Genomic DNA, 54,490 nt, shown 5'->3' with positions numbered 1-54,490 from the left:
TCAGGATCATGCTCGGCTTTCCCCCGGGCGGTTCCACCGATTCGCCGATGCGCGTGCTGGCGGAAGACGTCTCGAAGATCCTCGGGCAGCCGGTGGTGATCGAGAACAAGCCCGGTGCGGCCGGCCTGATGCCCGCGCAGCTGCTGCAGGCGGCGCAGCCCGACGGCTACACCGTGGGCGTGATCCCGGCCAACCTGTTCCGCCTGCCCTACACCGGCACCATCGCCTGGAACCCGGCCACCGACCTGCGCTACGTGATCGGCCTGACCTCCTTCGTCTACGGCATCGTGGTGCCGGCCTCATCGCCGATCAAGACGATGGACGACTACGTGGCCTATGCCAAAGCGCACCCCGGCGAGCTCACCTACGCCACGCCGGGCGCCTACCTCGCGCAGCACCTGGCGATGGAGCAGGTGGCGCGCCGCAAGAACATCCAGCTCAGCCACGTGCCCTACAAGGGCACCGCCGAATCGCTGCAGGCGGTGGTGGGTTCGCACGTGATGTCGGCGGCCGAGACCTCGGGCTGGGGCCCCTACGTGGAAAGCGGCAAGCTGCGCCTCCTGGTCACCTTCGGCGAGAAGCGCATGAACCGCTTCCCGGACGTGCCCACGCTGAAGGAGGTGGGCATCGACATCCCGCCGCCATCGGCCGCGTGGGGCCTGGCGGTGCCGAAGAACACGCCCGCGCCGGTGGTGCGCAAGCTGCACGATGCCTTCAAGCAGGCGATGGAGCAGCCGGGCTTCCGCAACGCGCTGGCCCAGTACTACATGGAGCCCGTGTACATGAGCTCGGAGCGCTACCAGCAGTTCGCGGCCGAGTCGACCAAGCGGGAGAAGGAACTGCTGGATGCGATCGGGTTCGTGCGGGAGAAGTAGGGACAGGCGCTGCAAGCCCCGGTCTTGACTGTCATGTGCCACTTGCCACTTGCTCACGACGGCAGGTGAACTTTGTTCTGATCTGGTGTTCAGTGACCCGCATCCCTATGATCCGCGCCGACCCATGAGGGGAGCGGCGGCCGAACGGCGTTTTTGCTAGTGCAGCTTCCCTGCTTGGATTGCGCCGCTGGGTGCTACCGCGCGCAGCGAGAAGACCAACTCACCAGGGATTCCCATGACAAGCCGTCCATGGCACGCACGCGCCGTTCAGGCCACGTGCGTCGTGCTTCAGGCCTCGCTGCTGGTACTGCCTGCCAGTGCCGGCACCCTTCGCACCGAGTACGACGCGATGGGCCTGCCGAGCAGCATCACCGATGCCTCGGGCCAGGTCACCCGCATTCAACGTGATGCCATCAACCGCACGGCCAGCACGAAGACTCTCAATGGCCAGACCATCAGCCGCAGCTACGCCGTCGCGGCGGGCAGCAACCGCATTCAGGGCTTCAGCCAGACGGTGGGCGGCACCACGACGAACATCGCCTTCGGCTACAACGCCAACGGGGATCTGAGCAGCGACGGGCTGCGCACGTACAGCTATGACGCCGATGGACGATTGAGCGCCGTCACCACTGGGGCCACCAACACCAGTCCCACGACCCGCTACGCACACAATGTGCTGGGGCAGCGCGTCTTCAAGACCGAGCCGCTGTATCCGCCAAGCGAAGGGGACGAGAGAGATCCAGATTTCTTCCAGGGCTTGATCGTGTTCTTCACGAAGCTGTGGGGGCCGAACACCACGGACGCCGAGAAGCAGGGGTATGCGTACCTCTACGACGAGGAGGGCAGTCTGATCGCCGAGACGGGCACAGGTGGGGCAAACAGCACGGGCAGCGCGCAGTACATCTACCTTCCCACGGCGAATGGGCCGATGCCGATCGCAGCGGTAGTCAATGGAGAACTCTTCGCAGTGCACAGCGATCACCTCAACACACCGAGGCGCCTCACGAACAGCCAGGGGCAACCGGTCTGGCAGTGGGCCTACTCGGCCTTCGGGGATGAAAAGCCCACGATCGCGAAGTACCGGTTCGCGAACTTGGAGGTCAATCCGAATCCGGGGACGACCAGCTTTGCTGAGTTCGTGTTCAACCTGCGTTGGCCGGGGCAGTATCACGACAAAGAAAGCGGGCTGTTCTACAACTACTTCCGCAGCCTCGATCCGAGGACTGGCCGGTATACGCAGAACGACCCGATGGGATTGGCTGCCGGGCTTGGTCGGCATACCTACGTCGGCGGCAATCCGCTGAACAATTCGGACGCCAAGGGCCTTTTCTTGCCCGCTCTGGCGATTCCAATCATCGGAGGGACAAGTATTGGTTTGACGGATATCGGTATCGGACTCGGCTTAGGGGCGGCGGGATATGGACTGGATCGAATCTTCAACGACGCACTGCCACCCAGAGGCTTGCCGCCCGAGGGCATCTTGCCGCCGATTCCGGAGGCGGATCAGTGCAAGCCCGGTCCAGCGAGTCGACCGTCAGAGCGTGACAAGGGCGGACAAAGCTTGTGGGATCCCAAGGGAGGGGAATGGCGTTGGTTTCCCGGCGACAGATGGCACAACCCTCATTGGGACCACAATGCCCACGATGGAAGAATGTCTCCCTGGGTCAATGTTCCCCACGGTGGCTTGCCCCCTGTTAAACGATGAGAAGTGGCACCCACATGCATATCGGACTTGCAGATTTTGCAGAGCGCACGTTGTTGATTCTTGGCGATGCGACGTCGATGCGATTGCTCGCCGGCTGCATTGAGGCGCGCGAATCCCTTGACCTAAGTACATTGCCTTTCGTCGAATCGGTGAACGTGTGCGTGTTGATGAAGCCGACCGGGGACAACAGCTCGCTCGATCAGAAGGACACACTTTTCGAGTGGAGGATATCGCCACTGGATTCGCATCAATTTGCCGAGCAATTGCGGGCACTGGCCGCGAGTGACATGCCTGCACACGCATACTTGGACTGCAAGACAAGCGGTGAGGCCGTGCAGGTCATGGCATCCAAGGGCGAATATGAGGCCGGCGATGTACTTGGCCCCACAGCCGGGCGGTCGACAACGTGAAGTCCGGCGTTATCCGCTCTGGCAATACCCGGGCTGCCCTTTTGGCCAAGGCGTTGCGACTGACCGCTGACCAGGTGGAGATTTCCAGCGAAAGTAACGACATCGTCTTGCGCGAGCGACCCGCCAGCGCAGTCGCTGTCTTCGACGCCCTCGTCATCATGCCTGTCGACTTCCTGACCGGCGGCCGGGGCGACAGCCCTCCTCAAATTCGAGAGGCGTTCTGAACGTCTATTCGCCACTGCCTTGACATCCGCATCTGCATCTAGCGCCGCGCACCCAACGCCTGCTCGATCTCCCGCACCGTCGCGATCAGCTTCGGGCGCACCTGGTCGAGCAGCGTCTCCTTCGACACGCTCTGCGCCGGCCCGGCGGCGTTGATCACCATCAGCGGCAGACCGCCGCCCGGCATGAAGGGCACGGCGATGCCGTGAATCTCCTTCTGCCATTCGCCGAAGGAGCCGACGCAGCCGCTCTCCGCGTAGTCGGCGCAGGCCTGGCGGATGCCTTTCTCGATGCGCGGCCAGGCAGCCGGGTCCAGCGCGCGGATGCGCTCCTCCAGCGCCTGGCGCACGTTCTCCGGTGCGGCCGCCAGGTAGGCGCGGCCCATCGCGGTCGTGGCCATCGGAATGCGCGCGCCGATGTCCAGGCGCAGCGTCACGATCGAATGGCCGCGGCAGATCTCGATGTAGAGCATCGACATCTCGTCGCGCAGGCCCAGCGAGATCTGCGTGCCGGTATCGATCGCCAGCTGCTGCATCAGCGGGCGGCTGACTTCCTTCACGTCCAGCCGGCCCAGCGTGGTGCCGCCCAGCATCAGGGTGGCCATGCCCAGCCGGTAGCGGCCCGATTCCTCCACGTGGTGCAGGTAGCCCAGGCGCGTGAGCGTGTAGGTCAGCCGGGTGACGGTGGACTTGGGCAGCTTGCAGCGCTCGGCCAGTTCCTGGTTGCCCAGCCGCTCCTCGCCGGACTTGAAGCAGCGCAGCACGTCCAGGCCGCGGGCGAGGGCGGTGACGAAATGGCGGTCCTCGCGGCCTTCGTCGAGGGCGTCGGTGTCGGGTTCGTCGGGGGTCTTCTTCATGGCCGGGGTCCTGTTCTGCACAGCGGTATCGGGATGGCTTGCCACGGCGCACAGGGCTGGAAGGCCCGGCCCGCGTTTCGCACAATTGCAGAATTATGAACCGCACTGCAAAACGACTGCAGTGACACCGAAGGAGACAGACCATGGAACAGCCCGTTGCCACCGGCGCCCACAACTTCGCTTCCATCGAGCGCGTCGTGTTCGGCCAAGGGGCCGCCGGCGTGATCGCGGCCGAGGCGGCGCGGCTGGATGCGCGGCGCGTCTTCATCGTCGCCAGCCGTACGCTGCGCACGCAGACCGGCGTGATCCGCGCCATCGAGGCCGAACTCGGCGAGCGGCATGCCGCCACCTTCGACGGCATCCCGCAGCACACCACGCGCACCGGCGTCGCGCGCGCCACCGCGGCGGCATTGGCGGCCGAGGCCGACCTGGTCGTGGCGGTCGGCGGCGGCTCGGTGGTCGATGCCTCGAAGATGGTGACGCTTTGCATGCGCCACCGCATGACGGACGAACACCTCGAGGCGCTGGACCACTTCGAGGTCAAGCTGGGCGAGGACGGCAAGCCCGTGCGCCCGAAATTCGACGGCCCCGCCGTGCGCATGATCGCGGTGCCCAGCACGCTCAACGGCGGCGAGTTCAACGGCGGCTGCCTGGTGACCGACGAGCGGCGCCGGCTCAAGCAGACTTTCTTTCATCCGCTGATGATGCCGCGCACCATCGTGCTCGACCCGGCCCTCACGCTGCACACGCCGGAGTCGCTGTGGCTGGGCTCCGCCACCCGCGCGCTGGACCATGCGATCGAGGCGCTGCTGTCGACCACGCCCACGCCGATCGCCGATGCGGTGGTGCTGGATGGCATCGCGCGGATGGCGCGCGCGCTGCCTGCGTGGCGGGCCGCGCCGGACAGTCTCGCTGCGCGCGCGGACTGCCAGATCGCGAGCTGGCTTTGCTCCTACGGCCTGTCCAGCCGCGGCCCGCAGGGCGGCGTGATGATGGGCCCCAGCCATGCCATCGGCCACGTGCTCGGCGGCAGCTGCGGCGTGCCGCACTATTACTGCACGCCGGTGATGATGCCGGCCATCCTGCGTTGGTCGGAGCCGGCCACGGCGTCGCGCCAGCGAAGCCTCGCGCAGGCACTGGGCCAGCCCGGCAGGGCGGCTGCCGACGTCTTCGCGGAGCTCGTGAAAACGCTCGGCCTGCCAGCGACGCTGCGCGATGTCGGCGTCGGCGAGGATCAGTTCGAGATGATCGCCCGCACCAGCATGCGCGAACTCTTCATCCACGGCAATGCGCGCCGCATCGCCGGGCCGGAAGACGTACTGCAGATCCTCCGGCTCGCGGCCTGAGCGCTTGCGGCACGCTCAGCGCCGGGCTTCGAACACCAGGCAGGTGGTGGTTGCATGCGCGTACAGCGTGCCGTCCGGCCCGACCAGCCGCGCCTCCGCCGTCGCGAGTTGGCGGCCGCAGTGGATCACCTTGCCCTCGGCGCGAACGCGTTGCACCTTGGGCGATACGGCCTTCACGTAATTCACGCTCAGCTCCGCCGTGGTGTAGGCGCGGCCGGGCGGCATCAGGGTGTGGACCGCACAGCCCAGCGACGAGTCGAGCAGGGTGGCGACCCAGCCGCCGTGGACGGTGCCCAGCGGATTCAGGTGCCGGGGCAGCGGCGTGCCCTGGAACACGGCCACGCCGGGTGCGACGGAGACGATGGTGAAGTCCAGCGTCTTCGCGATCGCGGCATAGGGGATGTCGCCGCGCAACATGGCCTGCATCAGCTCGAGGCCGGTCTTGCCCTCGACCTGCTCGGGCGCCGGCACGCCGGGCCCCGGGCCGGCTTCCAGGCGGGCAATGACATCGCGCTCCTGCGCGATCCACTCATCCAGGACGGTGTTGTGAGTCAAGGGTGCTCTCCAGTTTCAGTTGCATATACAACGATTGCAGCTACAATCGTTGGCATGGATGCTATCGCAAAGCCGCAGGGCTGCACCAACTTCCGCCTGCGCAGGCTGACCCGCATGGTGTCACGGCATTACGACGCACATGTCGCCGCGGCAGGACTGAAGACGACGCAGTATTCGCTGCTTTCGCATGTGCAGAGTCTCGGCCCGCTGCGGCCGGTGGACCTCGCCCAGGCGATGAATGTGGACGCCTCCACGCTCACCCGCAACCTCAAGCCCATGCTGGTGGCGGGGTGGCTCACCCAGGGCGAAGGCCCGGATGCACGCAGCCGTCTGATCGCCATCACCGCGGCCGGCCGCGCCAAGCGAACCGAGGCCCAGCGCCTGTGGCGCAGCGCGCAGATGGAGCTCAACGCCATGCTGGGCGTGGAGCGCGTGCTGGCCCTGCATCAATTGGTCGACGACAGCATCGCGCTGCTGCAGCGCGCCGGACTCAAGGACGAGGAAAGCAACGATGAGTGATGCCAAGCCCCCCACGCCCGCCGCGAGCGCGGCCCACCCGGCCGCGCGCCATGCGCTGTGGCTGGTCCTGCTGGCCACGGCCGGCACCTTCGCCCTGACGATGGGCGTGCGCCAGACCATGGGCCTGTTCCTGTCGGCGGTGAACACCTCCACCGGCCTGGGCGTCGCCAGCATCAGCCTGGCCTTCGCTTTCGGGCAGCTCTGGTGGGGCCTGACGCAGCCCTTCGCCGGCGCGGTCGCCGACCGCATCGGCACCGGCCGGGTGGTCTTCGTCGGCGTGCTGCTGGTGGCGTTGGGGACCATCATCACCCCCTACATGACCAGCACGGCCGGCCTGATCTTCGCCATCGGCGTGCTGGCGGCCGGCGGCGCCGGCATGGCCGGGCCTTCGGTGCTCATGGGCGCGGTGGCGCGCCTGGTGTCCCCCACGCAGCGCGGCCTGGCCACCGGCATCGTGAATGCCGGCGGCTCTTTCGGCCAGTTCGCGATGGCGCCCATCGCGATCGGGCTGACGGCAGCCTACGGCTGGGCCAATTCGATGCAGGTGCTGGGCTTCCTGATCCTGCTGGCCCTGCCGGCCATCTTCGTGCTGAAGGGCAATTCCAATGCCCTCGCGGCCGCCTCCGGCGCGAAGCGGGTCGGTGCGGGCGAGGCCGTGCGCCAGGCGCTGGCCCAGCCGAGCTTCCGGCTGCTCGGCCTGGGCTTCTTCGTCTGCGGCTTCCACGTGGCCTTCCTCGCCACCCACCTGCCGGGCGTGATCGCCGCCTGCGGCCTGCCGCCGGAAGTGGGCGGCTGGTCGCTGGGCATCATCGGGCTCTTCAACATCGTCGGCAGCCTGGCGATGGGCTGGGCCGTGAGCCGCTGGCGCATGAAGTCGCTGCTGGCGCTGCTGTACGCCTCGCGCGGCATCGCGGTGCTGGTGTTCCTGCTCGCGCCCAAGACCACGCTGGTGATGCTGCTCTTCGCCGCGGTGATGGGCGTGACCTTCCTGTCGACCGTGCCGCCCACCGCGGGCCTGGTGGCCAAGATGTTCGGACCGGCCAACATGGCGATGCTGTTCGGCATCGTGATGCTGGCGCACCAGGTCGGCGGCTTTCTCGGCGCTTATTTGGGCGGCACCATCTTCGAGGCCACCGGGAGCTACGACTGGGTCTGGTACATCGACATCGTGCTGGCCGCCGGCGCGGCGCTGGTCAACCTGCCGATCCGCGAGGCCCACCTGCCCGCGCGTGCCAAGGCTGCGGCCTGATCCGCAATGACCGCGCTCGATCCGCGCACGCGCCTCCTGCTGGAAGCGCCGATCGCATCGTCCCTGCTGCGCCTGGCCCTGCCCAATGTGCTGGTGATGGTGGCGCAGGCCTCGGTCGGCCTGATCGAGACCTACTTCGTCGGCAAGCTCGGCACCGATGCGCTGGCCGGCATGGCGCTGGTGTTTCCCATCGTGATGCTGATGCAGATGAGCTCCGCCGGCGCGCTGGGCGGCGGCATCGCGTCGGCCATCGCGCGGGCGCTGGGCGCGCGGCGGCGCGAGGACGCCGATGCACTGGTGCTGCATGCGATCGTGGTGGCGTTAGCCTTCGGCCTGGTCTTCAGCGCCGTGCTGCTGCCCGGCGGGGCCTGGCTCTATGCGCGCATGGGCGGTGAGGGCGCTTCGCTGGCGGCGGCGCTGAGCTATTCGCACTGCGTGTTTGCGGGCGCGGTGCTGGTGTGGGTCTTCAACGCCCTGGCAGCGGCGATCCGCGGCACCGGCAACATGGCGGTGCCGGCGCGCGTCACGGTGGGCGGCGTGTTCTTCCTGGTGCCGGTGTCGCCGCTGCTCATCTTCGGGTGGGGGCCGATTCCCGCGCTGGGCATCGCGGGCGGCGCCATCGCGCTGCTGCTGTACTACCTGGTCGGAACGGTGGCGCTGGCGGCCTACCTGCGCTCGAAGCACAGCGTCGCGCGGCTTCGCTTCACCGGTGTGCGGCTGCACTGGCCGCTGTTGCGCGACATCCTGCGCGTGGGGCTGATCTCTTCCATCGCCACCGTCTGCGTCAACCTCTCCATCGGCGTGGCCACCGCGCTGGCCGGGCAGTTCGGCCCCGGCGCGATCGCCGGCTACGGCACGGGCTCCCGCCTGGAGTACCTGCTGGTGCCCCTGGTCTTCGGCTTCGGCGCGCCCCTTCTGGCCATGGTCGGCACCTGCATCGGCGCGGGCCAGCGCGAACGGGCGCTGCGCGCCACCTGGATCGGCGTGGGCATGGCCTTCGCGATGGCCGAAGGGGTGGGGCTCGCGGCGGCGTTGTTTCCCCGGCCCTGGCTGATGCTCTTCGGGCACGACGCGGCCATGCTGGAGGCCGGCGCCCAGTATCTGAGAACCGTGGGCCCCTTCTACGGCTTCTTCGGCGTGGGCCTGATCCTGTACTTCGCTTCGCAGGGCGCGGGCCGGCTGCTCTGGCCGGTGCTGGGCAACCTCGCGCGCCTCGTGGTGGCCGCGCTGGGCGGCTGGCTGGCGCTGCGGTGGGGTGGGACACTGATGCACGTGTTCGCCGTGCAATCCCTCGCGCTGGTGATCTATGCCGTCGTCATCGCGAGTGCCATCGCGGGTGGCGCCTGGTTCGGCCCGGTGGGCTGGCCCCGCAGCACCGCGCGGCTGCTGCAGCGGCTCGAGCCTTCCTGACCTCTTTTCTTCCGACCCATGCACGTGGGGCTGCAAGCGCGCGCGCGGCATGCAGTTGCGGCTTCGATCAGTTACGAAGGCCGTTCAACACCTCCTGGGTCAACTCCAGCCAGAGCTTCGCCTCCTCATCATTGTCGCTCTGGACGATGGCGCGCGTGATGCTGTCTTGCAGAATGTCGGGCGGGACCTCGGCCGCTTTGGCCGTATCGGTCACCGCTCGCTCGATTTGCTTCCTGTGCTCCGAGAGCTGTGCTTCGATCGTGGCCACCGCGTCCGGTAATCCTTCTCTCAATAACTTTTGCCAGGGCTTCCAGGTGGCGAGGAAGTCCATGAAGTGCGCCGCCTCTTCGGCCACCACCGCTTGCTTGGCAGGTCCAGCACGTTGGGCAGGGCCTGCGCGGGAGGCATGTTCGCCGCCGGCATTGGTCTGATAGTGGTACTGGCGCTCTTCGAGGCCCGCGGGCGAGCCGCCGGTCTTGTCTGGCAATCGACGACTCAAGCTCAGTAACACCGCAGCGATGCTGTTAGCCGACGTGATGACGTTTCAGCTCAGGCAAGGCCGCGTCGGCGATCCGTGGCCTACGCGGTGGCGCGTTGAAGCGAAGGGCTCTCAGCGCGCGGCGCCGGCAGCAGGCGCCTCAGCGCCTCGAAGAACAGATCGGACTGCTCCCGCTCCCCCTGGATCTGCGCCGCCACGTGCGCGGCGAGCTTCGCATCCACCGGTACCAGCGGCCGGCCGGTGGATTGCGCGATCACCTGGTGCAGGCAGGCGCGCTCCAGGTAGTACAGGTCGTCGTAGGCGTGGGCGATGCTCGTGCCCGCCACGATCACACCGTGGTTCGCGAGGAACGCGATGTCCTTGCCCGCCATGCCGCGGGCGATGCGCTCGCCTTCGCTGTCATCCAGTGCCAGGCCGTTGTATTCGGCGTCGATGGCGATGCGGTTCATGAAGCGCATCGCGTTCTGGCTCAGTGTCGGGTCGAGCGCGCGCTCGCTGGTGAGCGTGAGCGCTGTCGCGTACGGCATGTGGCAGTGGAGCACGACCGCGCGGCCGGTGATGCGGTGCACCGCACCGTGGATGAAGAGGGCAGTGGGCTCGACGCGGTGACGCCCCGCCAGCACTTCGCCATGCACGTCGATCAGCACGATGTCCTCTGGCCCGACCTCGCTCCAGTGCAGCCCTCGCGGGTTGATCAGGTAGCGGTCCTGCGCGCCCGGCAGGGCGACGCTGAAATGGTTGCACACGCCCTCGGAGAGGCCGTGGTGCGCGGCCGCTCGCAAGGCCAGGGCGAGATCCTCGCGCAGGCGGCGGATGGGCGGGCTGGCGTACTCTGCGTCGAAGGACATCGAAACTCCTCAGCTGCGAAGAAGACCGTGGAAGGCGGCCACGAATTCCGCCGCCGATTCGCGCACCGCGGCGGCACCCTTGCCCGGCTTGTAGAGCGCCGAGCCGATGCCGAAGCCGGCCGCGCCGGCCTCGCGCCAGGCCTTCATGCCGGCCGGCGTGATGCCACCCACGGGCAGCAGCGGCGTGCCCGGCGGCAACACCGCGAGCAGGGCCTTGACGACGGCCGGCGAAGCCAGCTCGGCCGGAAAGAGCTTGAGCCCGGCGGCACCGGCGGCGAGCGCGCCGAAGGCTTCGGTGGGCGTCAACACGCCGGGCAGGCTCACCAGGCCCAGGCGCGCCGCCTCGGCCAGCACGGCCGGGTCGAAGTTGGGCGCCACGATCAGCTGACCGCCCGCCGCGTGCACTTCGCGGACCTGCTGCGCATTCAGCACGGTGCCCGCGCCCACCAGGGCATCCGCAAAGCGCTCGCGCAAGAGCGCGATGCTCTTGAGCGGAGAGGGCGAATTGAGCGGCACCTCCAGCAGCCGGAAGCCCGCGCCGACGACGGCGTCGCCGATCTCCGGCGCCTCGGCCGGGGTGAGGCCGCGCAGGATGGCCACCAGCGGCAGTTGCGCCATGGCGGCGCAGAAGCTTGTGTGGAGCGTGCTCATGACCTCGCCTTCTTGGCGTTGAGGAAGCCCGACAACGCGTGCAGCCCGGCCCAGGTGGCTTCCGAGCCCAGCGTGCGCGCCGTGTTGCCCGACACCTGCAAGGCCAGCAGGTAGCGCTGCGTCAGGGTCGGCGATCCGATCAGCACCAGGTCGCCGGCGGCGTGGATGGACTGGGTGCGCAGTTCCTCGCCGATCAGCAACCCGGACAGATAACTCGCCAGCTCGCCGGCCGGCTTGCGTCCGAACAGCGCCAGCGTGCGCGCGCCGAAGGCGTTGTGCAGCAGCCCCTGGCCGTTGTCGGCCTGGGTCACGCCTTCGAGGAAAGCGACTTCGTCCAGCGGTGCCTGCGCGTCCAGTGTGCGGGCGAGGATCGAATGCTGGCTCAGGAGCGCATAAAACTCGCCGGTCATGAAGGTGCGGAAGCCCGTCACGCGGCCGCGCTTGACCGTGGCCCACTTGCTGTGCGTGCCCGGCAGCACGAACAGGCCGTCGGACAGGCCGGTCAGCGCCATGGCGCCGAAGATCTGAACCTCCTCGCCGCGCATCACGTCCGGCACGCCGTTGTGCATGTCCGACAGGCCGGGCACGACCGCGATGCGGCCGGGCTCGATCTCGATGATGGCGTCGCCCACCTCCACCCGGCCCGAGGGGCAGGGGCAGTAGGGCGCCTCGACCCAGCCCTGCTTGCTGCCTGCCATGCCCGAGATCAGGCAGAAGCTGCCGGTGGGCCGCATCCAGTCGCCGAACAGCGACTCGAAAAGCGCCGGGAAGCCGCCGGGCGGCACCGTGAGGATGCCGCGCGGGTGGCTGCACTCCTCCAGCACGTGCCCTCTGCCGTCGAGCAGCGCGCCGCGCAGGGAGCTGGTGCCCCAGTCGATGGCGATCAGATGCATGGGCTTCGGGCGATAGGCCGGCTTGGACGGTTCAGTGATTGTCCCTGGGAACGAAGGAACCGCGCTTGCCCCGCAGGAATCCGAGGTCGGCGCCCTGGTCGGCCTGCAGCACGTTGTCGACGTACAGCTTCCAGTAGCCGGAGGCCAGTGGCGGTTCCGGCGCCTTCCAGAGGGCGCGGCGGCGGGCCAGTTCCTCGTCGCTGACGTGCAGGTGCAAGCGGCGCTTCGGCACGTCCAGCTCGACGATGTCGCCGTCCTGCACCAGCGCCAGCGGTCCCCCGGCGGCGGCCTCGGGCGCGGTGTGCAGCACCACGGTGCCGTAGGCGGTGCCGCTCATGCGCGCATCGCTGATGCGGACCATGTCGGTGATGCCCTTGCGCAGCACCTTGGGCGGCAGTGGCATGTTGCCGGCTTCGGCCATGCCAGGGTAGCCCTTGGGGCCGCAGTTCTTCAGCACCATGATGCAGTGCTCGTCGATGTCCAGCGCCTCGTCGTCGATGCGTCGGTGCAGGTCGTCCGCATTCTCGAAGACCACCGCGCGGCCTTTGTGCACCAGCAGCGCGGGCGTGGCGGCACTGGGCTTGATGATGGCGCCGTTGGGCGCGAGGTTGCCGCGCAGCACGCAGATGCCGGCCTTGTCCTTGAAAGGCGTGGCGAGCGGGCGGATCACCTGCGGGTTGTAGTTCTCCGCATCCTTGACGTTCTCCCACACGCTCTGGCCGGTGGCGGTGAGGATGTCCTGGTGCAGGTGCTGCGCGATCTCCTTCATGACCACCGGCAGGCCGCCCGCGTAGCAGAAGTCCTCCATCAGGTATTGGCCGGAAGGCTGCAGGTCCAGCAGGCAGGGCAGCTCCGAGGCGAGGCGGTCGAAGTCGTCGAGCGAAAGCGCCACGCCGATGCGCCCCGCGATCGCCAGCAGGTGGATCACCAGGTTGGTGGAGCCGCCGATGGCCGCGTTGACCTTGATGGCGTTCTCGATGGCCTGGCGGGTGAGGATCTTCGACATGAGCAGGTCTTCGTGGACCATGTCGACGATGCGGCGACCCGCCATGCGCGCCAGCACATTGCGCCGCCCGTCCACCGCGGGGTAGGCGGCGTTTCCGGGCAGGCCGATGCCCAGCGACTCCACCATGCTGGCCATGGTGCTGGCGGTGCCCATGGTCATGCAATGGCCGTGGCTGCGGTGCATGCAGCTCTCGGCCTCGAAGAATTCCTGCAGCTTGAGCGTGCCGGCGCGCACCTGCTCGCTCATCTGCCACACGCCGGTGCCGCTGCCGAGCTCCTGGCCGCGCCACTTGCCCGAAAGCATGGGGCCGCCGGAGACACCGATGGTGGGCAGGTCGACGCTGGCGGCGCCCATCATCAAGGCCGGCGTGGTCTTGTCGCAGCCCATGAGCAGCACCACGCCGTCGATCGGGTTGGCGCGGATGCTTTCTTCCACGTCCATGCTGGCGAGGTTGCGGTAGAGCATGGCGGTGGGGCGCAGCAGCGTCTCGCCCAGCGACATCACCGGGAACTCGAGCGGGAAGCCGCCGGCTTCGTACACGCCGATCTTGACCTGCTCGGCCAGCGTGCGAAAGTGCGAGTTGCAGGGCGTGAGCTCGCTGAAGGTGTTGCAGATGCCGATCACCGGGCGGCCGTCGAACTGGTCGTGCGGCACGCCCTTGCCCTTGACCCAGCTGCGGTAGATGAAGCCGTCCCGGTCGTGGCGGCCGAACCATTGCTGGCTGCGCAGTTCGTGGGCGGGCTTGCGGCGTGCAGGGCTCATCGTGTTGTCTCCGGACGGCTGCGAATCGGTGCCTCGTGAATCAGGGTTTGTCCTGCCGGGCCACCATTTCAATCATCATATGATAAGTCCGGCTTCGTGAAGACAGGCAAGTTTTCGAGCAAGACGGCGGCCCCCGGCACGCCCCAGCAGGAGACACATGAGCAAGAACATCCACGGCCGTACGCTGGACCTGCTGGGCGAAGCGATCGTCTCGCGCCGCTACGCGGTCGGGATGCCGATGCCGGCGGAGCCCCTGCTGTGCGAGGCGTTCGGCGTCAGCCGCACCGTGGTGCGCGAGGCCGTGAAGTCGCTGGTGGCCAAGGGCCTGATCGTCACCGGGCCCAAGGTCGGCACGCGGGTGCTGCCGGAAGACCGCTGGAACTGGTTCGACCCGGACGTGATCACCTGGCAGTCGCGCGTCGGCCTCACGCCCGAATTCCTGCGCGATCTGGTCGACCTGCGCCGCGTGGTGGAGCCGGCTGCCGTGCGTCTGGCGGCCGAGCGCGCCACCGGGGCCGACATCGCCGAGATCGAGGCGGCCTATGCCGGCATGAAAGCGGCGATCGAGCAGGGCGGCGACTACGTGAGCAACGACCTGCGCTTCCACCACGGCCTGCTGGTGGCCGCGCGCAACCGCATGCTGGCCCAGATGAGCAAGGCGCTGGACGCGCTGTTGCGCACCAGCTTCGAACTCTCCACCGCCAAGAAGGACGGCCCGGCCAAGTCGCTGCCGCTGCACCGGGCGGTGCTCGACGCGGTGATCGCCCACAACCCGGCGCGGGCCGAACGCGCCATCCTCAAGCTGATCGAAAGCGCGCGCGAGGACATCGATGAAGTCCTGCAATCGCGCCGCCGCATGCCGCGCGTCAACCGTGCGCCGCCCCGCCTCAAGGCCGCCGCCTGAGCATCGTTTTCCGTCCCAGTCCGCTCGCCGATCGAGCATTTCATCGAACCGAAGAGGAGACAAAGCATGAAACTCAGGGCTCTCGTGATCCCCGTGCTGGCCGCATTGGGCCTGGCCGCCGCCGGCCAGGCCGCCGCACAGGAGAAGCTCACCGTCTGGTGGGTCAAGGGCTTCTACAAGGCGGAGGACGATGCGCTGTTCGCCGCCATCAAGAAGTTCGAGGACAAGCACAAGAACGTGAAGGTCGAGCTGTCGCAGTACCCGGTGCAGGACATGATCCCCAAGACCGTGTCGGCCCTCGATTCCGGCAGCCCGCCCGACGTGGCCTATGCCGACGTTTACGACTTCCAGGTCACCGGCAAGTGGGCCTACGACGGCAAGCTGGAGGACATCAGCAGCGTGCTCTCCCCGATGGTGAACCGCTTCGCGCCCAACACGGTCGAGACCACCTTCCTCTACAACGACCAGACCAAATCCAAGGCGTACTACGCTTTCCCGATCAAGCAGCAGACCATGCACATCGAGTACTGGATCGACATGCTGGCCGAGGCGGGCTTCAAGGAGTCGGACATTCCGACCACCTGGAAGGAGTACTGGTCCTTCTGGTGCGACAAGGTTCAGCCGGCCAGCCGCCAGAAGAGCGGCAAGCGCACTTTCGGCATCGGCATGCCGATGGGCGTCGACTCGAGCGACTCCTTCTATTCCTTCCTGACCTTCATGGACGCCTACAACGTCAAGCTGGTCAACGACAGCGGCAAGCTGCTGGTGGACGACCCGAGCGTACGCCAGGGGCTGATCGGCGCCATCACCGACTACACCATGCCCTATACCAAGGGCTGCACGCCGCCGTCGTCCACCAGCTGGAAGGACCCGGACAACAACGTCGCCTTCCACAACAAGACCACGGTGATGACGCACAACGCGACCATCTCGATCGCTGCGAAGTGGCTGGACGACATGAACAACGCCTCGCTCACGCCGGACCAGCGTGAGGAGGCGAAGAAGAACTACACCGAGCGCATCCGCACGGCCGGCTTCCCGAGCAAGCCCGATGGCAGCAAGATGGTCTACCGCACCGCGGTGAAGACCGGCGTGATCTTCAAGGACGCGAAGAACAAGGCGCGCGCCAAGGAGTTCGTCAGTTTCCTGATGCAGGAGGAGAATCTCACGCCCTACGTCGAAGGCTCGCTGGGCCGCTGGTTCCCGGTGACCAAGGCCGGCCAGGCGCGTGAGTTCTGGAAGGCCGACCCGCATCGCCTGTCGGTCTACAACCAGTACGCGGCGGGCACGGTGCCTTTCGAATTCACCAAGAACTACAAGTTCACCGTGCTCAACAACGAGAACGTATGGGCCAAGACGATGAGCCGGGTCATCAACGACAAGGTGCCGGTGGACAAGGCGGTCGACGAGATGATCGAGCGCATCAAGACCGTCGCGCGCTGAGCCGGCTTCGAGGGAGTCGCCCATGAGCTCCACCGCCACCGCCGTGGCCGCCGGCAGCGCCGGCGCCGGTCCGGCTGCCGCGCGACCGGGCCGCTGGCAGTTCTGGGGGCGGCTGATGGTCGCGCCCTACCTGCTGATCTTCGCGGTCTTCGTGCTCTACCCGGTGTGCTACGGGCTCTGGCTGGCCCGGCACCCGCAGAGCTACGTGCACCTGGCGGACGATCCGATCTTCTTCCGCTCGGTGATCAACACCCTGGTCTTCCTGGTGGTGGCGATCAACGTGAAGATGCTGGTGGCGCTGGTGCTCTCCGGCTTCTTCGTGCAGTCGCGCTGGTGGATCAAGGTGCTGGCGGGCATCTTCATCCTGCCGTGGGCCATGCCTTCGATCCCGACCATCCTCTCGGTGCGCTTCATGCTCAACCCGGAGTGGGGCGTGATCAACACCACCATCTTCCGACTGACCGGCGCGGACGGGCCCAACTGGCTCAACGACCCGACGCTGGCCCTGGGCTTCGCGATGCTGATGCACATCTGGAAGTCGCTGCCCTTCTGGACGCTGATCCTGGTGGCCGGCCGCCTGGCCATTCCGAGCGAGCAGTACGAGGCGGCCTCGGTCGACGGTGCCAGTTCGTGGCAGAAGTTCCGCTTCATCAGCTGGCCCTCGCTGCGCACGCTCTACCTGACCTCGACCATCCTGTCGATGATCTGGACGCTGGGCGACTTCAACAGCGTCTACCTGCTGACCGGCGGCGGGCCGGCGGACCTGACGCACGTGCTGGCGACGCTGGGCATCCGGTACCTCCGGCTGGATCAGGTGGATCTGTCAATGGCGTCGATCGTGGTGGCGATGCCGCTGGTGCTGCCGCTCGTTTATTTCATGATGAAGAGGTTGTCGAAATGACCCGGCCCCTGACCCTCAAGTCGGTTGCCACCGAGACCAAGCTGCTGCTGATCGGCATCCCCGTCCTGCTGTGGACGCTGATCCCGGTCTACCACATGGTGCTGTTCGCGATCTCGCCGCGCGACTCGGCGACCTCGGGGCAGCTGTGGCCCACCACGCCCACGCTGAACAACTTCCGCATCGTGTTCGAGCAGAAGCACTTCTACCTCGACCACTTCTGGGTGCAGTTGGGCAACTCGCTGCTGATCGCGCTGTCGGTAGGCGTGCTCACGCTCTTCGTGGCCACCACCGCGGCCTTCGGCATCAGCCGGCTGAAGGTGCGCGGCGGCCGCACGGTGATGAACATGGCGCTGTTCACCTACTTCATTCCCGCAGCCTTCCTCGCGGTGCCCATGTACAAGACCATGGGCAACTACGGCCTGCTCAACAGCCAGTGGTCGCTGATCCTGGCGATGGTGACCATCGCCTCGCCCTACTGCATCTGGGTGCTCAAGCAGGCCTCGGACAAGCTGCCCTACGAGCTGGATGAAGCCGCGCGCATGGACGGCGCCTCGCCGCTGCAGCTGTTCCGCCTGGTCTACCTGCCGCTGATGGTGCCGTCGCTGGTGGCGGTCGGCACCTACTCGCTGCTGCTGGCCTGGAACGAGTACCTCTATGCCTTCCTGCTGCTGTCCAACGACCGCAGCGTGACGCTGGCGGTGGCGCTGGGCAACTTTCTCGCGGCCGACGATTCGCCGTGGGAGCTGCTGATGGCCACCGGCCTGATCTACGCGCTGCCGCCGGCGGCGATCTATTACGCCTTCAAGCGCTACATGGTGGGCGGCATCACGGCGGGAGCCGTGAAGAGCTGAGCCTCGGAACAGGGACGAACGACACATGGCATCCGTATCCTTCCGCAACGTCAAGAAGTCCTTCGGCAAGACCGAGATCATCCAGGGCCTGGGCTTCGACATCGCCGACGGCGAGTTCGTGGTGCTGGTCGGGCCCTCGGGCTGCGGTAAATCCACGCTGCTGCGCATGCTGGCCGGGCTGGAGGACATCACGGGCGGCGAGATCCTGATCGATGGCCGCGTGGTGAACGAACTGGAGTCCAAGGACCGCGACATCGCGATGGTGTTCCAGAGCTACGCGCTCTACCCGCACATGACGGTGGCGGAGAACATGGGCTTCAGCCTGCGCCTGCGCCATGCGGACAAGGCGTTGACCGGGCAGCGCGTCGCCGACGCCGCGAAGATCCTCAACCTCGACGCCCTGCTGGGCCGCTACCCGCGCGAGCTGTCGGGCGGGCAGCGCCAGCGCGTGGCCATGGGCCGCGCCATCGTGCGCGACCCGAAGGTCTTTCTCTTCGACGAGCCCTTGTCCAACCTGGACGCCAAGCTGCGGGTGGCGATGCGCGCCGAGATCAAGGCGCTGCACCAGCGGCTCAAGACCACCACGGTCTACGTCACGCACGACCAGATCGAGGCCATGACCATGGCCGACCGCATCGTGGTGATGCACGACGGCATCGTCGAGCAGATCGGCACGCCGCTGGCGCTGTACGACCGGCCGGAGAACCTTTTCGTCGCCCAGTTCATCGGCTCGCCGGCCATGAACGTGGTGGAAGGCGTGCTGCGGCGCAATGGGGCCGGCAACGTCGTCGAGGCCCACGGCGCGCACTGGCCGGCCCCTCAGGCGGAGGGGGCGGCAGACGGGCAGCCGGTGCACTATGGCATCCGTCCCGGTGACATCGTGCTGGGCGACGCCGGCACCGGCGTGCCGGCCCGGGTCATCGTGATCGAGCCGACCGGCAACGAGACCGAGTTGCTGGTGGAGGTGGGCGATGCGCGCATCGGGCTGGTGGTGCATGGGCGCGTCGACGTGCAGCCGGACGACCGGGTGGGGCTGTCCATCAGCGCCGGCAGCGCCCACCTGTTCGATCGGCAGAGCGGCCGGCGGCTGAACTGAGCGGGTGAGCATGCCGCCCGTTGCCGACGGGTGCGCGCGCCAGGCCCGCCCCTGAAAGCGAAAAGGGCGCCGAAGCGCCCTGGTCTGCCATCAGGCTCGTCCGCTCAGCGGCCGAAGGAACGGCCGCCGCCGCCGTAGCCGCCACCGCCACCGCCACCGCCGTAGCCGCCGCCGGAACGACCGCCACCCGAGCGGCCACCGCCGCCGTAGCCACCGCCGGAGCGGTTGCCGCCGCCGCGGCGCCCGCGTCCGCTCATGCTGTCGACGCTGGTGCGCAGCGGATCGGGCTGGCCTGCGCCGCCCGCAATCGCTTCGGCGCGCTGGTGGGCCAGGGCGTCGGCCTGCGTGGGGCTGTGGCTGTTGCCGTGATGGCGCGGCTGGCGCTCCTCATGGGGCAGGTGGTTGTGTGGGCCGTGCGCGTGGTGCGGGGCATGGTGCGCGTTGCGCGCCTGGCCCTGGCCTTGGCCCTGGCGTCCGCCGCCCTGGCCGCGCGGGCTCTGGGCGTTGCCGCCGCCGTTGCGGCCCGCCTGGGCCGGCTGGGCGCCGCCGTTGCCGCGGCGCTGGCCACCGTTGCCATTGCCGCCGCGCTCGCCCTGCGCCGCCTTGTTGTCGCGGATGCGCTGCATCATTTCCTGGCGCGCGGCCTTGGCCGCGGCCTGCATCACCTCGCGGCTGGGCGGTCGGCCGGCGCCGCCCCACAGGGTCTGGCGGCCCATCGCGATGGGCTCGGCGCGCTCGCCTTCTTCGGGGCCGAAGCCGTCGATCACCTTCACGGGGATCTGCTGCTTGGTGAAGCGCTCGATCTCCTGCATGAAGCCTTCTTCGTCCAGGCAGACCAGGCTCACCGCCTCGCCGCTGGCGCCCGCACGGCCGGTGCGGCCGATGCGGTGCACGTAGTCTTCGCTGATGTTGGGGATCTCGTAGTTCACCACGTGCGGCAGCTCGTCGATGTCGATGCCGCGGGCCGCGATGTCGGTCGCCACCAGCGCGCGGATCTCGCCGCTCTTGAAGCCGGCCAGGGCCTGGGTGCGCGCGCTCTGGCTCTTGTTGCCATGCAGCGCCATGGCTTCGATGCCGTTCTTGGTGAGGAACTCGGCCACGTTGTTGGCGCCGAACTTGGTGCGGGTAAAGACCAGCACCTGGCTCCAGTTGTGCTCGTTGATGATGTGGGCGAGCAGCGCCTTCTTCTTGCCGCGGCCCACCGGGTGGATCACCTGCGTGATGCGTTGCACGGTGGTGTTGCGCGGCGTGACCTGGATGCTCTGCGGGTTCTTGAGCAGCGTGGCAGCCAGATCGCGGATGTCGTCGCTGAAGGTGGCGGAGAACAGCAGGCTCTGCTTCTGCGCGGGGACCAGCGCGAGAATTTTCTTCACGTCGTGGATGAAGCCCATGTCCAGCATGCGGTCGGCTTCGTCGAGCACGAGGATCTGCACGGTCGACAGGTCGAGCATGCCCTGTTGCTGCAGGTCGAGCAGGCGGCCGGGCGTGGCCACCAGGATGTCGACGCCGCGCTTGAGGCGGTCGATCTGCGGGTTCATGCCCACGCCGCCGAAGATCACGGTGGAGCTCAGCTGCAGGTACTTGCCGTAGGTGCGGACCGACTCTTCGACCTGCGCGGCGAGTTCGCGCGTGGGGGTGAGGACCAGGGCGCGCACACCGGTGCCGCCGAACTTGTTGGTCGCGCTGCGGCTCATCGTGAGCTTGTGCAGCAGGGGGAGCGTGAAGGCGGCCGTCTTGCCGGTGCCGGTCTGGGCACCGCCCAGCAGGTCATGGCCTTCGAGCACCACGGGAATGGCCTGGGCCTGGATCGCGGTGGGAGTTTCGTAGCCCTGCTCGTGCACGGCTTTCAAGATGGCCGGGGCCAGCTTCAGTTCGTCAAAGTTCATTGATGTCAAACAAGCGCCTTTGCACGGCGCGGTGGTATCGGCCCGTCCCACGCGATTCGTTCTCGACGCGGGGCCAGCAGGGGCAGATGAGGATCAGGGGTGGAGCGCGAGGGCCTTTGGGCGGGCCTTCTTCGTCCCCGGCAGGGAGCCGGTGTTGCGGGCGACTGGACCCGGCAACGCTGCGTATTGTCGCATGAGTCGCAAGAGACCGTCCGAGCGCGGCTTTCAGCGGCGCTGCAGGTAGACGTACAGGCCCGGGATGGAACTGCGCTGGTCCTCGCGGATCGGTGCGCGCACGAGGCGCAGCCAGTCGAAGCCGCGGCGTTCCGCCAGGGCGCGCAGATAGCGCTCCGAATGCGCGTAGCGCAGGCTCGGCAGCAGCTCGAAATCGGGGCGTTCGCTGGAGGCGCATTCGGCGGAAAAGCAGAACAGCCCGCCCGGCTCCATCACGGCCTCCAAGGCGGCGAACACGGGGTCCAGGTCGCCCACGTAGATGAAGACGTCGGCCGACACGACCAGGTCGTGGCGTGCGTCGGTCTGCCGCAGGTGCGCCACGATGTCCGCGTGCGCGAGTTCGTCGTAGAGGTGGAGCGCGCGCGCCTTTTCCAGCATCAGGCTGGACAGGTCGACGCCGGCCAGGCGTCGAGTCATCGGCTTCAGCAAAGGCGCGCACAGGCCCGTTCCGCAGCCCATGTCCAGGGCGGATTTGTAAGGGCCCCGGTTCAGGCCGGCCAGATGGCCGACCAGCGTGCTGTGCGCGCGATAGCCGAGGACGTCGACCAGGTGGGCGTCGAAGTCGTCCGCATAGTCGTCGAACAGCGTCTCGACGTACTGCGCCGGTGCGGTGGGCGGCAGGGGCTGCGGGGACACCGAGGCCAGGTAGTAGCGATGCAGTTCGGCATCGGCGCCGTGCGCCAGTGCCTGGCGGAAGGCCTCGGCCGCTTCTTCGTGCCGATGCATCTCCCTCAGGATGCCGCCGCGGTTGCTCCACGCCTGCGCCAGCTTCGGGTCGGCGGCCAGCGCGCGGTCGTAGGAGGCGAGGGCCCGCTCGGGCTGGTCCAGCGCCTGCAGGGTCTGGCCGTGGCGGCACCATGGCTCGGCAGCGGGCAGGGTGCCGATCTTCAGGACCTCCTCGTAGCCGGCCAACGCCGCCTGGTGGTGGCCGAGCTGGCTCAGCGCGGTCGCCTTGTGGAACCAGGCATCGGCATGACCGGGCTCGATCGCCAGCACCTGCTCGGCCGCCGCCAGGGCATCCTGCGGGCGCCCAAGCTTCACCTGGGTGGCGGCCAGGTTGATCAGGGTCGAGACCCTTCCCGGCAGGAGAGCGAGCGAGGACTGGAAAAGCTGTTCGGCTGCGGCGTAGCGCTGTGCCTGGAAGGCCTGGAGGCCGTCGAGGAAGAGCTGCCTGGCTTTTTCGAAGGCATCCTGGGGGGGCATCGACCGAGAATAGCAGCGCCCGGGCGGGGGGCGTTCAAGGAATGGGGGGCCTGCGTTAGACTTGGCGGCAAACCCCCGGTCGGAGAACGCGCTGCAGCAGCAAGCGCTTGCCACGCACGGCAGATTCGCCAGCGATCCTTGTGCACGATCGTTGCCGGGTTTCCCAACCACTCCCGAACAGAGATTGAGATGGCCCAGTACGTCTACACCATGAACAAGGTCAGCAAGACCGTGCCGCCCAAGCGGCAGATCTTGAAGGACATTTCGCTTTCATTCTTCCCTGGCGCCAAGATCGGCGTGCTGGGCCTGAACGGTTCGGGCAAGTCCTCGCTGCTCAAGATCATGGCCGGCATCGACAAGGAGATCGAGGGCGAGGCGATCCCCATGCCCGGTCTGTCGATCGGCTACCTGGAGCAGGAGCCCAAGCTGAATCCCGAGCACACGGTGCGCCAGGAAGTCGACGAGGCCATGAAGGAGGTCAATGCCGCCAAGACCCGGCTGGAAGAGATCTACGCCGCCTATGCCGAGCCGGATGCCGACTTCGACGCGCTCGCGGCCGAACAGGGCGAATTGGAGGCCGTGATCGCCGCCGCCGGCACCGATTCCGAGCACCAGCTCGAGATCGCCGCCGACGCGCTGCGCCTGCCGCCCTGGGACGCCAACATCGGCCTGCTCTCCGGCGGCGAGAAGCGCCGCGTGGCGCTGTGCAAGCTGCTGCTGTCCAAGCCCGACATGCTGCTGCTGGACGAGCCGACGAACCACCTGGATGCCGAATCGGTGGAATGGCTCGAAGTCTTCCTGCAGCGCTTCCCGGGCACCGTGGTGGCCATCACCCACGACCGCTACTTCCTCGACAACGCCGCCGAGTGGATTCTCGAACTCGACCGCGGCCGCGGCATCCCCTGGAAGGGCAACTACAGCACCTGGCTGGAGCAGAAGGAAGCCCGCCTCGAAGCCGAGCAGAAGGGCGAGGAAGCCCATGCCAAGGCCATGAAGAAGGAACTGGAGTGGGTGCGCCAGAACGCCAAGGGCCGCCAGGCCAAGAGCAAGGCGCGCATCGCCCGCTTCGAGGAGCTGTCCGACTACGAATACCAGCGCCGCAACGAGACGCAGGAGATCTTCATCCCCGTCGCCGACCGCCTGGGCAGCCAGGTGATCGAGTTCAAGAACGTCACCAAGAGCTTCGGCGACCGGGTGCTGATCGACAACCTCAGCTTCAACATCCCGGCCGGCGCCATCGTGGGCATCATCGGCCCGAACGGCGCCGGCAAGTCGACGCTGTTCAAGCTGATCGCCGGCAAGGAGCAGCCGGACAGCGGCGAAGTGGTGATCGGCCAGACCGTGAAGATGGCCTTCGTCGACCAGAGCCGCGACGCGCTCTCCGACCAGAAGACGGTGTGGGAAGACATCTCCGGCGGGCTGGACATCCTCAACGTCGGCAAGTTCCAGATGGCCAGCCGCGCCTACGCCGGCCGCTTCAACTTCAACGGCAGCGACCAGCAGAAGAAGGTGGGTTCGCTTTCCGGCGGCGAGCGTGGCCGCCTGCACCTGGCCAAGACCTTGATCGCCGGCGGCAACGTGCTGCTGCTGGACGAACCCTCGAACGACCTGGACGTGGAAACCCTGCGCGCACTGGAAGACGCGCTGCTCGAGTTCGCCGGCTCGGTGCTGGTGATCAGCCACGACCGCTGGTTCCTCGACCGCATCGCCACCCACATCCTGGCGGCCGAAGGCGACAGCCAGTGGGTCTTCTTCGACGGCAACTACCAGGAATACGAGGCCGACAAGAAGAAGCGACTGGGCGAAGAGGGCGCCAAGCCGCACCGCATGCGCTTCAAGGCGCTCAAGTAAAGGCGTCGTCCCATCGCCGCGTTCGGCGTGAGCGACACCGCTGGACCCGCACCGGCACCACCACCGGTTCCTTCGCCAGCACCTGCTTTCGCATCACCCGCAAGCCCGGCACCCCGCCCGGGCCGATGCAGGTCGAAGTGGTCGGACTGGCCAGCGGCCTCGATGCGCCTCGGGGCCTGGCTCATCACCGATGGCAAAGACGCGGCTTTGCGTGCCGCATAGCGTGAAAACACGCTCTAGGCCGTCGGAGTCGGCGCCCGTGCCAGCACGCGCCTGCGCACCGCGTAGATGTTGTTGCGCAGCGCGTAGAGCTCCTCCGCATAGGACAGCGGCACGGCCACCTTGTTGACCCGCCGGTCCAGGTCGTCGAGCTCCGCGATGAGCGCGTCGCGCTCGCCCTGGCCGGCGTCCAGCTTGTGCTCGACCTCGCGCAGGCGGGCATACCAGCGGAACACGCGCCTGCGCACGCGGAACTGGTACAGCGGCGGCACCACGCGCGACAGCGGCAACATCAGCACCAGCAGGCCGCCCAGCACCAGCCACATGCGTTCCACCAGGTTGCTGGCCCAGAAGGGCAGGTAGCGTTGCCAGAAGGGCGGGGTCCCATTGATGGCGCGGTCGCCCTCGGGGCTGACCGGCAACTCGCTGGTGCGCGTGTTCGGGAAATCGCGGGCGCGGTTGAACCAGCCGGCGCTGCTGTGCAGCGTCTGCGCGCTCTGCGCGAACAGCTGGCGCAGGGCGGGATGTGTTTTCTCGCGCGCGAGCAGGGAGGTGGTGGCCGCCAGCAGCGTCTTGTCGGCGGGCGGCAAGTCCGTCGCGAGATCGACCACGCCGCGCGGCAGCGTCACCGGTTGCAGGAAGGCGAAGCGGCGCGAGTAGGCGTCGGCCTGGTCGAAGTCCATGAGCCGGATGTCGGGCGCGCGCAGCAACCGCTGCACCAGCGGCGACTGCGGCGCCGAGGCGAGCACGATCACGTCCAGCAGCCCGGCCTGAAGCGCCTCGGTGGCGGGGGTCTGCTCGAGGTTGGACAGCTGCAGCTGTCGCGTATCCATGTGATTGGCCTCGAACATCCGCTCCATGACTTCCGGCACGCCGCTGCCCGGCTTGTCGACGTTGACGCGCAGCGTCTTGAACTGCGCGATGGAAGCGAGGCGACCGGTCCTGCGGTCGACCGCGCGCCCCGCATCGGCGCGGTAGAAGACCCACAGCGGCTCGTAGAACAGGCTCCCCAGGGAGGTCAGCCCCGCTTCCTCGTCGGCCACCGGATTGGCGCTGCCGCCGCGCACGAAGCCCACGTCGGCCGCGCCTTCGCGCAGCAACCGCAGGTTGTCTTGCGAACCATCGGTGGCCTTGAGTTCGACCTCGATGCCGTTGGCCTTGAGCGCCGCGGCGTAGCGCATGCCGAACTCCGCATAGGCGCTGCCTGCCGGTCCGGTGGCGAGCGTCACGCGCCGGGGCGGCTGCGGATCCAGCCACCAGTAGGCGGCAATCAAAAGGCCGATGACGAGGAAGACGATGGGGCCCGCGGAGGCGATCAGGTCGCGGATGGACAGGAGGATGAGACGGAGGGTGCGGGGCATGCGGTGGGTGGGTAGGCTCGGGCGCGCCGGGGCGCGCGGCAGCGCATTGTGATTGGCTTTGCCTCACGGCTCGGTTACAAAGCGCGTGCGAATTTCAGGGAAGCGAAGAATGAAGAATGAAAGCGCCGGGGACCTCCTGGCCTCCACCGCGCGCGGCGTGGTCGATGAAGAAGCACTGAAGGCGTGGGTCCAGGGGCCGGTCCGGGCCGTCCTGCCTCACGGAGCGATGTTGTGCGGGCAATCGGTTCCCCACTCCGGCGGCTATGCCGCCATCCAGGCTTGGAGCTTTGGCGTGCCGGCAGCTTACCGGGCCAAGATTGCCTGCGCGGGTGGGAATGCGCGCAGCCCGGTCCTGACGCGCCTCATGCGCACGGGTGGGCCGGTGTTCTTCGATGAGGACGATGAGCGACCAGACTTTGACGCGAATTGGCGAGGCAACTTCAGGCTCGCCGGCTGGCGCAACGTACTGGGACTCGCGTATTGCTCTGGTGAAGGCGATCAACTGGTTTTTACATCGGCGGCTTTCTACAACGTGAGTTCCGCAATGGAGGCGCAGGGCCGTACGCTTCAGCAGATGGTGATGCCGCATCTCCACAGCGCGTTGAGCCGCGTCCATCAATTGCGCTCTGAAGAATCAACTTCGGCGGCGACACGCTTGCTGACGCTCGCGCCCGGCGAGCGCGCGGTTGTCGACCTATTGCTCCGAGGCAAGACGAACAAAGAGATCGGCAAGCAACTCGGAAGAAGCTCTGAAACCGTCAAGCAACGGCTCTCGTTGCTGATGCGGAGATTCGACGTTCGGAACAGGACCGAGTTGGTACGCGTGATATCACGAAGCGGGGATGGCGGTCATGGAGGTCGGCAGCCTTGAGCGAGAATTTTGATCGAATCGCAAAGTGTGAAAGTTACCCTGAATTCTTGACCCCGCGGCCAAGGCAGTCAGCGGCATGCGGATTTCAAGCTTGGTCCGGAGACGCACCGGCTGCGGTAATTAGCGCTTCGTCAATACACCCATTTCGTAAGGATCTGCATTTGCCAGCCTTGTGCATTTCGAGGTGTCGGCGCCCTGGGTGCCATCGCAGTATAGCGTTTTGAAGTGAGTGAATCCTAGAAATGAGTAAGCGACAAATACGACACCTGATGCCTCGGTCCAGGACTTGCGGATCAACTCGAGCACCTCCGGTTTCATTTTTCCCCCGGTCAGTTCATAAATTTTGCTCATCAACGGCCTCTTGTCCGTGTATTCCTGCGGCACGCCGTCGACCAAAATTCTCGATGAATGGAGCGATATTGCCGTGACACCTGTGGCGCTGCCGATCGATCTTTGCTTGCCCGCCAAGAATGCCAATGCGCATGCGGAAAAGCATTTTCCCTTGACAACAGTATTTATATCGTTACGTTTGATCACCTCGATGTAGTGAAGTGCGCCGGCATAAGTTCCGCCGAGCGAATCTTCAAAAACCATCTCTCGTACGCCAGTTAAATCGAGCTGTGCAAGGTCGCCGGCTTGAATATTTCCTTGGACAAATATCGACTCCCTGTTTCGGGTTAGTTCTCCTGCAAGAGAAGGCAGAGCTTGGCCGCAAAGCGAGGCCGCAGCAACTATACCAATGAATGAATTGAGAAATGGCATCTGAAATTAATCAGAAATTTGGGAAACTTTGAATCTGGCAAACAGGTCAGCGCAGAGATTCAAGATGCTCGCGCGCCGCGTCATGGCATTGAATGTAACTTCAGAGAAAAGTGAGTTTGCCATTTACCTGACCATGGTCGCTCACTCTGCGTTTGTTAAGTACACGGGTCCGCAAATTTAGGGGCCGCCGGGCGAAGGATCGCCCATGGGGTTCACGGGAATTGTCGGGTAGTTCATCGAGGGGATCGAGGCATTTCCGATTAAGGAAAAAAAGCCAAGTAGTGCCGCCAAAGGATCGGTGAACGCAAACTCGATTTGTGTCATCAACTGTTGTGCCTGTTGATCGCCGATGCCATCATTTTGGCTCGACGTCACCGTCACCTCAGCAAGTGTGCCAGCGGCATCGCTTCCGTCACTAGCGCTCGCTCCGCAATCTCCAGCCGAACATGAACCCCCTCCGCCATCGCCCCCGCTTACGTAATTGAGCTCCTCTGCTGTCAACTCCCGCATCGTTTGGTGAGATGTGGAGCTATCCCATCTTCCTTGAAGAATTTCTAGCATTCAACGCTTTCCAGAGTCATATTGATCCGCAAAGATCAATGGCCCCCGAAGTTCGTGTCGGGGTTTCACGGCCGAGTAGCTTAATTTCTCCAGGCGAACTTCGATAGTGCCCGATCGGGTAAATTGACAAATTGAGATGCGTAGGTTAGTGATGTTGGTGTTGCCAGGGCTGTTTGCCTGGTCGCTAGCAGATGACCGGCATCTTGTCAATACACCCGTTCGGGTGGATTGGAAGTCGAGTTCATTTGATGGAAGATCGCGATCTAAATATGCGGCCCTGAGTCTTCCAGAGGGCTTAAGGAGGGTAAGTTGACTTCTGCTTGTCGAAACTGCAGTGGCGTTGAGCACTACATTGCTCAAGTAAGCGCTGGAGGCGGGTTGTATCCTGGTTTGCTGCCCCTTGGTTGGAGCTCTTGGTTGAATAACCCAAGATATCGCCTTCGCATCTGTGGGGCCTGCGGTTTGACCGAGTGGTTTGTGCCAGAAGAAGCTCTTGCAGCAGTAAAGGAAAAGTACGATTCGGAGCTTGAATAAAATGACAAGAGTAAAGCGGAATCGCGTGGACATTTTTCATGATGCCGCCGCTCGGCAAGTGATGCGATGAGCAAAAAGTGTTCAAAGCTTCGGCGATGGGTCAGGGCTCCTTTCTGGCTTCTAAGGAGGTTTTTGCCGTATATGCCGGTCACTGTTGCTGTCATCTTCGTTATCTACCGATCGATTCACAAATTCGCGTGATCTCGGCCTGCTGCGTTCAGAGATGACAATGAAAAAGCCAAGGGAGCTCCAATGTCGGATCAGAAAGCGATTTTTCGCGAAGAGGTTTTTATAGCGCGCCAAGATGCCTGGCTCGGCGAAGTCGTTCTGAGCAAACCGCTCTCCTTCGCCGTGCTTTCAATGGGCTTCGCCGTGCTCGCGACGGCCCTGCTTCTTTACCTGGTTTTCGGGCAATACACCCGAAAGATTCGCGCAAGCGGCTATCTCGTCCCCGATGCCGGCATCATCAAGTTGGCCGCGCCGCAGGCCGGCGTCGTGATCAAGCTGGCGGCGGCAGAGGGGCAGCACGTGGACCAAGGTGAGACGCTTGCGGTCTTGAGTTCGGAACGCTTCACCCGGACCGGCGACGCTTCAGCCGAGATCGACAAACATCTGCAGCAGCGGGTCGCCTCATGGAGGCAGGAGCGCCACACGCTCGATGAGGTCCACGAACAGCAGCGCAAGGCGCTTGGCGACCGACGGGCCAAGTTCGAGGCTGAGCTGGCGCAGGTGCGAGTGGCCTTGTCGCTCCAGCAAGACCGCATTCGGCTGACCGACCAGATGCTGGCCAGGCAGCGCGAACTGCATGGGGCCGGGTTTGTCTCCGACATGGCCTTGCAGCAGAAGGAACAGGAGCGCATGGCCGAGCTGGCAGGCCTCGAATCGATTCGCCGCAGCGAGACGAGCTTGTTGCGCGACATCGGCACGGCCGATGCGGAACTCGCGACCCTGCCTGTGAAGCAGTTCAACGAACTGGCAGCGATCGATCGCCAGATCTCCTCGGTCGAGCAGGACCGCATTGAGAACGAGTCCCGGCGTGAGTTGTTGCTGAAGGCGCCGCAGGCAGGATTGGTGACCGCGATCCTCACGGACCCGGGCAAGCTGGCGGTGCCGGGCCAGCCTCTGCTCACCCTGATTCCCGACGGGTCCGAACTGCAGGCCGACGTGTACCTGCCTTCCAAAGCGGCCGGCTTCGTGCGCACGGGAACTCGCGCCCTCCTGCAGTTCCAGGCCTTTCCCTATCAGAAGTTCGGTAGTCATGACGCGCGCGTCATCAAGCTGTCGCGGGTGGCCGTGAGCGGAAGCGAATTGCCTTACCCGCCACCGCCCGCCGCGCTGGGCGAGCTGTTCTATGTCGCGACCTTGGCCCTCGAAAAGAACACGGTCCTGGCCTATGGCAAAGAGGAGCCGCTTCGCCCAGGCATGGGCGTCGATGCCAACCTGATTCTCGATAAGCGCACCTTGCTCGAATGGGTGTTCGAGCCGTTGTTCTCCATCTCGGGCCGCTGGACTCACTGACCCGTCATGCTGGAGCGTCTGCGGTTCGGCTTCGGTCGCAAGCTGCGCCTCGTGCTGCAGACAGAGGCCGCGGAGTGCGGCCTGGCTGCTCTGGCCATGGTGGCGGGCTACCACGGCTACGACACCGACCTGCCGAGCCTGCGGGCTCGGCACGCGGTGTCTCTCAAGGGCGCGACGCTGGCGCAACTGATGAAATTCGCAGAGGCTCTGGGTTTCCAGACCCGGCCCTTGCGTCTTGGCCTGAAGGACCTGGACAAGCTGGCGACACCCTGCATCCTGCACTGGGACCTCCGGCATTTCGTCGTGCTTCAGCGGGTGCGCCGCGGGTTCATCGACATCCTGGACCCCGCGCATGGCTCGCGCACACTGAAGCACGACGAGGCGGGGCGGTCATTCACGGGCGTCGCGCTGGAGATGGCCCCGGGCCTCTCCTTCAAGCCGCGGAAGGAACGGCAGCGCCTGCAGATCGGTGCGCTTCTCTCGAAGGTGCGGGGCCTGCGTCGCTCGTTGGTCCAGGTGTTCGCGCTCGCCGCGGCGCTGGAAGTGTTTGGCCTGGTGCTGCCCTTCTTCTCGCAATGGGTCATCGACGACGTCCTGGTCTCCGGCGATGCGGACCTGCTCGTCGTCCTGATCTCGGGCCTGGTGCTGGCGGGCACCTTCCAGGTCGTGGCCGGCTGGACGCGCGCAAGAGTGCTCCTGCACCTGACGACCACACTGAGTCTCCAATGGACGGCTGGCGCTTTCTCGCATCTCCTGCGCCTGCCGATGGCCTGGTACGAGAAGCGGCACCTGGGCGACATCGTCTCGCGCTTCGGCAGCATCGGCGCGCTGCAGCAAGCGCTGACGAGCGGCATGGTGGGCGCCGTCGTCGACGGCATCATGGCCACGGTCACCTTGATCGTCATCTCGGCGCGCGGCTCGTGCTCGACAGGCAACTGTCGGTCTGCATGCTGATTGCCTTCCTGGGCTACAGGACGCAGTTCGTCGGTCGGGCGTCTGCCCTGGTCGATCAGTGCCTCTCGTTCAAGATGCTCGGCTTGCAGACCGAGCGCTTCGCCGACACGTGTTGGCCGAGCCGGAACCGGTGAGTGAGACGGCCCTTCATGGCTCGCAGGCAGGCGTTGCCGCTTCCATCGAACTGCACAACGTCAGCTTTCGGTACGCGCCGGATGAGCCGTGGATCGTGAAGGACCTGAGCCTGAAGATCGAAGCCGGCGAATCGGTGGCGATTGCAGGTCCTTCGGGGTGCGGCAAGACGACCCTGCTGAAGCTCATGCTGGGGCAACTGGTGCCGCAGGAGGGCAGCGTCAGCATGGGTGGCGTGCCGCTGCGGCAGCTCGGCCTGCGGCACTATCGCGAGCAGATCGGCGTGGTCATGCAGGACGACAGGCTGTTCGCCGGCTCGATCGCCGAGAACATCGGCCTGTTCGATGCCCAGCTCGACCATGACCGGATCGAGGAAGCCGCGCGACGCGCGTTCCTGCATGAGGAGATTTGTCGCATGCCCATGGGCTACGACACGCTCGTCGGCGACATGGGGGCCGCACTTTCGGGCGGGCAGCGGCAACGGGTCGTGCTGGCGCGGGCGCTCTACAGGCGCCCCCGGATTCTCTTCCTGGACGAAGCCACGAGCCATCTGGATACGGCCACGGAGAACGCGATCAACCGGGCCGTGCTGCAGCTGGACATGACACGCATCGTGATCGCGCACCGACAGCAGACTCTAGAGGCCATGGAGAGGGTGATCGACCTGTTCCGCTGCAGTCATCGATGGCCAACCTTGGCAGAGAAAGCGAGAGCGGCTTGACACACGGAAACACTGAGACGCGGTCACCTTTTTGTCGCACGGATCGTTCTGGCGGTTGCTGAGATTGGCGCGTTGCCGGTGGTCGAACGATATCCGCCTGCACACGCCTGCACACTTCTTCCCCCAATGGGGCTCGTTGAACTTGAAGTCGATAGGAGTTGAAAGTGATCTTGACCCATGCGGCAAGCGAATCCTTGCGGGGTACCGGTCCCTTCCGCGCACTGACCGCGGATGAACTGCACCTCGTCTCGGGAGGCGATGATGGCGCAGGGTGTGGACCCGGTGATTGCGGCGATAGCGCTTCCGACGGTGACAGTTGCGGCGGTGCCAGCGCATGCGACGATGGCCAAGGGATGCTTGGTGACAACGGAAATCATCCTTCTTGCGCAGTAGCACCGAGTGATGAAGCTTGCAACCCCATTGCGATACCTGCCGTAGATATCCCAAGCTACCCCAGCTTGTTTGCAATGTTTCTGCGTTGGCGTTGAGTCATCTGGTCATGCAAACCGACGGGGCGCGCACGTGAATGAGGTGCGGCGAACGATTCTCCTGTCCGCTGCATCGGCGGCTGCTTTGGGATGCGCAGCACAGCCTCCGACAGGGCATACCGAATTCATCGAGGAGGTGATTCGTTTCCCCATGAAGGACGGCGATGCCGAGTATCAGTTGGAGATGACGCTGATGCGCCCGGCCAACTCCGGTGCCTCGCTGCCGGTGCTGGTCATGAATCATGGCGTGCCAGCCGACAAGTCGCAGCCTGCCACCCACCTGCGCGCAAGACCCGTTTCGCAGGCTCGAGTCTTTCTGTCAGCGGGTTTCGTTGTCGCAATCCCGATGCGGCGCGGTTACGGCCAGTCCGAGGGCAGCATGCCAGCCTTTTCTTGTGATATCCATGCTGTGGCATGGGAAGAGGCCAAGGACATCGAGGCCGCGGTGCGTTACCTGCAGTCGCTGGCCTACGTGAACGCCGATGCGATCACGCTGCTAGGTGTTTCCGCCGGGGCGCTGGCATCATTTGCGGCAGCAGGACGGATGGGGCCGACGGTGTCGCGCGTGATCAATTTCTCCGGCGGCAGGCGTCTGCGAGGGTTGGCGGCACGGGATTGCTATCCACAGGCGCTGTTGTCCGCCTTTTCGACTTTCGGCGCTGAAGTGTCCGCGCCCACGCTGTGGCTCTATGCGCCGAACGACAGTGTGTTTCCTGCACCGCTGGTCGCTGAGTGCCTGAGGGTCTTCAGGGCCGCGGGAGGCAAGGCCGAATTTGCAGAGATCCCCGTCTATCGAGGCGATCCGCACGACGTCTTTTCCAATCCGGGCACGATGCCGATCTGGAGCGCCAGGGTGCGGGAGTTCATGGGCGATCGATCGATCAAGGCCCAGAAGGTTGGTCGACCCGGCGCTCAACCGAGCTCGCTCGAGCTCGGATAGATAGCGCTGCCCACCCGCACCGTCCGCGCCGCCTGCACCGCCCGCAGCGTGGCGCGCGCCACGGCCTCGGCCGCCATCGTGCCCAGCACCGTCATGCCCGGCGCATCGCCTTCCAGCGGCACCCGGCCGGTGGCCAGCGCGAACAGGGTGTCGCCATCGCTCATCGTGTGAACAGGGTTGATCGCGCGCGCCAGGCCATCGTGCGCCACGGCCGCAAGCCGGTTGGCCTGCACCTTGGTGAGCCGGGCGTCGGTCGCGACCACGCCCAGCGTCGTGTTGGTGCCCGCCAGCAGCGGCTGAGGCAGCTCGCCGCGCAGCAGGGCGCGGCGGGTGTCGAGCAAGGCGCGGCCGTCCGCGGTGCGTGCGCCGGCCACGACCCGGCCGGTGTCGGGGTCGAGCACGTCGCCCAGCGCATTGCAGGCGATCAGCGCGCCGACCGTCACGCCCTTCACCGTCACCGAGGCGGTGCCGATGCCGCCCTTCATCGCGCGGTGCACGCCGAAGAGCTTGCCGACCAGGGCGCCGCTGCCGGCGCCCACGTTGCCCTCGGCGGGCGCGGCCGTCGATGCCGCTTCGCAGGCCGCGTAGCCGGCGGCCGCGTCGGGGCGGATGCGGGCATCGCCCATCGGCAGATCGAAGAGCACGGCCGCGGGCACGATCGGCAGGGTGCCGAAGCGGACGTCGAGGCCGACGCCGCGTTCCTCCAGCCAGCGCATCGCGCCCTCGGCCGCCGCCAGGCCCCATGCGCTGCCGCCGGCCAGCATGATCGCGTGGACCTGCTGCACGAAGTTGCCGGGTGCGAGCAGGTCGGTCTCGCGTGTGCCCGGCGCGGCGCCTCGCACATCGACACCGGCCACCGCGCCTTCGCGCGCGAGGATGACGGTGCAGCCGGTCGGACGGCGGGAATCGCTGAAGTGGCCGACCTCGATGCCGGCGACGTCGGTGATGGCGCCGGCGGACGGCGCGGAAGAAGAAGAGCTTTGCTGGGACATCGCCGGCGATTATGGAACCGCCGTTCGCAGCGCTTCAGGCGCGGTGCGCATGACCGTCGGCCGCGCGGCCCAGCTCGCCGCGCGCCAACCTGAGCACCGACCATCCGCCGCTGACAGCGAGCGCCGCCATCACCGCGGCCACCGCCAGATCAGGCCAGGCCGTGCCGGTTCCGAAGACGCCCAGGGCCGCGAGCATCACCGCGACGTTGCCGATGGCGTCGTTGCGCGAGCACAGCCAAACGCTGCGCATGTTGGCGTCGCCCTCGCGGAAGGCATAGAGCATTACCGCAACCCCGACGTTGACGCCGAGAGCCAGTGCGCCGATCAGGCCCATGGTCAGCGCCTCGGGCGGCACGCCCTGCGCGGCCGACCACAAGGTCTTGCCCGCCACGAAAACGCCGAAGCCCAGCATGCTCAGGCCCTTGAGCAGGGCCGCCCGGGCCCGCCATGCCAGGCCCATCGACAGCACGGCCAGCGTGACCCCGTAGTTGGCCGCATCGCCGAAGAAATCGATCGCGTCCGCCAGCAGCGACACCGATCCCGAGCGGAAGCCGGCCCCGATCTCGACCGCGAACATGGCCGCATTGAGCGCCAGCGCCACCCACAGCACGCGACGGTAGCGCGGCGTGTCGCTCGCGGACAGATGTTCATGGGTAGGGCCGTGGTCGTGATCGCAGCAGTTCGCAGACATGTTCTCTCCAGTGATGGCACCATTGGAAAGCTTGAAGTCACTGGAAGGTCAAACGATGACGGTCGCAAATCCGCCCGCTGAACAGGGTTATCGCATCGGCGAGGCAGCCACCCTCAGCGGGCTTTCCGCCACCAACATCCGCTACTACGAGAAGGAGGGCCTGATCGCACCGCAGGCCCGCGGGGACAACAGCTACCGGCTCTATACCGATGCCGACGTGCACCAGCTGCGCTTCATCCGCCTGTGCCGCGCGATGGACATGTCGCTGGACGAGGTGCGCGAACTGCTCGCCCTGGACCTGCGCAGCAAGGCCGACTGCGCCGCGGCCAACGTGGCGCTCGATGCCCACCTGGGCCACGTGCGCGAGCGGCTGCGCGAGCTTCGCGCGCTCGAAAAGGACCTGATCGCGTTGCGCAGCTGCTGCGACGGCAGCGACGCGCACTGCCACATCATCGAGGCCCTGCACGCGCGGGCCGATCGCCAGCCACTGACCGACGCACCGCGAACGCCGGCCGCCCGGCACGTGTGAAAACTCAGCGACCGGCCGGCAGCGGCATCCCGCGCTCGCGCAGGACGTCGCGCAGCACGGCGGGGTCGTCGGTGATGATCCCATCCACCTTCCAGTCCAGCAGCCGGACCATGTCGGCGCGCTCGTTCACGGTCCAGGGCAGCACCTTCAGGCCCAATGCCCGGGCCTCCTGCACCTGGACGGCCGTCAGGTCGTTGAAGGCTGGCGACCAGATCACCGGCCGTTCGCTCCGGCCGGCCGCGGCGCGCACCAGCCGGGGCGTGGAGCCGAAATCCGCCCGGCGCAGCCCGCCGGTCCAGCGCGGGTCCTGGAGCGTGCGGCCGCTGGTGAGGTACGCACGCTGCAGCTGCGGCGCCCACTGTCCCACCAGCGCCAGGGTGCGCCAGTCGAAACTCTGCACCGTCACCCGCGGACCGACGCCGGCCTTGTCGATTTCGGCCAGCAGCGCGCGCACCATGATCTCGGGCGGGGCGGTCTCCTCAGGACGTCCGGGGTCCAGCTTGGTCTCGATGTTGAAGCGGACCTGCGTCGCGCCGCGCTCGCGCACCCGCTCGAAGAGCGCGGCGAGCGTGGGGATGCGCTCACCGTCGCGCGGGACTTGCTTGGCGAATTGGCGGCCGTAGTTCGTGGAAGGGTCGATGCGACCGACGTCGTAGCGCTGCACCTGCGCGAGGCTGAGCGTGCGGATCGCCGGCCCACTGGCCGTCAGGAAGGCGCCGCTCGCGTCGCGCGTGTGGTCGGGGTTGAGCACCGTGTCGTGCGAGATCACCACCACGCCGTCGGCCGTGAGGCCGATGTCGAGTTCGAGCGTGGTGACGCCCATGTCCATCGCATTGTCGAAGGCGGCCAGCGTGTTCTCGGGTGCGAGGGCACGGCCGCCTCGATGGGCCTGCAGATCGAAGGTGGCGTCGGCGGCGGGTGCGAGCGCGGAACAGGCGCCGAGCAGCAGCGTTGCGGCGAGGCCGACCAGGCCGACCAGGCCGGCGAAGCGGGCGGATGCAGGCGTGCGTGTCATTTCAGTTCCACCTTGATGCTGTCCTGTTGCACGGTGATGTCACCGAGCTCGTAGGTCTTGCGGCCGACCGTCAGCTCTTCGGCCGTGAAGGTGCGCAGCGGCTGATCGCGCAGCAGCTCCTGGGCGACCAGCGCACCGATGCGCTGCAGCCGCTCGGCATCGCGCCCGGTCACGCCCTGCAGCTCCAGCCGTTCGGCCCGGGGCTGGTCCAGGCGCAGCGCACGGGCCGGCGCGTCGTACTTGAGCGCGCTGCTGATCGAGACCACGCCTTCGACCGTCCCGGGCTGCAGCAGCGGGCTCGCAATGCTGAGCACGGCCGTGATGGCGGCGCGGTTGGCCGCGGCATCCAGGCCCAGCTGCGGGTCGCGCAGGGCCACGGTGAACAGCTCCGCATAGCGCTGCTGCAGCGGAAAGCGCCTGGCGATCTGCGCCTGCAGTTCCTCGCGGGTGGCGGTGTACTCGCTGGTGAAAAAATTGAAGCCCGCCAGCGCTGCGAGCGGCGCGGACGCGGCGGCGCCCAGCAGGGCGCGCAACAGGAAGCGGCGGGGCGGTGGCACGATGAAGCGGTGTCGCATACCGCTGCGAGCTTGCCACAGCCCGCGGGCGCGGCCGCCGGGCGGGCCGGGCGGCCGCGCAGAGCGAAGGCCGGATTCAGGTTTTCAGCGTCGCCTTCAGCGTGATTTCAGGCACGCTGGCCAGCGCCTTCGACAGCGGGCAGCCAGCCTTGGCACCGGCCGCCAGTTCCTGGAATTTCGCCTCGTCGATGCCGGGGACCGAGGCCTCGAGTTCCAGCTGGATGCGGTCGATCTTGAAGCCGGGGCCATCCTGCGCCAGCCGCACCGCGGCCCGGGTGTCGATGCTCGTGGCGGTGAACCCCGCGCCTTCGAGCGCGAAGGCGAAGGCCATCGTCAGGCAGCCGGCATGCGCGGCGCCGAGGATCTCCTCGGGGTTGGTGCCGGTCACGTCGTTCTCGAAGCGGCTCTTGAAGCCGTAAGGGTAGTTCTTGAGTGCACCGGTTTCGGTGCTGATCTGGCCCTTGCCGGTCTTGCCGGCGCCTTCCCAGTGAACACTCGCGCGCTTGTCTGCTGCCATGAAAGCTCCTCGATGAGGGGATTGATGAAAGGGATCGCCGTTGTACGGCAGAACCGGCCGCCTGTCTGTCGGCCGGCCGCCGAACGGCGCCATCGCCGGCGAGTCGCCCATGCGACGCCGTCGGGGCTTCCCCGATGCGGTCCGGAGGGGCCGCGGCGTAGGCTTGGCCGCTCAACGGAGACTCCATGGACCGCCCGCATTTCAAGTTCTGGCCGCAGCGCCTGCCCCGCTCGCTCACCGTCCCCGCCACCTCGCTGTGGCACAACCTCGCCACCTCGGCCGCCCGTTTCCCCGACAAGGCCGCCCTGGTCTTCTTCGGCCGCGAGACCTCGTACCGCGAACTCGCCGCCCAGGCCGAGCGGCTGGCGGGCACCCTGCATGCGCTGGGCGTGAAGCGCGGCGACCGCGTGCTGCTCGACATGCAGAACTGCCCGCAACTGGTGATCGCCCATTTCGCGATCCTGCGCGCCAACGCGGTGGTGGTGCCGGTCAATCCGATGAACCGGGCCGAGGAGCTCAAGCACTACATCACCGATCCGGACGCGAAGGTGGCCATCACGACGGCCGACCTGGCGCCCGAGCTGGCCAAGGCCAGCGATGCACTGCCGCCCGGCGAGCGCCTGGCGCACCTGGTCGTGACCCAGTTCACCGATGCCTTCGACGCCGAGGTGCAGGGCGACGAGGCGCCGCCGCCGGCCTGGCGCGATTGGCTGCTCACGCGCCACCCCTTGCCGGCGCTGGCCGGCGGTGAGGTCATGGCCTGGACCGACGCCATGGCCGCGGGCCATGCCCCGCCCGAGCACGTCGTGGGCGCGAACGACATGGCGCTGCTGCCCTACACCAGCGGCACCACCGGCCTGCCCAAGGGCTGCATCCACCACCATGCCAGCCTGATGCACAACGCCTTTGCCAGCGCGCTCTGGGGCCTGGCCTCGTGCGAGACGGTGGTGCTGGCGGTGGTGCCGATGTTCCACATCACCGGCGTGGTGAGCATGCTGCACACCACCATCTTCAGCGGCGGCACGCTGGTCGTCATGCCGCGCTGGGACCGCGAGGTCGCGGGGCGCCTGATCTCGCGCCGCAAGGTGACGAGCTGGACCAACATCCCGACCATGGTGATCGACCTGATGGGCAGCCCCAACTTCGCGAGCTTCGACCTTGGAAGCCTGAGCCACATCGGCGGCGGCGGCGCCGCGATGCCGCAGGCCGTGGCGCAGCGCCTCTTCGAACAGTTCGGCCTGCGCTACCAGGAGGGCTACGGCCTCACAGAGACCGCTGCGCCTTCCCATGCCAATCCCTTCGACAACCCGAAGCAGCAGTGCCTGGGCATCCCGTTCATGAGCACCGATGCGCGCGTGGTCGATCCCGACACGCTGCAGGAGATGCCGGTGGGCGAGTCCGGCGAGATCATCATCCACGGGCCCGAGGTGTTCCAGGGCTACTGGAAGCGTCCGGACGCCACCGAGGCGGCCTTCGTCGAGTTCGAAGGCAGGCGATTCTTCCGCTCGGGTGACATGGGGCGCATGGACGAGGACGGCTACTTCTTCATCACCGACCGCCTCAAGCGCATGATCAACGCCAGCGGCTTCAAGGTCTGGCCGGCCGAGGTCGAGCTGCTGATGTTCCGCCACCCGGCGATCCAGGAGGCCTGCGTGATCTCGACCCGCGACGCCTACCGCGGCGAATCGGTCAAGGCGGTGGTGGTGCTGCGCGCCACCCACAGGAACACCACCGCGCAGGACATCATCGATTGGTGCCGCGAGAACATGGCGGTCTACAAGATCCCGCGCGCGGTCGAGTTCGTCGACACGCTGCCCAAGAGCGGCAGCGGCAAGGTGATGTGGCGGTTGCTGCAGGAAGCCGAGGACGCCGGCACTGCCTGAGCAGGCGGGCGCGGTGGCCGATCAGGCCTCGCCCCTGCCGCGCACTTCCGCCACCACGCGCGCATGCCGCTGGAAGCTCCAGTAGGCGCTGGCCCAGTCCATCAGCACCACCAGGCGGTTGCGGAAGCCGATCAGGAAGTAGATGTGCGCGAAGAGCCAGAACAACCAGGCCAGCTTCCCCGAGAAACGCAGCGGCCCCAGCGGCGTGCCGAGGTCGACCACCGCGGAGTTGCGGCCGATGGTGGCGAGGTTGCCGTAGTCGCGGTAGCGGAAGGGCACGGTCTCCTTGCCGGCGATGCGGCGCAGCACGTTGGCGGCCGCGGCGCGACCGGCCTGCTTGGCGCCGGGCGACACCCCGGGGACCGGCTGGGGCTCCTTGCCGGGCCGGTAGCTCATGGCGGCGGCGAGGTCGCCCACCACGCTGATCTCCGGGTGGCCCGGCAGGCTGAGATCGGGCAGCACCTTCACACGGCCGGCACGGTCGCATTCGGCGCCGTTGGCGTCGGCCAGCAGCCGGCCCAGCGGCGAGGCCGCCACGCCGGCGGCCCAGATCACGCAGTGGCAGTCGATGCGGTGCGTGCCGATGCCGGCCCCGCCGTCGCTGAAAGGGGACTGGACCTGCAGGCCGGTGGGCGTGACCTCGGTGACGCGGGCGTTCAAGCGCACCTGCACCCCCAGCTTCTGCAGCTGCTCGAGGGCGCGCTGGCTCAGGCTCTCGGGCATGGCCTGCAGCACCCGCGGGCCGCCCTCGATGAGCAGCACCTCCGCGCTGGCCGGATCGATGCGGCGGAACTCGCCGCTGAGCGTGTGGCGCGCGATCTCGGCCAGCGTGCCGGCCATCTCCACGCCGGTCGGCCCGGCGCCGATGACCGCGAAGGTGAGCAGGGCGCGCTGGCGTGCCGGGTCGGGCTCGATCTCGGCCGCCTCGAAGCTCATGAGCACCCGGCGGCGGATCTCGAAGGCATCGGCCAGGGTCTTGAGGCCCGGCGCGATGCGCGCCCACTCGTCGCGGCCGAAATAGCTGTGGGTGGCGCCGGCCGCGACGATGAGGTGGTCCCAGCCCAGGCGGGTCCCGTCTTCCAGGTGCACCTCCCGCGCCACCGGGTCGATGGTGGTCACCTCGCCCAGCAGGGTCGTGATGTTGGACTGGCGGCGGAACAGCAGGCGCACTGGCGCCGAGATCGACGGCGCCGCCAGGCCGGCGGTCGCGACCTGGTAGAGCAGGGGCTGGAACAGATGATGGTTGGTCTTGTCGACGATGGTGACGTCGACCGCCTCGCCCTGGAATCTGCGCGCCGCCTCCAGCCCCCCGAAGCCGCAACCGACGATGACGACACGGGGGCGGCGGGCGGCGGTGGGCGTGCTCATGCGGCGGATGATACGCAGCCCCGGTGCATGTTCGGGCCTGCTGTGCCACAGTCCAACGTTCGGCCGTGCCGGCGTCCGGGACCTTGTCCTACGGCGCCGGGCGGCTCGCATGGGCTAAAAAACGTCCGATCCCAACAATGGAGACCCCATGAAGCTCACCCGGCCGGCCAAGCCAGCGTCGGACGACCTGCGCGATCGCTTTCAGGCGGTGCGCGCGCACAGCCTGGCGCTGGCGGCACCCCTGTCGGCCGAGGACCAGTGCATCCAGTCGATGCCCGATGCCAGCCCGACCAAGTGGCATCTGGCACACACCACCTGGTTCTTCGAGACGCTGCTGCTGCAGCCGCATGCGAAGGGCTACCGCGTCTTCGACCCGCGCTTCGCCTACCTCTTCAACTCCTACTACGAGGCGCTGGGCCCGCGCCATCCGCGGCCGCAGCGCGGGCTGCTGACCCGGCCCGCGCTCGACGAGGTGCATGCCTACCGGCGGCACGTGGACGAGGCGGCCGTCGCGCTGCTCGATCGCGGTGGCGACGATGCGGACGGGTCCGCCATCGCATCGGTGGTCGAGCTGGGGCTCAACCACGAACAGCAGCATCAGGAATTGCTGCTCACCGACATCCTGCATGCGCTGTCGTGCAATCCGATGCTGCCGGCCTATCGCGCGGCGCCCAGTCCCGCTTTGCGGCTGGCCACGGTCATGCCCGCGCTGCAATGGCTGGAGCGGCTCGGCGGCCCGGCCGAGGTCGGGCATGCCGGCGACGGCTTCGCCTTCGATAACGAGACACCGCGCCATGCGGTGTTGCTGGCGCCTTATGCCATCGCCGACCGGCTGGTGAGCTGCGGCGAGTACGCGCAGTTCATCGCCGACGGCGGCTACCGGCGCCCGGAACTCTGGCTGTCCGACGGCTGGGCTGCGGTGCAGGCGCAGGGCTGGCGCCATCCGGCCTACTGGCTGGCGGCGGACGATCCGCGGCTGGCCCACCAGCCGCACCCGGGCGGCGGCTGGCAGGTCTTCGGCCTGCATGGCGTGCGGCCCCTCGATCCCGAGGCGCCGGTGGCCCAGCTGAGCTTCTACGAAGCCGCCGCCTATGCGGAATGGGCCGGCGCGCGCCTGCCCACCGAATTCGAATGGGAAGCTGCGCACGAACTGCCCGGCATCTCGCAGATGAGCGGCCACGTGTGGCAGTGGACGCGCTCCTCCTACGACCCCTATCCGGGCTTCCGCCCGCTGGCCGGCGTGGCGGCCGAGTACAACGGCAAGTTCATGGTGGGCCAGCTGGTGCTGCGCGGCGGCAGCGTCGCGACACCGGAGGGCCACGCACGGCCCAGCTACCGCAACTTCTTTCCGCCCGCCGCCCGCTGGCAGTTCTCGGGCCTGCGGCTCGCAAAGGATCTTTGATGGCCATTCCTGCAGTCAGCCTCCATGCATTTCGCACCGCTCAGCGGGCCGCGCCCCTGTCCGATTTCGGCCGCGAGCTGTTCATGGGCCTGAGCCGTGGGACGCGCAGCGTCTCGCCGAAGTTCTTCTACGACGCGGCCGGTTCGCAGCTGTTCGACCGCATCTGCGAACTGCCGGAGTACTACCCGACGCGCACCGAGATGCGCATCCTCACCGAGCACGCGGCGGAGATCGCCGAGCAGATCGGTCCGCATGCCGAGGTCATCGAATTCGGCGCCGGCTCGCTGACCAAGGTGCGCCTGTTGCTCGATGCGTTGCGCTCGCCGCGGCGCTATGTGCCGATCGACATCTCGGGCGAGCATCTGGGGGCGGCGGCGCAGCGCCTGCGCGCGGACTACCCGCAACTGGCCGTGCAGCCGGTGGTGGCCGACTACACCATGCCGCTGGTGCTGCCGGCGCGCGGCGAAGGCCTGGGGCAGCGCGTGGGCTTCTTTCCCGGTTCCACGCTGGGCAACTTCAGCCCTGACGAAGCCTTGGCCTTCCTGCAGCTCGCCCAGCGACTGCTGCGCGGCGGCGGCCTCCTGGTGGGCGTGGACCTGGTCAAGGACCCTGCGCTGCTGCATGCCGCCTACAACGATTCGCAGGGGGTGACGGCCGCCTTCAACCTCAACCTGCTGCGGCGCGCCAACCGCGAGCTCGGCACCGACTTCGACCTCGACAACTTCTCCCATGCGGCCTTCTACAACGCGCCGCTGCGCCGCATCGAGATGCACCTGGTGAGCCGCCGTGCGCAGGGCGTGACCCTGGACGGCCAGCGCTTCGACTTCGAGGAAGGCGAGACCATCCACACCGAGAACTCGCACAAGTTCACCGTCGACGGCCTGCGTGCGCTGGCGGTGAAGGCAGGGCTGCGCCCGGCCGCGGTGTGGACCGACCCGCAGCGCCTGTTCAGCGTGCACTGGCTGCAGTCGCCCGCGGCACAATAGGCTCCCCCCCGCGTGCCGCGGGGCCTGGAGACCTGATGAAAGCAACCTGGAACGGCGTGACCATCGCCGAGAGCGACGACACCGTGCTCGTCGAAGGCAACCATTACTTCCCGGCGAGCGCGCTCAAGCGCGAGTACGTGAGCTTCAGCAACCACAAGAGCACCTGCCCGTGGAAGGGCACCGCCAGCTACTACTCGCTGCTGGTGAACGGCGAACTCAACGCCGACGCCGTCTGGTACTACGCCGACCCCAAGCCCGAAGCCGAAATGGTGCGTGACCGGGTCGCCTTCTGGAAGGGTGTGAAGGTGAGCGAATGAGCCGCACGGCCGCTGCGAAGGCGAATGGCACCGGAGCCGAAGGCGAAGGTGCTCGAGCGGGCGCCCTGCGCGCAGTGGCGAACCTGGGGGAGGCTGCCCTGTGACCACGGGCGTTTTCGATCCACCGTTCACGCCCGTCGACCGGCTCGCCCCGGCCATCCGGCAGGACGGCTATGCCGTGCTGAGCCCGCAGGGCGTGGCCCAATGGCTGGGCTTCCCGCTGGCGGAGCTCGCGCAGCTCGAGGGCGACTGGAACCATCTGCCGCTGGACGAATACCTGAAGGACGGCGGCCGCTACCGCACGCGGCGCCATGCCTGCTTCACGGTCGAGAGCGGCCAGATCGTTCAGGTGCCGCACCGCGCGCACTGGCAGCCCGTCGAATACAACGCGCTGCACGGCGGCATGCAGCGCTGGTTCGCGCCGATGGAGTCGGGCACGCTGGTGCAGCCGTCCTGGCAGGCGCTCATCCGGGCGCTGGCCGGCGTGGCCGACGGCATGCGCGGCGCCCAGCGCTGGTACGTCGAGGCGCACCAGTTCCGCATCGACACGGCCGAAGGCATCGGACGGCCCACACCCGAGGGTGCGCACCGTGATGGCGTGGACCTGGTGGCGGTGGCGCTGGTCGGCCGCCACAACATCAAGGGCGGCGAGACGCGCGTGTTCGAGGCCGGCGGACGGCGCGGCGAGCGCTTCACGATGACGGAGCCCTGGACGCTGCTGCTCGCCGACGATGCGCGCGTGATCCACGAAACGACGCCGATCCAGCCGCTGGTGGACAGCCAGCCGGGCTGGCGCGACACGCTGGTCGTGACTTGCCGCGCGGGCGGCTTCCAGGGCGGCTGAGCACGGCCGGGCCGTAGCAGTCCTACAGCCCGGCGGCGCACCTTGGATGTACATTCAAGGCCCGGTTCGGCTGCGAGCCGCATGTGAACAAACGAGGTCTGGCATGTTCAATCACATCCTGGTTCCGATCGACGGGTCTGAAACGTCGATGCTCGCGGTCAGCAAGGCCAGTGGTCTCGCGCTGGCCTTCGGCAGCCGCATCACCCTGATTCACGTGGTGGACAACTATCCCTTCATCGGCGTGGGCGCCGACTACGCGCTGGGCCAGAACGAATACCTCGCCGCCGCCACCAGCAGCGCCAATGCGGCGCTGGCACGCGGCGTCGCGGCGCTGGCCGCGGAGGGCCTGCACAGCGACCAGCGCGTCATCGACGGCCACGTGGTGCACGAGGGCATCGTCGACACGGCCGAGGCCATCGGGGCCGACCTGATCGTCATGGGCTCGCACGGGCGCTCGGGCATCGAGAAGCTGCTGCTGGGCAGCGTGACGCAGCGCGTGCTGCAGGACGCGAAGGTGCCCGTCCTCGTCGTGAAAGGCTGAGGGGCAGGGCCCCGAAGCAGCAGCGACAGATCAGGCGCTCACCAGGCAGAGAACGGCGGCTGACTCTCGAAGCGCATCACACGCCCATCGTCCGGGTGGGGGAATTCCAGCACGCTCGCATGCAGCAGCAGGCGCCCGGCGCGCCCGCGCACAGCCTCGCTGCCGTAGAGCGCATCGCCGAGGATCGGATGCCCGATCGACAGCAGGTGCACCCGCAACTGGTGGCTGCGCCCGGTCAGGGGTTCGAGCCACAGGTGCGTGGCCTCGCGATCGGGCAGCAGTCGCTTGACGCGCCAGCGGGTCCGGCTGGGCTTGCCGTGTTCCGCATCGATCTTCTGCAAGGGGCGGCGCGGCCAGTCGGCGATGAGGGGCGCATCGATCAGCGACCAGTCTTCCGACAGCGGCATCAGGCCATTGACGATGGCCTCGTAGCGCTTGTACACCCGGCGCGCCGCGAAGGCATCACCAAGAGCGCGCTGCATCGCCGGGCTGCGCGCCATCAGCACCAGCCCGCTGGTCGCCATGTCGAGCCGGTGCACCACCAGCGCATCGGGCCAGCGTGCCTGCGCGCGGGCGCTCAGGCAGTCCTGCTTGTCTTCGCCGCGGCCGGGCACGCACAGCAGGCCGGCCGGCTTGTCGAGCACCAGCAGGTCGGCGTCTTCGTGGATCAGCGCGAAGTCGGTCATGTCCCGGTGCAGTCTATGAGGCTTCGGGCCTGGGCTATGCTCGATGCAATGTCCGTCCGCGCCGCCGCCCCGCCGAGCTTTTCCGATCTCACGCGCGAGCGGCCCTTCATGCGGATGTGGATCGCGCGGCTGTTCGGCACCGCGGGCAGCCAGATGCTGCTGGTGGCGATCGGCTGGCACATGTACGAGCTGACCGGCAGCGCGTGGGACCTGGGGCTCGTGGGCCTGTACCAGTTCGTGCCGGCCCTGCTCCTGGCCCTGCTGGCCGGGCACGTGGTGGACCGCCACCACCGCGGGCGCATCGTCGCCGCCTGCCTGGGCGTGCAGGGTGGAGTGGCGCTCGTGCTGCTGCTGGCCGTGCAGGCGGGCCATGACTCGCGCGCGCTGCTCCTCGGGCTGTCGCTGATTCTCGGCGCGGTGCGCGCCTTCCAGATGCCGGCGCAGCAGGCGCTCACGCCGCTGCTGGTGCCGCCGCTGATGCTGCCGCGCGCGATGGCCTTCAGTTCGGCCGGCATGCAGGGCGCGATCATCGGCGGGCCGGCCCTGGGCGGCCTGCTGTTCGCCGCCGGCACCGGCGTCGTCTATGCGGCGGGTCTGCTGTGCTTCGCGGCCGGCTGCGTGCTGGTGATGCAGGTGCGCTACGAGCACGCGCCGGCGCCGCGCGAGCCGGTGTCGCTGTCCACCGTGCTGGCGGGCGTCCATTTCATCTGGCACCGCAAGCCGGTGCTGGGCGCCGTCTCGCTCGACCTGTTCGCGGTGCTGCTGGGTGGCGCGGTCGCGCTGCTGCCGATCTTCGCGAAGGACATCCTGCACACAGGGCCCTGGGGGCTGGGCCTGCTGCGCAGTGCGCCGGCAGCGGGTGCGCTCGTCACCTCCATCGCGCTGACGCGGCGGCCGATCGAGCGCCACGTCGGGCGCGCGCTGCTGCTGGCGGTGGCGGCCTTCGGCCTCTGCATGATCGTGTTTGGCTTCTCGCGCAGCTTCCTGGTGTCGCTGATCGCGCTGGCGGTCTCTGGCGGCGCCGACATGGTCAACGTCGTGATCCGGCAGACGCTGGTGCAATTGGAGACGCCGGACGCGATGCGCGGGCGGGTGAGCGCGGTCAACTCGATCTTCATCGGCGCCAGCAACCAGCTCGGCGAGTTCGAGTCGGGCGCCACCGCAGCGCTGCTCGGGCCGGTGGGCTCGGTGGTGGCGGGTGGCGTGGGCACCGTGCTGGTGGCGCTGGCCTGGTTCCGGCTCTTTCCGTCGCTGGCGCGGCGGGACCGGCTGGTGAAGTCCCAGCAGCCCAGCCTCCGAATCGCGGAATAGAAGACGAAGAGAAAGACGGAAGAAAGACGACGATGACTTTGGCAATGAGTTGGGACGAATGGGCCGCGCACGACGCGCTGGGCCTGGCCGAGCGCGTGCGCAAGGGCGAGGTCAGCGCGGCCGAACTGGCACGCCAGGCGGCGGCCGGCATCGAGATGACCGATCCGGCGCTCGGCGCGGTGGTCGAAGTGTTCGATGACGTGGTGGCAGATCCGCTCAAGGACGGCCTCGACCCGAAGGGCCCCTTCGCGGGTGTGCCCTTCCTGATGAAGGACCTGGGCCCCACGCTCAAGGGCCGCCTGCAGGAGCAGGGCTCGCTTTTCATGCGCGGCAACCGCCCGGCCGAGGACGCATGGCTCACGCAGCAGATGCGCCGCGCGGGCCTGAACCTGATGGGCCGCACCACGACGCCCGAGTTCGGCGTCTGCAGTTCGGCCGAGAACCCGGCCCTGTACGTCACCCGCAACCCCTGGAACACCGACTACACCACCTGCGGGTCCTCCGCAGGCACGGCGGCCATGGTGGCGGCCGGCGTGGTGCCGATGTCGCATGCCACCGATGGCGGCGGCTCGATCCGCATCCCGGCCGGCTTCAACGGCAACATCGGCCTCAAGCCGTCGCGCGGCGTGTTCTCGATCGGCCCCAGGCTGTCGGACATCACCGGCTACGTCTCGATCCAGGGCTGCCACAGCCGCACGGTGCGCGACACGGCCGCCTTCGTCGACGCCTGCCGGGGCGGGGCGCCGGGCGAGTTCATGCCCTACTGGACCGCGCCCGAGCCCTACGTCGAGCTGATCCGCAAGGACCCGCGGCCGCTGCGCATCGCGCTGTCGCACGAATGGGGCGACTACCGCGCCACGCCGCACATCGTCGCCGAGCTCGAGAAGGCCGGCCGCTTGCTCGAAGAACTGGGCCACCACGTGGCGTGGGCCCTGCCGCAGGCGGATCTGCGCGCGGCCTTCCGTGCGCAGACCACCTGCTACATCAGCAACTTCGCCCAGGTGATCAACGGACTGCTGACCGCGCGTGGGCTCGATCGGCCGCCGGCCGAGCTGATCGAGCCGATCAACATCCGCATCTGGGAAGCGGGCAAGGACCTCTCGTACACCGAGCGCTACCAGATGCAGGCGGTGTTCAACAGCACGGCGCGCGCCTTCGGCGCCTTCTTCGAGGACTGGGACATCATCCTCACGCCGATCACCGCGCTGCCCACGCCGCGCATCGGCACCACCGAGTACCTCACCACCAGCGACAACCCCGAGGTGCTCGACTGGTTCGAGAACCTGTGGAAGTTCTTCGCTTACACCCCGCTGTCGAACCTGTGCGGCATCCCCGCGATCTCGCTGCCGATGGCGCAGCAGGAGAACGGTCTGCCCTTCGGCATCCACGCCCAGGCGAAGCAGGCGAACGACGGGCTGCTGCTGCAACTCGCGGCGCAAATCGAGCGCGCCCTGGGCGGGCGCTGGAACGACGGCCGCCGTCCGGCCACGCACGTCACCACGGCCTGACGAAGGCTAGAAGTGCGAGAAGGCGCAGGGCACGTCCAGCCGGACGTCGCCCAGCGGCTCGGCCACGCAGGGCAGGATCCAGCCCTCGGCCTTTTCTTCGCGGCTCAGGCCCGGCCATTCGACGCGGTAGCGCACCTGGCCTTCGAGCAGGCGGCAGATGCAGGTGCGGCAGGTGCCGTTGCGGCAGGAACTGGGCAGCTCGATGCCGGCCGCCTCGGCCGACTGCAGAAGGGTGCGGCCCGCCTCGGCCTCGAAGCGGAAGCCGCCGGGTTGGACCTCGGCCATGGCGGGCGACGACACCGCTTCGACGCTCATGCCTTGTTCTTCTGCTTGCCGCGCGGGATGACCGCGGTGGTCATGGTGCGCGCCGGCTCCAGCCCCGCGAGCGGTGCCTTCGGTGGCGCGGTGTCCTTCTTCGGCTTCTTGGCTTCCTTGTTGCTGCGCTGCTGGCCCTTGGGCATGTGTTGACTCCGTGAATCCGGGGCAGGCAGTTTAGCGGGGCGGCGACAATACGGCGCTCGAAGAACCGTTCCCCAGTAGATCCATGTCCGATTACGAAGTCCGTCCCGCCGTCCTGCGCGATGCCAAGGCCATCGCCGAAGTCCATGCTGCCGCCGCCCGCGCAGCCTACGCGGACGTCCTGCCCGAAGACCAGCTGCGCGCACTGGCACCCGCCACCCGCGAGGCCAAATGGCGCGAGGCCATCGAATACGCCGAGCCGCAGGTGCACGTGGCCGTGCTGGGCGAAGAGGTGGTGGGCTTCGTCGGCTTCGACCGTTCGCGCGACCCCAAGACGCCCTCCACCACCGGCGAGATCTGGGCGATCTACGTCCGGCCCGACCATTGGGGCCAGGGCGTGGGCGTGGCGCTGTGGGATGCCGCGCGCGAAGGCCTCGAGGAAGAGGGCTGCACCGTGGTCACGGTCTGGGTGCCTCTGCGCAACGACCGCGCGCTGCGCTTCCACGAGCTCGCCGGCTTCAAGCGCGAGATGAAGACCGCCAAGACCACTTCCCTGGGTGACGTCAGGATCGAAGAAATCCGCCTCAAGAGAAACGTCTGATGGCGACCAGCCTGCTGCTCCTTCTCGACGACATCGCCACCGTCCTCGACGACGTTTCCGTCCTCACCAAGGTGGCCGCCAAGAAGACCGCCGGCGTGCTCGGCGATGACCTGGCGTTGAACGCGCAGCAGGTTTCCGGCGTCAAGGCCGACCGCGAATTGCCAGTGGTGTGGGCCGTCTGCAAGGGCTCCTTCGTCAACAAGGCGATCCTGGTGCCGGCGGCGCTGGCCATCGGCACCTGGCTGCCCTGGCTGGTGACGCCGCTGCTGATGCTCGGTGGCGCCTTCCTGTGCTTCGAAGGTTGCGAAAAGCTGGCCCACAAGTTCCTGCACAAGGACGAGCATGCAGCCGAGAGGGCACGCCACGAGCAGGCCGTCGCCGATGAGGCGGTCGACGTGGTGGCCACCGAAAAGAGCAAGATCAAGGGTGCCGTTCGCACCGACTTCATTCTCTCGGCCGAGATCATCGCCATCACGCTGGGCACGGTGCAGGGCCAGCCCTTCCCGACGAAGCTGGCCGTGCTGGCCGGCATCGCGATCGTGATGACGTTCGGCGTCTATGGGCTGGTCGCAGGCATCGTCAAGCTGGACGATGCCGGGCTGCACCTGAGCCGGCGCGAGGGTGCCGGGGTGCAGGCGCTGGGCCGTGCCATCCTGGCGATGGCGCCCTGGCTCATGAAGGGGCTGTCCATCGCCGGCACCGCGGCCATGTTCCTGGTCGGGGGCGGCATCCTGGTGCACGGCGTGCCGGCGCTGGGCCATGCGGTCGAAGTCTGGGCCGTGAACGCGGGCAAGCTGCTCGGCAGCCTCGGGACGATGGGCGCCAGCGCGGGCGTGGGTGTCGTGGTCGGCGCGATCGTGCTGGCGGGGGTCGAGCTCGCCAAGAAGCTCCTCAAGAAAGCCTAACCCAGTTCCGACACCCGCCGCGCCAGCGCCTCGATGCCGGCATCGGAGAGGTCGTCGGCGGGCACCACGCGCCGCTCGCGCCAGCGCGCGAAATGGCTGGCCTGCGAGCGCCGGTAGGCCGGGTCGTAGTGCAGCGTGGTCAGCTCGGCGAACAGTGAGGGCAGTTCACGCGCGGCGGCCCACGCCTGCCAGCGGCCGATCACGGCCTTGCCGTGCAATTCCTTCAGCAGGCCGAGCTGGCGCGCCAGCGCCTGCGGGTCGTCGCCCAGGTAGGCGTAGTCGCGCAGCAGGTAGGCCACGCGGGCCTGCGGGGTGGCCTGGATCTCGATGCACGGGCTCTCGCGCATGCGCGTGACCAAGGTCGTCGGCAGGTCGAGCCGGCCGATGCGGCGGCTTTCGCCCTCGACATAGAGCGGCCGCGCCGGATCGATGCCTTCCAGCAGCGAGGCGATGCGCGTCTCGAAGGCGGTCTGCGAAGGCTGCGGGGTGCCGGGCAGGGCGCCGAGCAGCGATCCCTTGTGGGCTGCGAAGCCTTCCAGGTCGAGCACCTGCCGGCCCTGCGCCGCCATGGCCTGCAGCACGCGCGTCTTGGCGCTGCCCGTGGCACCGCAGAGCACCCGCAGATCGAGCCGGGGGCACAGCGCCGCCAACTGCTCGATCACGTGACGGCGCCAGCTCTTGTAGCCGCCGGCGAGTTGCTGGGCGTCCCAGCCCACCAGGCGCAGCCAGGTGACCATGGAGCCGCTGCGCAGCCCGCCGCGCCAGCAATAGACCAGCGGCTTCCAGCCGGCCGGCCGGTCGGCGAAGTGTTCCTTGAGATGGCGCGCCAGGTTGGCCGCCACCATGGCGCCGCCCACGCGCCGCGCCTCGAAGGCGCCTTGCTGCTTGTAGAGGGTGCCGACGATGCGGCGCTCCTCGTCGTCCAGGACCGGGCAGTTGACGGCCCCGGGAATGTGGTCGATCGCGTACTCGCCCGGCGAGCGTGCGTCGATCAGGGTGTCGAAGCGGTGCCGGTCGCTCACGCGCACCGGGGCGGGGGCGCGCATCAGCGCTCCTTGCCGCGCAGGCGCTGGACCAGATCGACCGCCACCAGCGCGATGCCCAGCACCAGCGCGAACCAGCCCACCACGTGGGCCCCGCCGATCATGTCGCGCCAGGACGGCGAACTCAGGAAGTGGGGCGCGATCAGCACCGCTGCGCCGATGAGGATGCACAGCAGTCCGCGCTCGAACATGCGCGGTGCCCTGGAGGGTCTGGAAGCCATGCCCGAGTGTAAGTGGGGGCTCCTCCATCGCCGCGCGCACCGGTGAGGAGGGCTGTCGCCCGGGGTCCGTGACTTTGTTCCTTAGAAAATGAAAACCTAAGAACTACATTCTTAAGTATTCAATGTAATACGAAAGAACTCTAATGAACCGGCTCTTCAGGGTCGTCTGGAACCCGACCCACGGACTCTGGACCGTGGCCTCCGAACTGGCCCGTGGCCGTTGCAAGTCGGGCACGGTGGCGCCGGCGGCGGCCGTCGCCCTGCTCGCCCTGGCCGGCAGCGCGGTTGCCGACTGTGCCCCGCCCAGTGCGGGCAGCATCACCTGCACGCCGGGCACTGCGCAGACCTTCGTGGTCATTGGCGGCTACGACCCGGTGCCGGGCGGCACGGTGGATGTCCGGCCCGGTGCCGTGATCAGCACCACCGACCTCCCCGCCATCAGCATGGGCAGCGACGGCGAGATCCGCATCCAGCGCAACGCGACGGTGGAGAACAACGCCGCCCCGGGCGCGACCGGCCACTACGGCACCGGCGCCAACACGATCGAATTCCTGTCGAACACCACGCTCACGATCGAGCAGGGCGCGCGCGTGCTGTCCAACGGCAGCGCCCACGATGCCGAGGCGATCAACGCGCACGGCAGCGGCAACCTGATCGTCAACCACGGCGAGGTGCGCTCGCAGGCGGGCGGCTCCGCGATCTGGTTCGAGGCTTCGAGCGGCTCGAACACGGTGGTCAACGGCCCTGCGGGGCTCATCCAGTACCGGGACGGCACGGGGAACGTCCTGTCGGTCTCCGGCACCATGGCGCTGGACTTCACCAACCAGGGCCGGGTGGTTGGAAAACTGGGCTTCGCCGATGCCGACGATGCGCTGCACATCCACACCGGCTCGTCCATCACCGGCGCCATCGACGGGGGCGGCGGCCACAACGTGCTGACGCTCGACGGCACCGGCACCGACCGCTTCGGCCAGGCCCTGTCGAACTTCCAGACCCTGGTGAAGCGCGACGCCGGCACCTGGACCTTCGACAACCCGCTGCAGGCCGGCGGCATCACCCGCACCCGTGTCGAAGGGGGCACGCTGGTCCTGGGCACCGACGCCAGCGACTACACCGGCAGCATGACCGTCGACGCCGCCGGCACGCTGCAGACGCGGGCCGAGTTCGCGCCGCTGGCCATCACCGACAACGGCCTGGTGCGCTTCGCCCAGCCGGCCGATGCCACCTACAGCGGCCTGCTGAGCGGCAGCGGCGGCCTCGAGAAGACCGGCGCTGGCCGGCTGGTGCTCGCGCGCGGCCAGGCCTACGGCGGCGCGACCACGGTTGCGGCCGGCACCCTGAAGGCCGGCGCGGCCGAGGTCTTCAGCGCTGCGTCGGCCCACACGGTGATGGCGGGCGCCACGCTCGACACCGGCGGCTTCGACCAGCGCGTGGCCGCGCTGCGCAACGCCGGCACGGTGAGGCTGCTGAGCGGCCGCGCGGGCGCCACCCTCACCGTCACCGGCGCCTACGTGGGGCAGGGCGGCGTGATCGACCTGGGCACGGTGCTGGGCGGCAGCGGCAGTTCGAGCGACCGGCTGGTGCTCAGCGGCCCCGGCGCCAGTGCCAGCGGCCGCACCACGCTGCGCATCACCAATCTCGGCGGGCTGGGCGCGCTGACCACGGGCAACGGGATCGAAGTGGTGGCAGCACGCGACGGCGCCACGACCACGGCGCAGAGCACCCGCGATGCCTTCGCGCTGGCCAACGGCCACGTCGATGCGGGGGCGTATGAATACCGCCTCCATGCCGCCGATGCGCAGGGCGCCGGCGAGAGTTGGTACCTGCGCTCCACCGTGCCCGCGTTCCAGCCGCAGGCCGCGCCCGAGGCGCCGGCCACCCCGGACGGTCCGGCGAGCCCCGTCGAAAGCGAAGGGCTGAAAACCGTCAAGCTGCCCCCGGTGGTGGCACTCCAGCTGCCGAGCTATCGGGCCGAGGTGCCGATGTTCGCCGCACTGCCGGCGCAGCAGCGCCAGGCCGATCTCGCGATGCTGGGCAACCTGCACCGCCGCATCGGCGACGAGGACGCGCCCGTAGCTGGCCACGACGCGGCGCGCCGCGCCTGGACGCGCGCGGTCTACGGCGACCTGAACATCCGCCAGGACGGCATCGCCGATGCCGCCAGCCACGGCCACGTGAGCGGGCTGCAGGCGGGCACCGACCTGCTGGCCAGCGGCGCCTGGCGCGCCGGCCTGTACGTCGGCTTCCTGGACGGTGGTGCGGATGTGAGCGGAAATGCCCGTGGCACCGTCGGCCGCGTCGGCCGCACCGATCTGCGCTCGCGCTACCTCGGCGCCTATGCGACCTGGATGAATGGCAGCGGCCTCTATGCCGACGCCGTGATCCAGGGCGGCAGCCACCGGTACACGCTGCGACCGGACGGCAATCTCAGCGCATCGGGCCGGGGCGACAGCTTCACCGCCTCGATCGAGACCGGCCGATCCTTCGCCGTTTCGGAGCGCTGGACGGTGGAGCCGCAGGCTCAACTGGTCTACCAGCGCGGACGCTTCGATGCCGTGCCGGTCGGCGGCGCGGTCGTGCGGCAGGACACGCACGGCGGCTGGATCGGCCGCCTGGGCGCGCGGATCAAGGGCGACTTCGCGACCGCTGCCGGCCGGCTGCAGCCCTATGCGCGCCTCAACCTGTACCGCGCGAACGGGGGCGCCGACGTTGCCGAATTCATCGGCCCGGCCGGCACCACCCGCGTCGCGAGCGGCAACGGCTACGGCGCCGCGGAATTGGCGGGCGGCTTCACGCTGGCGCTGTCGCCGGCGGTGAGCATGTATGGCGAACTGGGGCGCGTGTTCGCGGTGGGCGGCGA

The 54,490-nt window shown here is 67.8% G+C and carries 54 protein-coding genes (2 of these 54 only partly in view); 31 read left to right on the top strand and 23 right to left on the bottom strand.

Annotated elements, in window-relative coordinates:
• The 4 genes from ABEA07_RS04840 to ABEA07_RS04825 all read left to right on the top strand — a co-directional run.
• Positions 1–875, top strand: partial view of a Bug family tripartite tricarboxylate transporter substrate binding protein gene (locus ABEA07_RS04840; protein ID WP_345536235.1) — the 3' portion only. Its footprint begins 109 nt before the window's first position; 875 of the gene's 984 nt are visible here — the last part of the coding sequence; its start codon lies off the left edge, out of view; its stop codon occupies positions 873–875.
• A 235-nt stretch (positions 876–1,110) separates the two neighbouring features.
• Positions 1,111–2,580 carry an RHS repeat domain-containing protein gene (locus ABEA07_RS04835; RefSeq protein WP_345536234.1) on the top strand — a complete coding sequence of 490 codons (1,470 nt, stop codon included), beginning with the start codon at positions 1,111–1,113 and terminating at the stop codon, positions 2,578–2,580.
• 14 nt (positions 2,581–2,594) lie between these two features.
• Positions 2,595–2,990 carry a hypothetical protein gene (locus tag ABEA07_RS04830; RefSeq protein WP_345536232.1) on the top strand — a complete coding sequence of 132 codons (396 nt, stop codon included), beginning with the start codon at positions 2,595–2,597 and terminating at the stop codon, positions 2,988–2,990.
• Complete coding sequence (locus tag ABEA07_RS04825; RefSeq protein ID WP_345536231.1) at positions 2,987–3,214, top strand: AbrB/MazE/SpoVT family DNA-binding domain-containing protein; 228 nt, start codon at positions 2,987–2,989, stop codon at positions 3,212–3,214. The genes ABEA07_RS04830 and ABEA07_RS04825 overlap by 4 nt, the downstream gene beginning before the upstream one ends.
• Positions 3,215–3,252: 38 nt before the next feature.
• Here ABEA07_RS04825 and ABEA07_RS04820 read toward each other — a convergent pair whose 3' ends face one another.
• Positions 3,253–4,068, bottom strand: a complete 816-nt coding sequence (locus ABEA07_RS04820) for an IclR family transcriptional regulator (protein WP_345536229.1) — start codon at positions 4,066–4,068, stop codon at positions 3,253–3,255.
• A 143-nt stretch (positions 4,069–4,211) separates the two neighbouring features.
• Between ABEA07_RS04820 and ABEA07_RS04815 the strand changes: the two genes are divergently transcribed.
• Positions 4,212–5,414 (top strand): iron-containing alcohol dehydrogenase, encoded by a 1,203-nt coding sequence (locus ABEA07_RS04815; RefSeq protein WP_345536227.1) that lies wholly within the window; start codon positions 4,212–4,214, stop codon positions 5,412–5,414.
• A gap of 15 nt (positions 5,415–5,429) precedes the next feature.
• On the opposite strand, the gene ABEA07_RS04810 is transcribed toward ABEA07_RS04815, so the two are convergent.
• On the bottom strand, positions 5,430–5,969 hold the full coding sequence (locus ABEA07_RS04810) for a PaaI family thioesterase (RefSeq protein ID WP_345536226.1): 540 nt from the start codon (positions 5,967–5,969) through the stop codon (positions 5,430–5,432).
• Positions 5,970–6,023: 54 nt separating this feature from the next.
• Between ABEA07_RS04810 and ABEA07_RS04805 the strand changes: the two genes are divergently transcribed.
• The 3 genes from ABEA07_RS04805 to ABEA07_RS04795 are packed head-to-tail and all read left to right on the top strand — an operon-like array spanning position 6,024 to position 9,147.
• Positions 6,024–6,488, top strand: a complete 465-nt coding sequence (locus ABEA07_RS04805; protein ID WP_345536225.1) for a MarR family winged helix-turn-helix transcriptional regulator — start codon at positions 6,024–6,026, stop codon at positions 6,486–6,488.
• Positions 6,481–7,737 carry an MFS transporter gene (locus ABEA07_RS04800; protein ID WP_345536224.1) on the top strand — a complete coding sequence of 419 codons (1,257 nt, stop codon included), beginning with the start codon at positions 6,481–6,483 and terminating at the stop codon, positions 7,735–7,737. The genes ABEA07_RS04805 and ABEA07_RS04800 overlap by 8 nt, the downstream gene beginning before the upstream one ends.
• A gap of 6 nt (positions 7,738–7,743) precedes the next feature.
• Positions 7,744–9,147, top strand: a complete 1,404-nt coding sequence (locus tag ABEA07_RS04795) for an MATE family efflux transporter (protein ID WP_345536223.1) — start codon at positions 7,744–7,746, stop codon at positions 9,145–9,147.
• A gap of 67 nt (positions 9,148–9,214) precedes the next feature.
• On the opposite strand, the gene ABEA07_RS04790 is transcribed toward ABEA07_RS04795, so the two are convergent.
• The 5 genes from ABEA07_RS04790 to ABEA07_RS04770 all read right to left on the bottom strand — a co-directional run bounded on the left by ABEA07_RS04790 (position 9,215) and on the right by ABEA07_RS04770 (position 13,806).
• Positions 9,215–9,634, bottom strand: coding sequence for a hypothetical protein (locus ABEA07_RS04790; protein ID WP_345536222.1), 420 nt, complete (start codon positions 9,632–9,634; stop codon positions 9,215–9,217).
• A 92-nt stretch (positions 9,635–9,726) separates the two neighbouring features.
• Positions 9,727–10,494, bottom strand: a complete 768-nt coding sequence (locus tag ABEA07_RS04785; protein ID WP_345536221.1) for an aldolase — start codon at positions 10,492–10,494, stop codon at positions 9,727–9,729.
• 9 nt (positions 10,495–10,503) lie between these two features.
• Positions 10,504–11,145: a 2-dehydro-3-deoxy-6-phosphogalactonate aldolase gene (locus tag ABEA07_RS04780; protein WP_345536220.1), complete on the bottom strand. Its 642-nt coding sequence runs from the start codon at positions 11,143–11,145 to the stop codon at positions 10,504–10,506.
• Complete coding sequence (locus tag ABEA07_RS04775) at positions 11,142–12,038, bottom strand: 2-dehydro-3-deoxygalactonokinase (RefSeq protein ID WP_345536219.1); 897 nt, start codon at positions 12,036–12,038, stop codon at positions 11,142–11,144. The genes ABEA07_RS04780 and ABEA07_RS04775 overlap by 4 nt, the downstream gene beginning before the upstream one ends.
• Positions 12,039–12,069: 31 nt before the next feature.
• On the bottom strand, positions 12,070–13,806 hold the full coding sequence (locus ABEA07_RS04770; protein ID WP_345536218.1) for an IlvD/Edd family dehydratase: 1,737 nt from the start codon (positions 13,804–13,806) through the stop codon (positions 12,070–12,072).
• Positions 13,807–13,963: 157 nt separating this feature from the next.
• On the opposite strand from ABEA07_RS04770, the gene ABEA07_RS04765 reads away from it, so the two are divergent.
• From ABEA07_RS04765 to ABEA07_RS04745, 5 genes are all read left to right on the top strand, one after another.
• Complete coding sequence (locus ABEA07_RS04765; protein ID WP_345536216.1) at positions 13,964–14,710, top strand: FadR/GntR family transcriptional regulator; 747 nt, start codon at positions 13,964–13,966, stop codon at positions 14,708–14,710.
• A 66-nt stretch (positions 14,711–14,776) separates the two neighbouring features.
• Complete coding sequence (locus ABEA07_RS04760; protein ID WP_345536215.1) at positions 14,777–16,153, top strand: ABC transporter substrate-binding protein; 1,377 nt, start codon at positions 14,777–14,779, stop codon at positions 16,151–16,153.
• 22 nt (positions 16,154–16,175) lie between these two features.
• Positions 16,176–17,054, top strand: coding sequence for a carbohydrate ABC transporter permease (locus ABEA07_RS04755; RefSeq protein ID WP_345536214.1), 879 nt, complete (start codon positions 16,176–16,178; stop codon positions 17,052–17,054).
• Positions 17,051–17,905, top strand: coding sequence for a carbohydrate ABC transporter permease (locus ABEA07_RS04750; protein WP_345536213.1), 855 nt, complete (start codon positions 17,051–17,053; stop codon positions 17,903–17,905). Before ABEA07_RS04755 ends, ABEA07_RS04750 begins: the two co-directional genes overlap by 4 nt.
• 25 nt (positions 17,906–17,930) lie before the next feature.
• Positions 17,931–19,001 carry an ABC transporter ATP-binding protein gene (locus ABEA07_RS04745; protein ID WP_345536212.1) on the top strand — a complete coding sequence of 357 codons (1,071 nt, stop codon included), beginning with the start codon at positions 17,931–17,933 and terminating at the stop codon, positions 18,999–19,001.
• 104 nt (positions 19,002–19,105) lie between these two features.
• Here the strand turns inward: ABEA07_RS04745 and ABEA07_RS04740 are convergent, their stop codons facing one another.
• Positions 19,106–20,887 (bottom strand): DEAD/DEAH box helicase, encoded by a 1,782-nt coding sequence (locus ABEA07_RS04740; RefSeq protein ID WP_345536211.1) that lies wholly within the window; start codon positions 20,885–20,887, stop codon positions 19,106–19,108.
• Positions 20,888–21,112: 225 nt separating this feature from the next.
• The gene (locus ABEA07_RS04735; RefSeq protein ID WP_345536210.1) at positions 21,113–22,324 is read right to left on the bottom strand and encodes a tetratricopeptide repeat protein; all 1,212 of its coding nucleotides are present in this window, start codon (positions 22,322–22,324) and stop codon (positions 21,113–21,115) included.
• Between the two features lie 189 nt (positions 22,325–22,513).
• On the opposite strand from ABEA07_RS04735, the gene ettA reads away from it, so the two are divergent.
• Positions 22,514–24,175, top strand: a complete 1,662-nt coding sequence (gene ettA / locus ABEA07_RS04730) for an energy-dependent translational throttle protein EttA (RefSeq protein WP_345536208.1) — start codon at positions 22,514–22,516, stop codon at positions 24,173–24,175.
• A 236-nt stretch (positions 24,176–24,411) separates the two neighbouring features.
• On the opposite strand, the gene ABEA07_RS04725 is transcribed toward ettA, so the two are convergent.
• Positions 24,412–25,755, bottom strand: coding sequence for a TAXI family TRAP transporter solute-binding subunit (locus tag ABEA07_RS04725; RefSeq protein WP_345536207.1), 1,344 nt, complete (start codon positions 25,753–25,755; stop codon positions 24,412–24,414).
• A 109-nt stretch (positions 25,756–25,864) separates the two neighbouring features.
• On the opposite strand from ABEA07_RS04725, the gene ABEA07_RS04720 reads away from it, so the two are divergent.
• Positions 25,865–26,626 (top strand): LuxR C-terminal-related transcriptional regulator, encoded by a 762-nt coding sequence (locus ABEA07_RS04720; RefSeq protein WP_345536206.1) that lies wholly within the window; start codon positions 25,865–25,867, stop codon positions 26,624–26,626.
• Positions 26,627–26,746: 120 nt separating this feature from the next.
• Here ABEA07_RS04720 and ABEA07_RS04715 read toward each other — a convergent pair whose 3' ends face one another.
• A complete protein-coding gene (locus ABEA07_RS04715; RefSeq protein ID WP_345536204.1) occupies positions 26,747–27,388 on the bottom strand; it encodes a hypothetical protein in 642 nt (213 codons plus the stop codon).
• Between the two features lie 177 nt (positions 27,389–27,565).
• Complete coding sequence (locus tag ABEA07_RS04710) at positions 27,566–27,949, bottom strand: hypothetical protein (RefSeq protein ID WP_345536202.1); 384 nt, start codon at positions 27,947–27,949, stop codon at positions 27,566–27,568.
• 786 nt (positions 27,950–28,735) lie between these two features.
• On the opposite strand from ABEA07_RS04710, the gene ABEA07_RS04705 reads away from it, so the two are divergent.
• From ABEA07_RS04705 to ABEA07_RS04690, 4 genes are all read left to right on the top strand, one after another.
• Positions 28,736–30,001 (top strand): HlyD family secretion protein, encoded by a 1,266-nt coding sequence (locus ABEA07_RS04705; protein ID WP_345536201.1) that lies wholly within the window; start codon positions 28,736–28,738, stop codon positions 29,999–30,001.
• A gap of 6 nt (positions 30,002–30,007) precedes the next feature.
• On the top strand, positions 30,008–30,955 hold the full coding sequence (locus ABEA07_RS04700) for a cysteine peptidase family C39 domain-containing protein (protein WP_345536199.1): 948 nt from the start codon (positions 30,008–30,010) through the stop codon (positions 30,953–30,955).
• Between the two features lie 112 nt (positions 30,956–31,067).
• Positions 31,068–31,808, top strand: a complete 741-nt coding sequence (locus ABEA07_RS04695) for an ATP-binding cassette domain-containing protein (protein WP_345536198.1) — start codon at positions 31,068–31,070, stop codon at positions 31,806–31,808.
• Positions 31,809–32,447: 639 nt separating this feature from the next.
• Entirely contained in the window at positions 32,448–33,236 is a 789-nt protein-coding gene (locus ABEA07_RS04690; RefSeq protein ID WP_345536196.1) for an alpha/beta hydrolase, read from the top strand.
• Here ABEA07_RS04690 and ABEA07_RS04685 read toward each other — a convergent pair.
• Complete coding sequence (locus ABEA07_RS04685; RefSeq protein WP_345536195.1) at positions 33,209–34,228, bottom strand: P1 family peptidase; 1,020 nt, start codon at positions 34,226–34,228, stop codon at positions 33,209–33,211. The two genes, ABEA07_RS04690 and ABEA07_RS04685, sit on opposite strands and share 28 nt — an antisense overlap.
• 34 nt (positions 34,229–34,262) lie before the next feature.
• Positions 34,263–34,919: a cation efflux transmembrane domain-containing protein gene (locus ABEA07_RS04680; protein ID WP_345536194.1), complete on the bottom strand. Its 657-nt coding sequence runs from the start codon at positions 34,917–34,919 to the stop codon at positions 34,263–34,265.
• A gap of 55 nt (positions 34,920–34,974) precedes the next feature.
• Here ABEA07_RS04680 and ABEA07_RS04675 point away from each other — a divergent pair, with 55 nt between their 5' ends.
• Complete coding sequence (locus tag ABEA07_RS04675) at positions 34,975–35,448, top strand: Cd(II)/Pb(II)-responsive transcriptional regulator (protein WP_345536192.1); 474 nt, start codon at positions 34,975–34,977, stop codon at positions 35,446–35,448.
• A gap of 4 nt (positions 35,449–35,452) precedes the next feature.
• Here the strand turns inward: ABEA07_RS04675 and ABEA07_RS04670 are convergent, their stop codons facing one another.
• The 3 genes from ABEA07_RS04670 to ABEA07_RS04660 all read right to left on the bottom strand — a co-directional run bounded on the left by ABEA07_RS04670 (position 35,453) and on the right by ABEA07_RS04660 (position 37,555).
• The gene (locus tag ABEA07_RS04670; protein ID WP_345536191.1) at positions 35,453–36,463 is read right to left on the bottom strand and encodes a glycerophosphodiester phosphodiesterase; all 1,011 of its coding nucleotides are present in this window, start codon (positions 36,461–36,463) and stop codon (positions 35,453–35,455) included.
• Complete coding sequence (locus ABEA07_RS04665; protein WP_345536190.1) at positions 36,460–37,038, bottom strand: DUF1439 domain-containing protein; 579 nt, start codon at positions 37,036–37,038, stop codon at positions 36,460–36,462. The genes ABEA07_RS04670 and ABEA07_RS04665 overlap by 4 nt, the downstream gene beginning before the upstream one ends.
• Before the next feature lie 76 nt (positions 37,039–37,114).
• The gene (locus ABEA07_RS04660) at positions 37,115–37,555 is read right to left on the bottom strand and encodes an OsmC family protein (protein WP_345536188.1); all 441 of its coding nucleotides are present in this window, start codon (positions 37,553–37,555) and stop codon (positions 37,115–37,117) included.
• Positions 37,556–37,740: 185 nt separating this feature from the next.
• Between ABEA07_RS04660 and ABEA07_RS04655 the strand changes: the two genes are divergently transcribed.
• Positions 37,741–39,438, top strand: coding sequence for a long-chain fatty acid--CoA ligase (locus ABEA07_RS04655; protein WP_345536187.1), 1,698 nt, complete (start codon positions 37,741–37,743; stop codon positions 39,436–39,438).
• A gap of 21 nt (positions 39,439–39,459) precedes the next feature.
• On the opposite strand, the gene ABEA07_RS04650 is transcribed toward ABEA07_RS04655, so the two are convergent.
• Positions 39,460–40,806, bottom strand: a complete 1,347-nt coding sequence (locus ABEA07_RS04650) for an NAD(P)/FAD-dependent oxidoreductase (protein ID WP_345536185.1) — start codon at positions 40,804–40,806, stop codon at positions 39,460–39,462.
• A gap of 148 nt (positions 40,807–40,954) precedes the next feature.
• On the opposite strand from ABEA07_RS04650, the gene egtB reads away from it, so the two are divergent.
• The 5 genes from egtB to ABEA07_RS04625 all read left to right on the top strand — a co-directional run bounded on the left by egtB (position 40,955) and on the right by ABEA07_RS04625 (position 44,896).
• Positions 40,955–42,208 carry an ergothioneine biosynthesis protein EgtB gene (gene egtB, locus ABEA07_RS04645; protein ID WP_345536184.1) on the top strand — a complete coding sequence of 418 codons (1,254 nt, stop codon included), beginning with the start codon at positions 40,955–40,957 and terminating at the stop codon, positions 42,206–42,208.
• The gene (gene egtD / locus ABEA07_RS04640; RefSeq protein WP_345536183.1) at positions 42,208–43,194 is read left to right on the top strand and encodes an L-histidine N(alpha)-methyltransferase; all 987 of its coding nucleotides are present in this window, start codon (positions 42,208–42,210) and stop codon (positions 43,192–43,194) included. The genes egtB and egtD overlap by 1 nt, the downstream gene beginning before the upstream one ends.
• Before the next feature lie 35 nt (positions 43,195–43,229).
• Positions 43,230–43,511, top strand: a complete 282-nt coding sequence (locus ABEA07_RS04635; RefSeq protein ID WP_345536182.1) for a DUF427 domain-containing protein — start codon at positions 43,230–43,232, stop codon at positions 43,509–43,511.
• Positions 43,512–43,611: 100 nt separating this feature from the next.
• Positions 43,612–44,355: a 2OG-Fe dioxygenase family protein gene (locus ABEA07_RS04630; protein WP_345536181.1), complete on the top strand. Its 744-nt coding sequence runs from the start codon at positions 43,612–43,614 to the stop codon at positions 44,353–44,355.
• 103 nt (positions 44,356–44,458) lie between these two features.
• On the top strand, positions 44,459–44,896 hold the full coding sequence (locus ABEA07_RS04625; RefSeq protein WP_068683349.1) for a universal stress protein: 438 nt from the start codon (positions 44,459–44,461) through the stop codon (positions 44,894–44,896).
• Between the two features lie 38 nt (positions 44,897–44,934).
• On the opposite strand, the gene ABEA07_RS04620 is transcribed toward ABEA07_RS04625, so the two are convergent.
• On the bottom strand, positions 44,935–45,582 hold the full coding sequence (locus tag ABEA07_RS04620; RefSeq protein WP_345536178.1) for an RluA family pseudouridine synthase: 648 nt from the start codon (positions 45,580–45,582) through the stop codon (positions 44,935–44,937).
• A 48-nt stretch (positions 45,583–45,630) separates the two neighbouring features.
• Here ABEA07_RS04620 and ABEA07_RS04615 point away from each other — a divergent pair, with 48 nt between their 5' ends.
• Both ABEA07_RS04615 and ABEA07_RS04610 read left to right on the top strand, forming a co-directional pair.
• Positions 45,631–46,893, top strand: a complete 1,263-nt coding sequence (locus ABEA07_RS04615) for an MFS transporter (RefSeq protein ID WP_345536176.1) — start codon at positions 45,631–45,633, stop codon at positions 46,891–46,893.
• A 32-nt stretch (positions 46,894–46,925) separates the two neighbouring features.
• A complete protein-coding gene (locus tag ABEA07_RS04610) occupies positions 46,926–48,401 on the top strand; it encodes an amidase (RefSeq protein WP_345536175.1) in 1,476 nt (491 codons plus the stop codon).
• Positions 48,402–48,407: 6 nt separating this feature from the next.
• Here ABEA07_RS04610 and ABEA07_RS04605 read toward each other — a convergent pair whose 3' ends face one another.
• Both ABEA07_RS04605 and ABEA07_RS04600 read right to left on the bottom strand, forming a co-directional pair.
• Positions 48,408–48,716, bottom strand: coding sequence for a 2Fe-2S iron-sulfur cluster-binding protein (locus tag ABEA07_RS04605; RefSeq protein WP_345536173.1), 309 nt, complete (start codon positions 48,714–48,716; stop codon positions 48,408–48,410).
• Positions 48,713–48,862: a hypothetical protein gene (locus tag ABEA07_RS04600; RefSeq protein ID WP_345536172.1), complete on the bottom strand. Its 150-nt coding sequence runs from the start codon at positions 48,860–48,862 to the stop codon at positions 48,713–48,715. The genes ABEA07_RS04605 and ABEA07_RS04600 overlap by 4 nt, the downstream gene beginning before the upstream one ends.
• A gap of 83 nt (positions 48,863–48,945) precedes the next feature.
• On the opposite strand from ABEA07_RS04600, the gene ABEA07_RS04595 reads away from it, so the two are divergent.
• Positions 48,946–49,461, top strand: a complete 516-nt coding sequence (locus ABEA07_RS04595) for a GNAT family N-acetyltransferase (RefSeq protein ID WP_345536171.1) — start codon at positions 48,946–48,948, stop codon at positions 49,459–49,461.
• Positions 49,461–50,366 (top strand): DUF808 domain-containing protein, encoded by a 906-nt coding sequence (locus ABEA07_RS04590; RefSeq protein ID WP_345536169.1) that lies wholly within the window; start codon positions 49,461–49,463, stop codon positions 50,364–50,366. The genes ABEA07_RS04595 and ABEA07_RS04590 overlap by 1 nt, the downstream gene beginning before the upstream one ends.
• On the opposite strand, the gene mnmH is transcribed toward ABEA07_RS04590, so the two are convergent.
• Together mnmH and ABEA07_RS04580 are read right to left on the bottom strand one after the other, a co-directional pair.
• On the bottom strand, positions 50,363–51,412 hold the full coding sequence (gene mnmH / locus ABEA07_RS04585; protein WP_345536168.1) for a tRNA 2-selenouridine(34) synthase MnmH: 1,050 nt from the start codon (positions 51,410–51,412) through the stop codon (positions 50,363–50,365). The genes ABEA07_RS04590 and mnmH overlap by 4 nt on opposite strands.
• Positions 51,412–51,630 carry a hypothetical protein gene (locus ABEA07_RS04580; protein ID WP_345536166.1) on the bottom strand — a complete coding sequence of 73 codons (219 nt, stop codon included), beginning with the start codon at positions 51,628–51,630 and terminating at the stop codon, positions 51,412–51,414. The genes mnmH and ABEA07_RS04580 overlap by 1 nt, the downstream gene beginning before the upstream one ends.
• Positions 51,631–51,773: 143 nt before the next feature.
• Between ABEA07_RS04580 and ABEA07_RS04575 the strand changes: the two genes are divergently transcribed.
• A protein-coding gene (locus ABEA07_RS04575; protein WP_345536165.1) for an autotransporter outer membrane beta-barrel domain-containing protein crosses the window boundary here: on the top strand, positions 51,774–54,490 show its 5' portion. 55 nt of this gene lie beyond the right edge of the window; the window shows 2,717 of its 2,772 coding nt (coding positions 1–2,717); the start codon lies at positions 51,774–51,776; its stop codon lies beyond the right edge, outside the window.

The sequence above is a fragment of the Variovorax defluvii genome (assembly GCF_039541515.1).
Taxonomy (GTDB): Bacteria; Pseudomonadota; Gammaproteobacteria; order Burkholderiales; family Burkholderiaceae_C; genus Variovorax; species Variovorax defluvii.
The sequence above is the reverse complement of the archived record's forward strand: the minus strand, read 5'-3'. Positions and strand labels throughout refer to the sequence as shown.

Coding starts and splice junctions, on each gene's coding strand:
- ABEA07_RS04835 (WP_345536234.1), top strand. CDS start 1,111: ATGACAAGCCGTCCATGGCACGCACGCGCCGTTCAGGCCACGTGCGTC.
- ABEA07_RS04830 (WP_345536232.1), top strand. CDS start 2,595: ATGCATATCGGACTTGCAGATTTTGCAGAGCGCACGTTGTTGATTCTT.
- ABEA07_RS04820 (WP_345536229.1), bottom strand. CDS start 4,068: ATGAAGAAGACCCCCGACGAACCCGACACCGACGCCCTCGACGAAGGC.
- ABEA07_RS04815 (WP_345536227.1), top strand. CDS start 4,212: ATGGAACAGCCCGTTGCCACCGGCGCCCACAACTTCGCTTCCATCGAG.
- ABEA07_RS04805 (WP_345536225.1), top strand. CDS start 6,024: ATGGATGCTATCGCAAAGCCGCAGGGCTGCACCAACTTCCGCCTGCGC.
- ABEA07_RS04800 (WP_345536224.1), top strand. CDS start 6,481: ATGAGTGATGCCAAGCCCCCCACGCCCGCCGCGAGCGCGGCCCACCCG.
- ABEA07_RS04795 (WP_345536223.1), top strand. CDS start 7,744: ATGACCGCGCTCGATCCGCGCACGCGCCTCCTGCTGGAAGCGCCGATC.
- ABEA07_RS04785 (WP_345536221.1), bottom strand. CDS start 10,494: ATGTCCTTCGACGCAGAGTACGCCAGCCCGCCCATCCGCCGCCTGCGC.
- ABEA07_RS04780 (WP_345536220.1), bottom strand. CDS start 11,145: ATGAGCACGCTCCACACAAGCTTCTGCGCCGCCATGGCGCAACTGCCG.
- ABEA07_RS04775 (WP_345536219.1), bottom strand. CDS start 12,038: ATGCATCTGATCGCCATCGACTGGGGCACCAGCTCCCTGCGCGGCGCG.
- ABEA07_RS04770 (WP_345536218.1), bottom strand. CDS start 13,806: ATGAGCCCTGCACGCCGCAAGCCCGCCCACGAACTGCGCAGCCAGCAA.
- ABEA07_RS04765 (WP_345536216.1), top strand. CDS start 13,964: ATGAGCAAGAACATCCACGGCCGTACGCTGGACCTGCTGGGCGAAGCG.
- ABEA07_RS04760 (WP_345536215.1), top strand. CDS start 14,777: ATGAAACTCAGGGCTCTCGTGATCCCCGTGCTGGCCGCATTGGGCCTG.
- ABEA07_RS04755 (WP_345536214.1), top strand. CDS start 16,176: ATGAGCTCCACCGCCACCGCCGTGGCCGCCGGCAGCGCCGGCGCCGGT.
- ABEA07_RS04750 (WP_345536213.1), top strand. CDS start 17,051: ATGACCCGGCCCCTGACCCTCAAGTCGGTTGCCACCGAGACCAAGCTG.
- ABEA07_RS04745 (WP_345536212.1), top strand. CDS start 17,931: ATGGCATCCGTATCCTTCCGCAACGTCAAGAAGTCCTTCGGCAAGACC.
- ABEA07_RS04740 (WP_345536211.1), bottom strand. CDS start 20,887: ATGAACTTTGACGAACTGAAGCTGGCCCCGGCCATCTTGAAAGCCGTG.
- ABEA07_RS04735 (WP_345536210.1), bottom strand. CDS start 22,324: ATGCCCCCCCAGGATGCCTTCGAAAAAGCCAGGCAGCTCTTCCTCGAC.
- ettA (WP_345536208.1), top strand. CDS start 22,514: ATGGCCCAGTACGTCTACACCATGAACAAGGTCAGCAAGACCGTGCCG.
- ABEA07_RS04725 (WP_345536207.1), bottom strand. CDS start 25,755: ATGCCCCGCACCCTCCGTCTCATCCTCCTGTCCATCCGCGACCTGATC.
- ABEA07_RS04720 (WP_345536206.1), top strand. CDS start 25,865: ATGAAGAATGAAAGCGCCGGGGACCTCCTGGCCTCCACCGCGCGCGGC.
- ABEA07_RS04715 (WP_345536204.1), bottom strand. CDS start 27,388: ATGCCATTTCTCAATTCATTCATTGGTATAGTTGCTGCGGCCTCGCTT.
- ABEA07_RS04710 (WP_345536202.1), bottom strand. CDS start 27,949: ATGCTAGAAATTCTTCAAGGAAGATGGGATAGCTCCACATCTCACCAA.
- ABEA07_RS04705 (WP_345536201.1), top strand. CDS start 28,736: ATGTCGGATCAGAAAGCGATTTTTCGCGAAGAGGTTTTTATAGCGCGC.
- ABEA07_RS04700 (WP_345536199.1), top strand. CDS start 30,008: ATGCTGGAGCGTCTGCGGTTCGGCTTCGGTCGCAAGCTGCGCCTCGTG.
- ABEA07_RS04690 (WP_345536196.1), top strand. CDS start 32,448: ATGAAGGACGGCGATGCCGAGTATCAGTTGGAGATGACGCTGATGCGC.
- ABEA07_RS04685 (WP_345536195.1), bottom strand. CDS start 34,228: ATGTCCCAGCAAAGCTCTTCTTCTTCCGCGCCGTCCGCCGGCGCCATC.
- ABEA07_RS04680 (WP_345536194.1), bottom strand. CDS start 34,919: ATGTCTGCGAACTGCTGCGATCACGACCACGGCCCTACCCATGAACAT.
- ABEA07_RS04675 (WP_345536192.1), top strand. CDS start 34,975: ATGACGGTCGCAAATCCGCCCGCTGAACAGGGTTATCGCATCGGCGAG.
- ABEA07_RS04670 (WP_345536191.1), bottom strand. CDS start 36,463: ATGACACGCACGCCTGCATCCGCCCGCTTCGCCGGCCTGGTCGGCCTG.
- ABEA07_RS04665 (WP_345536190.1), bottom strand. CDS start 37,038: ATGCGACACCGCTTCATCGTGCCACCGCCCCGCCGCTTCCTGTTGCGC.
- ABEA07_RS04660 (WP_345536188.1), bottom strand. CDS start 37,555: ATGGCAGCAGACAAGCGCGCGAGTGTTCACTGGGAAGGCGCCGGCAAG.
- ABEA07_RS04655 (WP_345536187.1), top strand. CDS start 37,741: ATGGACCGCCCGCATTTCAAGTTCTGGCCGCAGCGCCTGCCCCGCTCG.
- ABEA07_RS04650 (WP_345536185.1), bottom strand. CDS start 40,806: ATGAGCACGCCCACCGCCGCCCGCCGCCCCCGTGTCGTCATCGTCGGT.
- egtB (WP_345536184.1), top strand. CDS start 40,955: ATGAAGCTCACCCGGCCGGCCAAGCCAGCGTCGGACGACCTGCGCGAT.
- egtD (WP_345536183.1), top strand. CDS start 42,208: ATGGCCATTCCTGCAGTCAGCCTCCATGCATTTCGCACCGCTCAGCGG.
- ABEA07_RS04635 (WP_345536182.1), top strand. CDS start 43,230: ATGAAAGCAACCTGGAACGGCGTGACCATCGCCGAGAGCGACGACACC.
- ABEA07_RS04625 (WP_068683349.1), top strand. CDS start 44,459: ATGTTCAATCACATCCTGGTTCCGATCGACGGGTCTGAAACGTCGATG.
- ABEA07_RS04620 (WP_345536178.1), bottom strand. CDS start 45,582: ATGACCGACTTCGCGCTGATCCACGAAGACGCCGACCTGCTGGTGCTC.
- ABEA07_RS04615 (WP_345536176.1), top strand. CDS start 45,631: ATGTCCGTCCGCGCCGCCGCCCCGCCGAGCTTTTCCGATCTCACGCGC.
- ABEA07_RS04610 (WP_345536175.1), top strand. CDS start 46,926: ATGACTTTGGCAATGAGTTGGGACGAATGGGCCGCGCACGACGCGCTG.
- ABEA07_RS04605 (WP_345536173.1), bottom strand. CDS start 48,716: ATGAGCGTCGAAGCGGTGTCGTCGCCCGCCATGGCCGAGGTCCAACCC.
- ABEA07_RS04600 (WP_345536172.1), bottom strand. CDS start 48,862: ATGCCCAAGGGCCAGCAGCGCAGCAACAAGGAAGCCAAGAAGCCGAAG.
- ABEA07_RS04595 (WP_345536171.1), top strand. CDS start 48,946: ATGTCCGATTACGAAGTCCGTCCCGCCGTCCTGCGCGATGCCAAGGCC.
- ABEA07_RS04590 (WP_345536169.1), top strand. CDS start 49,461: ATGGCGACCAGCCTGCTGCTCCTTCTCGACGACATCGCCACCGTCCTC.
- mnmH (WP_345536168.1), bottom strand. CDS start 51,412: ATGCGCGCCCCCGCCCCGGTGCGCGTGAGCGACCGGCACCGCTTCGAC.
- ABEA07_RS04580 (WP_345536166.1), bottom strand. CDS start 51,630: ATGGCTTCCAGACCCTCCAGGGCACCGCGCATGTTCGAGCGCGGACTG.